The sequence below is a fragment of the Pseudomonas reidholzensis genome (assembly GCF_900536025.1).
In the GTDB taxonomy this organism is placed as follows: domain Bacteria; phylum Pseudomonadota; class Gammaproteobacteria; order Pseudomonadales; family Pseudomonadaceae; genus Aquipseudomonas; species Aquipseudomonas reidholzensis.
The window spans coordinates 1-54919 of sequence record NZ_UNOZ01000004.1; the positions used below are offsets into that span (position 1 = coordinate 1).

Sequence of the window (54919 nt, forward strand, 5' to 3'; positions counted from 1 at the left end):
GGCTGAAGCCGGTCCCAAGGGTATGGCTGTTCGCCATTTAAAGTGGTACGCGAGCTGGGTTTAGAACGTCGTGAGACAGTTCGGTCCCTATCTGCCGTGGACGTTTGAGATTTGAGAGGGGCTGCTCCTAGTACGAGAGGACCGGAGTGGACGAACCTCTGGTGTTCCGGTTGTCACGCCAGTGGCATTGCCGGGTAGCTATGTTCGGAAGAGATAACCGCTGAAAGCATCTAAGCGGGAAACTTGCCTCAAGATGAGATCTCACTGGGATCTAGAATCCCCTGAAGGGCCGTCGAAGACTACGACGTTGATAGGTTGGGTGTGTAAGCGCTGTGAGGCGTTGAGCTAACCAATACTAATTGCCCGTGAGGCTTGACCATATAACACCCAAGCAATTTGAGCATCAGTGCCAAATTGTGGTGGTGAAGACGAAGCAGCCGAAAGTTCGTAACATCACAAATATCGCATATCCGAATTCGCTGGAATGTCCAACAGGACGTTCTGGTAACAGAATTTCTTGACGACAATAGAGCATTGGAACCACCTGATCCCATCCCGAACTCAGTAGTGAAACGATGCATCGCCGATGGTAGTGTGGGGTCTCCCCATGTGAGAGTAGGTCATCGTCAAGATTCATTTCGCAAAACCCCTATCTGCGCAAGCAGGTAGGGGTTTTGTCTTTGTCTGCTCGAAATGTTCCGGCTGCTGGGCACTTTCATGACCCCGCACGGCTCCTAGAGAAATGGGCGCGCGCCAACGGCACACATCAGGTCTGCATGTCGTCTCCCACAATTCGAGCCAGAACACTAGAATAGAGCCCACGCTTCCATTCAGATCCCCTTATGCCCAACCCTGTCGATCCTGAAGTGCTGGCCCAACTGCCCCTGGATGAACTCGTCGCCTGCCACGAGTGCGACCTGCTGCTGCGCAAACCGCCGCTTCAGCACGATGAGAAGGCCCTCTGCCCACGGTGTGGCTACGAGCTGTACGCCCACCGCCACAACGTGGTCAACCGCAGCCTGGCACTGGTGCTGACCGCCTTGCTGCTGTACATCCCGGCCAACTTCCTGCCGATCATGCAGCTGCACCTGCTCGGCCAGACCTCTGACGACACGGTCTGGAGCGGCGTGCTGGGCCTGTACAACTCACAGATGCACCTGATCGCCGTGGTGGTGTTCCTGTGCAGCATGGCCATCCCGCTGCTCAAGCTGCTGTGCCAGTTGCTGGTGTTGCTGAGCATTCGCCTGAACATCGGTCGCAGCTACGGCCTGCTCTGTTACCGCATATACCACCACTTGCGCGAATGGGGCATGCTCGAGGTGTATTTCATGGGCGTGCTGGTGGCCATCGTCAAACTGGTCGACCTCGCGCAATTGACCGTCGGCCTCGGCCTGTTCTGCTTTATCAGCCTGCTGCTGGTCCAGGTCTGGCTGGAGGTGGTGATGTCACCCCACCAGATCTGGGTCGCGTTGTCGGGGGAGGATGTGCATGCGGGCGATTGATGCCGGCATCCTGGTGTGCAATGAATGCCACGAGCTCAACCGCCAGGAGCCAGAGACCACCTCGCAGACCTGCACGCGCTGTGGCGCGATCGTGCATGGGCGCAGGCCCAACAGCATTGCGCGCACCTGGGCGCTGCTGATCACCTCGCTGATCCTGTACATCCCGGCAAACGTCTTGCCGATCATGACGGTGAGCACGCTAGGGCAGGGTAGCCCCGACACGATCATGTCCGGGGTCATCACCCTGATGCAGCACGGTATGTTGCCCATCGCCGCGGTGGTGTTCATTGCCAGTATCCTGGTGCCGACCTTCAAGCTGGTCGGCATCGGCCTGCTGCTGTACTCGGTACAGCGCCATCAGCCGCTGTCGGCGCGTCAGCGCATCTGGATGTACCGCTTCATCGAATTCATCGGCCGCTGGTCGATGCTGGACATCTTTGTCATCGCCATCCTGGTGGCGGTGGTGAATTTCGGCCGCATCGCCAGTGTCGAAGCCAACCTGGGGGCCATCGCCTTCGCCTGCGTGGTGATCCTGACGATGCTCGCTGCTTTAACCTTTGATCCCCGACTGATCTGGGATAACACGGAGTCGGACGACGACCATGAGTGATGTGCCTACGGCAAAAACCCGCCCAGCTTCCAATTGGTCGGCCATCTGGATCCTGCCCCTGATCGCCCTGGTCATCGGTGGCTGGCTCGGGTGGCAGGCCTACCGGGATGCCGGGGTGGAAATCCAGGTTCGTTTCAAGACCGGCGAAGGGATTGTCGCCAACAAGACCGAAGTCATCTACAAGGGCATGCCGGTCGGCAAGGTCACCAGCCTGGTGCTGGATGACCAGGGCAGCAATACCGGTGTCATCGCCACGATCGAGATGAACAAGGCGGCGGACACGCACCTGACTACCGGCACCCGCTTCTGGCTGGTCAAGCCCAGCGTGACCCTCGCCGGGATCTCCGGGCTGGAGACCCTGGTGTCGGGTAACTACATCGCGGTAGACCCCGGCAAGGGCGAGCCGAGCAAGCGCTTCAAGGCCCTGGCGGCCGCGCCGCCGTTGTCCGACAGTGAGCCTGGCCTGCACCTGACCCTCAAGGCGGACCGTCTGGGCTCGCTCAACCGTGACAGCCCGGTGTTCTACAAGCAGATCCAGGTCGGCCGGGTGAAGAGCTACAAGCTCTCCGAGGACCAGGACACGGTCGAGGTGAAGATCTTCATCCAGCCCGCTTACGCCACCCTGGTGCGCAAACATACGCGGTTCTGGAACGCCAGCGGCATCAGCATCGATGCCGACCTGTCCGGGGTCAAGGTGCGCAGCGAGTCGCTGAGCAGCATCGTCGCCGGCGGCATCGCCTTCGCGACCCCCGAGCACCGCAAGGACAGCCCGCCGACTGACCCGAGCCTGCCGTTCCGTCTCTATGAGGACTTCGATGCGGCCCAGGCGGGGATTCGTATCAAGGTCAAGCTGAGCGACTTCGAGGGCCTCCAGGCGGGGCGTACCCCGGTCCTCTATAAAGGCATCCAGATCGGCTCGCTCAAGGCACTCAAGATCGAAGACGACCTGGCCAGTGCCATGGCTGAAGTCACCCTCGACCCGCTGGCTGAAGACTACCTGGTCGACGGCACCCAGTTCTGGGTGGTCAAACCGTCTATTTCGCTGGCGGGCATCACCGGCCTGGAAGCCTTGGTCAAGGGTAACTACATTGCCATTCGCCCCGGCGAGAAGGGCGCCAGGCCCCAGCGTGAGTTCGAGGCGCGGGCCAAGGCGCCGCCGCTCGACCTCAAGGCGCCGGGCCTGCACATGGTGCTGTTCGCCGACACCCTAGGCTCGCTGGAGGTCGGCAGCCCGGTGATGTATCGCCAGGTCAAGGTCGGTAGCGTACAGAGCTACCAGTTTGCCCGTAACAGCAAGCGCATCCTGATCGGCGTGCACATCGAGAAGGAGTACGCCAACCTGGTCAACGGCTCGACGCGGTTCTGGAATGCCAGCGGCATCACCCTGACCGGTGGCCTGTCGGGGATCAAGGTCAAGAGTGAGTCGCTGCAGACGCTGATGGCGGGCGGTATCGCCTTCGACACGCCACGGCCGGACGTGCCGCTCAAGCGGCATATTCCGCGCTTCCGTCTGCACGAGAGTGAAGAGGCGGTCAATCGCGCCGGTACCTTGATCACCATCCGCGTCGACCGCGCCGACGGCCTCAAGCCGGGCACGCCGATTCGTTTCCGCGGCCTGGATGTGGGCAGCGTCGAAAGCACCGACCTGACCGATGACCTGTCGGCCGTGTTGCTGCGCGCGCGCATCACCGAAGCCGCCGAGCGCATTACCCGCGTGGGTACGCAGTTCTGGGTGGTCAAGCCGGCGTTGGGCCTGGTGCGTACCGAGAACCTCGACACGCTGATCGGTGGCCAGTACCTGGAAGTGCAGCCCGCCTTGAAGAACAAGGGGCCGCAGCGCGATTTCATTGCACTGGCCGACGCGCCGGAGGTGGTGGGTCAGGAGATCGGCCTGCCGCTGACGCTGAGTGCGCCGCGGCGTGGTTCGATCAAGCCAGGTGTGCCGGTGACCTACCGTGAAGTGGCGGTGGGCAAGGTGACCGGCTTCGAGCTGGGGCAGAGCGCGGACCGGGTGCTGATCCACATCCTTATCGAGCCGCGCTATGCAGGGCTGGTGCGCGGTGGCAGCCGGTTCTGGAACAGCAGCGGGTTTGGCTTCGACTGGGGGCTGTTCAAGGGCGCCACGGTGCGTACCGAGTCGCTGGAGACCTTGATCGATGGCGGTATTGCCTTTGCCACACCGGACGGTGAGCAGATGGGTAACCCGGCACGGCCGCAGCAGACCTTTGCCTTGTTCGACAAGCCTGAAGACTTGTGGCTGCAGTGGGCGCCGAAGATTCCGCTAGGTAAGTAACTCGGCGGTGGCTTCTTCGCGGGTAAACCCGCTCCCACAGGGTCGGTGGAGACCCTGTGGGAGCGGGTTTACCCGCGAAGAGGGCGACACGGTGTAACGGTCAAATCACAGGCAATAAAAAACCGACCCTAGGGTCGGTTTTTATTCAAGCGCGTCGCTTAGGCAGCAGCGGCTTCTTTCAACGCCTTGATGTGGCCATTCAGACGGCCTTTGTGGCGAGCAGCCTTGTTCTTGTGGATGATACCTTTGTCGGCCATACGGTCGATTACAGGCACAGCCAGGGTGTAGGCGGCTTGCGCTTTTTCGGCGTCTTTTGCGTCAATGGCTTTAACTACATTCTTGATGTAGGTACGGACCATGGAACGCAGGCTGGCGTTGTGGCTGCGACGCTTCTCAGCCTGTTTTGCGCGTTTCTTGGCGGAAGGTGAGTTGGCCACCGTCGAGCTCCTTGAAAGACTTTAGGAAAAATAGCTAACAAAATAGGCCGCGAATCATGCCGATGCAGACGACGGATGTCAAGGCCACCTGCAGGGTTCCGCCGAGTGGTGGTCCGCGAGAGGGAAATATTCCTTTCTGCGCCGCGACCTGTAAACTCGGGAATTTTGGCTCCCCTGCGAAGGCGCGGGAGTATCGCACATCTGGACGCTATTGGTAGCGTCCTCCGTCTCCGGCGTGAAAATTTTTCGATGAATCTGCTCAAATCCCTCGCTGCAGTCAGCTCCATCACCATGGTTTCGCGGGTGCTGGGCTTCATCCGCGACACCATCCTGGCGCGCGTGTTCGGTGCGGGGGTCGCCACCGACGCCTTCTTCATTGCCTTCAAGCTGCCAAACCTTTTGCGCCGGATCTTTGCCGAAGGGGCGTTCTCCCAGGCGTTCGTGCCGATCCTGGCCGAGTACAAGACCCAGCAGGGCGAGGAAGCCACCCGCACCTTTATTGCCTACGTCAGTGGCCTGCTGACCCTGGTCCTGGCGCTAGTCACCGCGCTCGGCATCCTGGCCGCGCCCTGGGTGGTCTGGGTGACGGCGCCGGGTTTCGCCGACAACGCCGAAAAATACGCCCTCACCACTGACCTGCTGCGGGTGACCTTCCCCTATATATTGCTGATCTCGCTGTCATCCTTGGCCGGGGCGATCCTCAATACCTGGAACCGCTTCTCGGTGCCGGCGTTCACGCCGACCCTGCTCAACGTGGCGATGATCATCTTCGCCCTGCTGCTGACGCCGTACTTCGACCCACCTATCATGGCCCTGGCCTGGGGTGTGCTCGCCGGTGGCCTGGCGCAGCTGCTGTACCAACTGCCGGCCTTGAAGAAGATCGGCATGCTCGTGCTGCCGCGCCTCAACCTGCGCGATGCCGGCGTGTGGCGGGTGCTCAAGCAGATGCTGCCGGCGATCCTCGGCGTGTCGGTGAGCCAGATCTCGCTGATCATCAACACCATCTTCGCCTCGTTTCTGGTGGCCGGCTCGGTGTCGTGGATGTACTACGCCGACCGCCTGATGGAGCTGCCTTCCGGTGTGCTCGGGGTGGCCCTGGGCACGATTTTGCTGCCGACCCTGGCCAAGACCTACGCCAACCGCGACCGCCACGAGTATTCGCGTATCCTCGACTGGGGCCTGCGCCTGTGCTTCCTGCTGGTGCTGCCCTGCACCCTGGCCCTGGCGATCCTTGCCGAGCCGCTGACCGTGGCGCTGTTCCAGTACGGCAAGTTCACCGCGTTCGACGCCGCCATGACCCAGCGTGCGCTGATCGCCTATTCGGTCGGCCTGCTGGCGATCATCCTGGTCAAGGTGCTGGCCCCCGGCTTCTATGCGCAGCAGAATATTCGTACGCCGGTGAAAATCGCCATTTTCACCCTGATTTCGACCCAGTTGCTCAACCTGGTCCTGGTCGGCCCGCTGGCCCACGCCGGCCTGGCCCTGGCGATCAGTATCGGCGCCTGCCTGAATGCCGGCCTGCTGTACTGGCGCCTGCGCAGCCTCGACCTGTTCCAGCCCCAACCGGGCTGGATGATGTTCCTGCTCAAGCTGGTGCTGGCGGTGAGCCTGATGTCGGCGGTACTGCTGGCCGGCATGCACTACATGCCCGCCTGGGAGCAGGGCGGCATGCTCGAGCGCTTCCTGCGTCTGGGGGCGCTGATCGTGGCCGGTGTGGTGACCTATTTCGGTTGCCTGTACCTGTGCGGTTTCCGCCCTCGGCACTTTGCCCGCAACGCCCTGCACTGAGGCGATGACCGGCCAGGCGTCGGTTTTTCACATTCCATGCCGCCCCATGGCGCTGCTGCCTGTCACCAGCGCCCGGGTGTGGTTATAATCGACCACTTTATGAGCAAGAAGCGCGTTATGCAGCTGGTTCGAGGTCTTCACAACCTGCGCCCCGAGCATCGGGGCTGTGTCGCCACCATTGGCAACTTCGACGGGGTTCACCGCGGCCACCAGGCAATCCTGGCGCGCCTGCGCGAGCGCGGCCAGGCCTTGGGCCTGCCGACCTGCGTGGTGATCTTCGAGCCGCAGCCGCGCGAGTACTTCGCGCCGGAGACTGCCCCGGCTCGCCTGGCGCGGCTGCGCGACAAGGTCGAGTTGCTGGCCGCCGAAGGCATCGACCAGGTCCTGTGCCTGGCGTTCAACCAACGCCTGAGCCGGCTCAGCGCCGACGCCTTCGTCAAGGCGATCCTGGTCGACGGCCTGGGCGTGCGCCACCTGGAGGTCGGTGACGACTTCCGCTTCGGTTGCGACCGCGCGGGCGACTTCGACTTCCTGGTCGAGGCCGGCAAGCAGTACGGCTTCAGTCTCGAGGCCGCCAACACGGTGGTTCAGGACGGCCTGCGGGTGAGCAGCACCAAGGTCCGCACGGCCCTGGCCAATGCCGACTTCGCCCTCGCCGCGCACTTGCTCGGTCGCCCCTACACCATTACCGGTCGCGTGCTGCATGGCCAGAAGCTGGCCCGCCAGCTCGGCACACCGACCGCCAACATCCAGCTCAAGCGCCGCCGCATACCGCTCTCGGGGGTCTACCTGACCAGCGCCGAGATCGACGGCAAGGTCTGGCCGGGTGTTGCCAATATCGGGGTACGTCCCACCGTCGCCGGTGACGGACGTCCTCACCTGGAGATTCATCTTCTTGATTTTGCCGGCGACCTGTATGGCCGGCGTCTGACGGTGGAGTTCCACCAAAAGCTGCGCGAAGAGCAGCGATTCGCCTCCCTGGAGGCGCTGAAGTCGGCGATCGACGCGGACATCGCCGCCGCACGTGCCCACTGGCACGCTCAACCGCTAACGAAGAGCCTGAAATGACCGACTACAAAGCCACGCTAAACCTTCCGGACACCGCCTTCCCGATGAAGGCCGGCCTGCCCCAGCGCGAACCGCAGATCCTGCAGCGCTGGGACAGCATTGGCCTGTACCGCAAGCTACGCGAGATTGGCAAGGACCGTCCGAAGTTCGTCCTGCACGACGGCCCGCCCTATGCCAACGGCAAGATCCACATCGGTCACGCTCTGAACAAGATTCTCAAGGACATGATTGTCCGCTCCAAGACCCTGTCCGGTTTCGACGCACCGTACGTCCCGGGTTGGGACTGCCATGGCCTGCCGATCGAGCACAAGGTCGAGGTCACCCATGGCAAGCACCTGAGCCCCGACCAGACCCGCGAGCTGTGCCGCGCCTACGCCGCCGAGCAGATCGAAGGGCAGAAGTCCGAGTTCATCCGCCTGGGCGTGCTGGGTGACTGGGACAACCCGTACAAGACCATGGACTTCGCCAACGAAGCGGGCGAGATCCGCGCGCTGGCTGAAATCGTCAAGCAAGGCTTCGTGTTCAAGGGCCTCAAGCCAGTGAACTGGTGCTTCGACTGCGGTTCGGCCTTGGCTGAAGCCGAAGTCGAATACGCCGACAAGAAGTCGCAGACCATCGACGTCGCCTTCCCGATCGCCGACGCCGACAAGCTGGCCGCCGCCTTTGGCCTGGCCAGCCTGGCCAAGCCGGCCGCCATCGTCATCTGGACCACCACCCCGTGGACCATCCCGGCCAACCAGGCGCTGAACGTCCACCCGGACTTCACCTACGCCCTGGTCGATACCGGCGAGCGCCTGCTGGTGCTGGCCGAAGAGCTGGTCGAGGCCTGCCTCAAGCGCTGGAACCTGGAAGGCTCGGTGCTGGCCACCGCGCAAGGTTCGGCGCTGGAACTGATCAACTTCCGTCACCCGTTCTACGAGCGCCTGTCGCCGGTCTACCTCGCCGAATACGTCGAGCTCGGCGCCGGTACCGGTGTAGTCCACTCGGCGCCTGCCTACGGCGAGGACGACTTCGTCACCTGCAAGCGCTATGGCATGGTCAACGACGACATCCTCACCCCGGTGCAGAGCAACGGCGTGTACGTGCCGTCGCTGGAGCTGTTCGGTGGCCAGTTCATCTGGAAGGCCAACCCGGCGATCGTCGACAAGCTGCAGGAAATCGGCGCGCTGCTGCACACCGAGACCATCAGCCACAGCTACATGCACTGCTGGCGCCACAAGAGCCCGCTGATCTATCGCGCCACCGCGCAATGGTTCGTCGGCATGGACCGTCAGCCGAACACCGGCGACACCCTGCGCGAGCGTGCCCTCAAGGCCATCGAAGAAACCAAGTTCGTGCCGGCCTGGGGCCAGGCGCGCCTGCACTCGATGATCGCCAACCGCCCGGACTGGTGCATCTCGCGTCAGCGTAACTGGGGCGTGCCGATCCCGTTCTTCCTCGACAAGCAGAGCGGCGAGCTGCACCCGCGCACCGTCGAGCTGATGGAAGAAGTCGCCAAGCGCGTCGAGCAAGAAGGTATCGAGGCGTGGTTCAAGCTGGACGCCGCCGAACTGCTCGGTGACGAAGCCGGCCAGTACGACAAGATCACCGACACCCTCGACGTCTGGTTCGACTCCGGTACTACCCACTGGCACGTCCTGCGTGGCTCGCACGACATCGGCCATGCCACCGGCCCGCGCGCCGACCTCTACCTGGAAGGCTCCGACCAGCACCGTGGCTGGTTCCACTCGTCGCTGCTGACCGGCTGCGCGATCGACAACCACGCGCCGTACCGCGAGCTGCTGACCCACGGCTTCACCGTGGACGAGAACGGCCGCAAGATGTCCAAGTCGCTGGGCAACACCATCGAGCCGCAGAAGGTCAACGACACCCTGGGTGCCGACATCATGCGCCTGTGGGTTTCGGCCACTGACTACTCCGGCGAAATGGCCGTTTCCGACCAGATCCTCCAGCGCAGCGCCGACGCCTACCGGCGGATCCGCAACACCGCGCGCTTCCTGGTCTCGAACCTGTCCGGCTTCGACCCGGCACGTGACCTGCTGCCGGCCGAAGACATGCTCGCGCTGGACCGCTGGGCCGTCGACCGTGCCCTGCTGCTGCAGCGTGAACTGGAAGAGCACTACAGCGAATACCGCTTCTGGAACGTCTACTCGAAGATCCACAACTTCTGCGTGCAGGAGCTGGGTGGCTTCTACCTCGACATCATCAAGGACCGCCAGTACACCACCGGCACCAACAGTGTCGCCCGCCGTTCGTGCCAGACCGCGCTGTACCACATCAGCGAAGCGCTGGTGCGCTGGATCGCGCCGATCCTGGCGTTCACCGCCGACGAGCTGTGGCAGTACCTGCCGGGCGAGCGTAACGAGTCGGTGATGCTCAACACCTGGTACGAAGGCCTGACCGAGCTGCCAGAAGGCTTCGAGCTGGACCGCGCCTACTGGGACCGCGTCATGGCGGTCAAGGTCGCCGTCAACAAGGAACTGGAGAACCAGCGTACGGCCAAGGCCATCGGTGGCAACCTGCAGGCCGAAGTCACGCTGTTCGCCGAAGACGGCCTGAGCGCCGACCTGGCCAAGCTGGGCGACGAACTGCGCTTCGTGCTGATCACCTCCGCCACCCAGGTGGTGCCGTTCGTGCAGGCCCCGGCCGATGCCGTGGCCACCGAAGTCGAAGGCCTCAAGCTCAAGGTGGTCAAGTCCGGTCACGCCAAGTGCGGCCGTTGCTGGCACTTCCGTGCCGACGTCGGCAGCAACCCGGAGCACCCGGAAATCTGCGCCCGCTGCGTCGACAACCTGAGCGGCTCCGGTGAGGTGCGCCACTATGCCTAACCCTGTTGCGGGGCGCTTCGGGCGCCTTGCCTGGCTCTGGCTGAGCCTGGTGGTGCTGGTCGTCGACCAGGCCACCAAGGTCTACTTCGAGGGCGCCCTGAGCCTGTACCAGCAGATCGTGGTCATCCCCGACTACTTCAGCTGGACCCTGGCCTACAACACCGGCGCGGCGTTCAGCTTCCTCGCCGACAGCTCCGGCTGGCAGCGCTGGCTGTTCGCCCTGATCGCCCTGGTGGTCAGCGCGGTGCTGGTCGTCTGGCTCAAGCGCCTGGGGCGCAACGAGACCTGGCTGGCCGTCGCCCTGGCCTTGGTGCTGGGCGGCGCACTGGGTAACCTGTACGACCGTATCGTGCTGGGGCACGTGGTCGACTTCATCCTGGTGCACTGGCAGAACCGTTGGTATTTCCCGGCCTTCAACGTGGCCGACAGCGCCATCACCGTGGGTGCGGTGATGCTGGCGCTGGATATGTTCAAGAGCAAGAAGTCCGAGGAGCCTGTCCATGACTGATACCCGCATTGGCCAGAACAGCGAAGTCACCCTGCATTTTGCGCTGCACCTGGAAAACGGCGATACCGTCGACAGCACGTTCGACAAGGCGCCGGCTGTGTTCAAGGTCGGCGACGGCAACCTGCTGCCGGGCTTCGAGGCCGCGTTGTTCGGCTTCAAGGCCGGTGACAAGCGCACCGTCAGCGTCGCCCCGGAAAACGCCTTCGGCCAGCCCAACCCGCAGAACGTGCAGGTGATGCCGCGTTCGCAGTTCACCGACATGGAACTCTCCGAGGGCCTGCTGGTGATCTTCAACGATGCCGCCAACGCCGAGCTGCCGGGGGTGGTCAAGGCCTTCGACGACGACCAGGTGACCATTGACTTCAACCACCCACTGGCGGGCAAGACCCTCAGCTTCGAGGTCGAGATCCTCGAGGTGAAGGCCCTGTAAGCCTGGAGCCGAGCATGCAAATCAAACTCGCCAACCCTCGCGGCTTCTGCGCGGGGGTCGACCGGGCGATCGAGATCGTCAACCGTGCGCTGGAAGTCTTCGGCCCGCCGATCTACGTGCGTCACGAAGTGGTGCACAACAAGTTCGTCGTCGAAGACCTGCGCAACCGCGGGGCGATCTTCGTCGAAGAGCTCGACCAGGTGCCGGACGACGTCATCGTCATCTTCAGCGCCCATGGCGTTTCCCAGGCCGTGCGCCAGGAAGCGGCCGGGCGCGGCCTGAAGGTGTTCGACGCCACCTGCCCACTGGTCACCAAGGTGCATATCGAAGTGGCCAAGTACAGCCGCGACGGCCGTGAATGCATCCTCATCGGCCATGCCGGGCACCCGGAAGTCGAAGGCACCATGGGCCAGTACGACGCCAGCAACGGCGGCGCGATCTACCTGGTCGAAGACGAGCAAGACGTCGCCGACATGGTCGTGCGTGACCCCGATCACCTGGCCTTCGTGACCCAGACCACGCTGTCGATGGACGACACCAGTCGGGTCATCGATGCGCTGCGTGCGCGCTTCCCGAACATCGGTGGGCCGCGCAAGGACGACATCTGCTACGCCACCCAGAACCGCCAGGACGCGGTCAAGCAACTGGCTGACGAGTGCGACGTGGTGTTGGTAGTGGGCAGCCCGAACAGCTCCAACTCCAACCGCCTGCGCGAGCTGGCCGAGCGCATGGGCACCCCGGCGTACCTGATCGACGGTGCCGAAGACCTGCAGCAAAGCTGGTTCGATGGCATCGGCCGGATCGGCATCACCGCGGGGGCTTCGGCGCCCGAGGTGCTGGTGCGTGGCGTGATCGACCAGCTCAAGGCCTGGGGCGCCACGGGCGCCGAAGAGCTCGATGGGCGCGAGGAGAACGTCACCTTCTCCATGCCCAAAGAGCTGCGCGTGCGTTCGCTGATCTAGCCTTCAGCGGCCTGGGCACAGTGGCTTTGCGGCCATGCTGGTGCTCAGGCGCACCCGCCCGCTGGGTGCCAGGATCACCTGGCGCCGCTGCGCACCGGCGCTGTGCGCACAGATTTCAATCGTCCCTCCGCGCCAGACCGTGGCGCTGCGCATCGTCACCCCCTGCACGCTGAACCTCACCCCCTCGGGTAGATTACCGACGATCTGCACGCCACCGCCCAGGCGTTGTTCGCGCAGCAGTCGGCCGTCGCTCGCCTGCAGCGTTTGCCAGCCCAACCCCCAGTCCTGATCGATCGGCTGCACCCGCACCGCTTGCTGTTGCAGCAGGGCGTGGCTGCGCGCCGCGCGCAGGGTGTGCAGCAGGTCCCTGGCGACGGCCGCCCGCTGCAGGTCCTGGCTGAGCGCCGCGTAGGACGGCATCCCCAGCTGTGCCAGAAGCCCGACCATGGCCAGTGCACACATCATTTGTATCAGTGTTACGCCCTGTTGCCGCACCGTGCATTCCTCCGTGAACGTGCTTCGCTGTAGCGTCGAGTACCCCGGGCAAGCGGTCCAGTCGGCGGAGTTACCGACAGCGCGCGGGACGTTTCCCAAGAGGACGCACGGATGCGAACGAAGGCGCGGGGCATGACCTTGCTGGAGGTGATACTGGGCCTCGCGGTGCTGGCGCTCGGCGTGCTCGCCGCCGCGGTGTTGCAGGTACGCGCGTTGCAGGCGACCGACAGCGCCCGCCGCGACAGTCAGGCCACGCACCTGGCCCAGGGCCTGCTGGAGCGGGCAAGGGCGGCTGGAGGGTTGCAATCAGGCGAGCTGCTGCAATGGCAACGGCAGGTCCGTGAGGTGCTGGGTGACCAGGCGCAGGGGAGGGTGAGCCGCGCCGGCGCACGGCTGGTGGTGCAGATCGATTGGCCAGACGCCCGTGCCCCGGCGCCTCCCGGCATCCGATTGCAGGGCCGCCCGTGAGCGCGCGCCAGCCGGGCTTCAGTCTGCTGGAGGGGCTGCTGGCCCTGGCCGTGGGCCTGATGCTGCTAGCGGCGGCCAGCCAGGTGTTCGTCTCCGCCGTGCAGGCCTGGCGCCTGCAGGGCGTGGTGGCGCAATTGCAGGAGGATGCGCGCCTGGCCCTGCAACGCATGGCCCAGGATATCCGCATGGCTGGCATGTTCGGTTGCCTGCGCCTGGACGACGACAGCTTCGAGGATCCGGCGGCGGCCAGTGCGTTCGCCACGCCGCTGCTGATTACCCAGGGCGGCCAGCGCCTGAGCCTGATCGTCGGGCAACTGCCGGGCAGCGGCAGCCGGCCCGAGTGGACGGTGTTGACCGACTGCCGCAGCTGGGTGCAGGTCAAGGCCGGGGTCCAGCCGGGCGATCAACAGACCCTGGCCCTGCCGGTCAGCCGGGTCACCTACACATTGAGGGCCGCGCGGCTGCAGCGCGAGGCCAGGGGCACCCCGCAGCCGCTGATCGACAACGTCCTCAGCCTGCACGCAACGCGGGTGCCGATGGCGGCGGGGGAGCGGGTCGATGTGCGGCTGGTGCTGTTCGACCGGCACCACGCGATCGAGCAACACCATGCGATCAGCGTCGCACTGCGCAACAGGCTGCCGGCGCCATGAAGCCTCAGCGCGGCATGGTCCTGCTGATCGCCCTCGTGCTGAGCCTGCTGCTCGGGTTGCTTGCCGCATCGGCCTTGACCGAGGCCCTGCTGCAGACCCGCATGGCCAGCCTGTTGCTGGCCAATGCCCAGGCGCTGGAGCAGGCCGAAGCGACCCTGCACGCCGGCGCGGCGCAGCTGGCGCTGGCGCCACCCGTCGCGTGCCAGCACTGCCTGCCCCCGGACGACCCGCACGCGCTCGGCGGCCAGCAAGGCGCCTGGCAGGCCACGGCGGACGGCTGGTTCCTGCTGCAGAACCTGGGCGCGAGCAGCCAGGCTGCCCACGTGCCCGAGGGCACCCCGGTCACCCTCTACCGAGTCACCGCCGTCAGCCAGCAAGTGCGAGCACGGCACGTCCTGGAGGCGGTCTATGCCGTGCAACCCCATCAGCCGCCGCAGAGGATCCTCTGGCGGCAGCGCGTGCAGGAGCCCTGACATGCAGCAAGGCCTGAGCCTGATCGAGTTGTTGCTTGTCGTGGCCGTGACCGGCATGCTGGCAGCCATTGCCTACCCCAGTTACAGCGACCAGCTTCGGCGTGCCGCGCGCAGCGAGGTGGCCGGCCTGCTGCAGGATGCCGCCCTGCGTCTGGAGCGCCAGCATGCGCGCACCGGGCAGTATGCCGACAGCGACCTTGCGCCCGTGCCCTTGCCTGCCGGCAGCCGCTATTACAGCCTGCAGGCGCAGCGCGACATCGACAGCTTCCGGTTGCTCGCCAGGCGTTTGCCACGGGGCTTCATGGCAGACGACCGCTGCGGCGACTTCGCGCTCGACCAGGCCGGCGTGCGCGCTAATCCCGGCAGCCAGGGCGACACGCAGCGCTGCTGGGGCGGTTGACGGGGGTTATCTCGGTTTTTTCAGGTGTTGGATCGACAGATGAGCAAGCAAGTAGTGATTGTCGGCGGTGGGGTGATCGGCCTGCTGACTGCGTTCAACCTGGCGGCAAAGGTCGACCGGGTGGTGCTGTGCGACCAGGGTGAGGTCGGCCGTGAATCGTCCTGGGCCGGCGGCGGGATCGTCTCGCCGCTCTATCCTTGGCGTTACAGCGCCGCAGTGACCGCCTTGGCGCACTGGTCGCAGGATTTTTATCCACAGCTCGGCGAGCGCCTGTTCGCCAGCACCGGCGTCGACCCTGAAGTGCACACCACCGGCCTGTACTGGCTGGACCTCGACGACGAGGCCGAAGCGCTGGCCTGGGCCGCCCGTGAGCAACGCCCGCTCAGCGCTGTGGATATCTCTGCGGCCTATGACGCCGTGCCGGTACTCGGCGCCGGGTTCAAGCGGGCGATCTTCATGGCCGGGGTGGCCAACGTGCGCAACCCGCGCCTGGTGAAGTCGCTGAAGGCGGCGCTGCTGGCGCTGCCCAACGTGACCCTGCGCGAGCATTGCCAGATCAGCGGGTTCCGCCAGCAAGGCGGGCGGATCACCGGCGTGCACACGGCCGACGGCGTGCTGGAGGCGGACGACGTGGTGCTCAGCGCGGGCGCCTGGAGCGGTGACCTGTTGCGCACGCTGGGGCTGGAATTGCCGGTCGAGCCGGTGAAAGGGCAGATGATCCTGTTCAAGTGCGCCGAAGACTTCCTGCCGAGCATGGTCCTGGCGAAAGGGCGCTATGCGATCCCGCGGCGCGATGGTCATATCTTGATCGGCAGCACCCTGGAACATGCGGGCTATGACAAGACGCCGACCGAGGATGCCCTGGCGAGCCTGAAGGCGTCGGCGGTAGAGTTGTTGCCGGGGCTGGCAGATGCAACGCCGGTGGCGCATTGGGCCGGGTTGCGGCCGGGGTCGCCGGAAGGCATTCCGTACATTGGGCCGGTGCCGGGGCATGATGGGCTGTGGCTGAACTGCGGGCACTACCGCAATGGGCTGGTGCTGGCGCCGGCTTCGTGCCAGCTGTTTAGCGACCTGCTGACCGGCGCCGAGCCGATCATCGACCCTGCGCCCTATGCCCCGGCCGGGCGTCTGGGCTGAAACCCAGGTGAATTCTTCGCGGGTAAACCCGCTCCCACAGGGTGGACTGCGGCGGCCCCTGTGGGAGCGGGTTTACCCGCGAAGAGGGCAGCGCTAGCAGCACAAGCATCAGCCTGGGCCTCAGGCTACGTTCGGGGCCTGCAAATGCCGGCTCGGGTAATGCTGCTCATACACCTTGCACACCCGCAGCACCTGCTCATCGGCAAACCGCCCGGCGACCACCTGCAGCCCCACCGGCAAGCCTTCCCGGGTAAACCCGCACGGCACCGAAGCGGCCGGCTGCTGGGTCAGGTTGAACGGGTAGCTGAACGGCGTCCATTCCATCCACTGCGCCATCCCCGACCCCGGCGGCACGTTGTGCCCGGCGGCGAACGCGGCGATCGGCATCATCGGCGACACCAGCACGTCATAGCGCTGATGGAAGGCGTTCATCCGCGCCACCAGTTCAGCCCGCGCCTCCAGCGCCTCGGTATAACGGCTGAGGCTGATATCTGCGCCTTGCTCGGCAATCCAGCGCAACCCAGGATCGAGCAGCTCACGCTGTGCGTCCGACAGCTGGCCGGCCAGCCGCGCCGCGCCAGCGAACCACAAGGTATTGAAGGTCTCCAGCGGATCGGCAAAGCCTGGGTCGACTTCCTCCACCTGCGCCCCCAGCCGGGCCAGGCGTTGCACCGCCTGGGCGGTCAGGGCCTGGATCTGCGGGTCGACCTGCACATAGCCGAAGTCGGCGCTGTAGGCGATGCGCAGCCCGCTCAGGTCTTGCTCCGCCGGCAGCCAGGGCCGCTGGCGCGGTGCGCCGGCCAGGCCGTCACGCGGGTCCGGCCGGGCCACGCAATCGAGCATCAGCACCGCGTCGTCGACCGTGCGTGTCATCGGCCCCAAGTGCGACAGCAGGGTCATGGCGCTGGCCGGCCACTGCGGCACATGGCCAAATGTCGGTTTGATGCCAAAGGTACCGGTGAACGCGCAGGGGATGCGGATCGAGCCGCCGGCATCGCTGCCTTGGTGCAGCACACCGAGGTTGAGCGCTGCCGCCGCTGCCGCGCCGCCCGATGAGCCGCCTGCGGTCAGGCGCGTGTCCCACGGGTTGCGGGTGATGCCATAGAGCGGGTTGTCGGTCACGCCTTTCCAGCCGAACTCGGGGGTCGTGGTCTTGCCCACCAGCACTGCACCGGCCTCGCGCATGAACCCACTGAACGGCGCGTCCACGTCCCACGGGCCTGCGGCCGACGTGGTCAGCGAGCCCTTGCGGGTGGGCATGCCGCGGGTCAGGGTCAGGTCCTTGATCGACGCCGGCACACCGTCCAGCCTGCCGCACGGCTGGCCATGCTGCCAGCGCTGTTCGCTGGCGCGGGCCGCCGCCCGGGCGCCCTCGCCGTCGACATGGCAGTAAGCGTTGACGGCCGGGTTGTGGCGGTCGATGCGCGCCAGCACGTCGTCGATCACCTCAACCGGAGACAGCTGGCGCTGGCGGTACAGTTCGAGCAGTTCGACAGCGGTGAATTCACCGATCGCAGTCTTGCCAGTCATCTCATTGGGCTCCCTGGTTGGCGGCCTGGAACATCGCCCGCAGCAGCACGTCGCAGCCGTCGGCGAGGTCTTGCGGCGCGGCGTTCTCGATTTCGTTGTGGCTGATGCCGCCCTCGCATGGCACGAAGATCATCCCCGCAGGCCCCAGCTCGGCGACGAAGATCGCATCGTGGCCGGCGCCGCTGACGATGTCCATGTGGCTCAGGCCCAGGTCGCGCGCGCCCTGGCGCACCGCGTCGACGCAGGCGTCGGCGAAGTACAGCGGGGGGAAGTCGGCAGTCGGCGTCAGCTGGAAGCTCAGGCCGTGCTTGGCGGTGCTGGTTTCGATGACCTCGCGGACTTCGGCGACCATCGCGTCGAGGTGCGCGGGATCAAGGTGGCGCAGGTCGATGGTCATCTGCACCTGGCCAGGGATGACGTTGCGCGAACCGGGGTGCACGCTCAGGCAACCGACCGTGCCGCAGGCGTGCGGCTGGTGCGCATGGGCGATGCGGTTGACCGCAGCGACCACCTCGGCAGCGCCGACCAGGGCGTCCTTGCGCAGGCGCATCGGGGTTGGCCCGGCGTGGGCTTCGACGCCGGTCAGCACCAGGTCGAACCACTTCTGCCCCAGGCACCCCTGGACCACGCCGATGGTGGTGCGCAGGTCTTCCAGTACCGGCCCCTGCTCGATATGCGCCTCGAAGTACGCCCCGACCGGATGCCCGGTCGGCACGCGCGGGCCGGCATAACCGATGCGCTCGAGCTCGGCCCCCACCGACAGGCCCTGGTCGTCGCGCTTGTCGAGGGTCTCCTGCAGGCCGAACTTACCGGCGAACACCCCCGAACCCATCATGCACGGCGGGAAGCGCGAACCTTCCTCGTTGGTCCACACCACCACTTCCAAGGGCGCTTCGGTACTCAGGCCCAGGTCGTTGAGCGTGCGGATCACCTCCAGCCCGGCCATCACCCCGTAACAACCGTCGAACTTGCCGCCAGTGGGCTGGGTGTCGATATGGCTGCCGGTCATCACCGGCGGCAGCGCCGGATTGCGCCCGGGGCGGCGGGCGAAGATATTGCCGATGGCGTCAACGCTGACTGTGCAACCGGCCTCGGTGCACCACTGCACGAACAGGTCGCGGGCCTGGCGGTCGAGGTCGGTCAGGGCCAGCCGGCACACGCCGCCCTTGGCCGTGGCGCCGAGGCGGGCGAGGTCCATCAGCGATTGCCAGAGGCGTTCGCGGCTGACCCGCGCGTCTTGGCCGAGCAGGTGCTGCGAGGGATCGATACGGGTGTTCATGGTCGTTCTCCTTCAGGCGCTCAGGGCCAGGTAGCGGTTCTTGATGCTCGGGTCGGCGCGAAACTGTTCGGCGCTGCCCTGGTAGGCCACCCGGCCTTGTTCGAGCACGTAGTGACGGTCGGCCAGCGCGTCGCAGACCTTGAGGTTCTGCTCCACCAGCAGGATCGACAGGCCTTCGTCCTTGATCCGCCGGAGGATTTTCACCAGCTCATCGACGATCACCGGTGCCAGCCCTTCGGTGGGCTCGTCGAGAATCAGCAGTTTCGGACCATTGAGCAGGGCACGGGCGATGGCCAGCATCTGCTGCTCGCCGCCCGACAGCGCGAAGCCGTTGTTGCGGCGACGCTCCTTGAGCCGCGGAAACATGCTGTAGACGTCCTCCAGCTGCCAGCGGCTGTGCTTGCGTGCGGCGATCTTGAGGTTTTCTTCGACGTCGAGCTGGCGAAAGATGCCGCGATGCTCGGGCACCAGGGCGATACCCTGGCGGGCAATATCGAAGATCTCGCGGCCGACCAGTGCCTGGCCGTTGAAGTGGATCTGCCCTTGGCGCGGGCGGACGATGCCCAGGATGCTGCGCAGGGTGGTGGTCTTGCCGGCGCCGTTGCGCCCGAGCAGCGTCACCAGTTCACCGGCCTCGACCTTCAGCGAGACGCCTTCGAGCACGTGGCTCTTGTCGTAGTAGGAGTGGATCGAATCGACGGTCAGCATCAGGCGGCCTCTCCAAGGTAGGCGGTGCGCACGCGCTCATCGTTGCGCACCTGGTCCGGGGTGCCCTCGACCAGGATCTGGCCGTGGCTCATGACAGTGATGCGCTGGCTGATCGACATGACGATGCTCATGTTGTGTTCGATCAACAGCACGGTGTGGTCGCGGCCCAGGTCGCTGATCAGCTCGGTCATCAGCGGAATATCATCAATGCCCATGCCCGAGGTGGGCTCGTCGAGCATCAGCAAGGTCGGTTTGGCGCAGATCGACATGCCGACTTCCAGCACCCGCTGCTGGCCGTGCGACAGCTCGCCGGCCAGGGTCTCGGCGCGGCCATTGAGCTTGAGCCGCTCCAGCACCCGGTCGGCGGTGTCCCAGTGGCTGCGCTTGTGCTCGACGCTGCGCCAGAAGTTCAGGGCACCGAGGCCGTCGCGGCCTTGCGCGGCCAGGCGCAGGTTTTCGCGCACGCTGAGATTCTGGAACAGGCTGGTGAGCTGGAACGAGCGCGCCATGCCCAGCGCGACTCGGCCGTGGGACGGTTTGCGCAGGATGTCCTGGCCATTGAAGAGGATCTTGCCGGCGGTGGCCTGGCGCTCGCCGGTCAGGCAGTGGAACAGGCTGGTCTTGCCGGCGCCGTTGGGGCCGATGACGGTGTGGATGGTGCCGGCGCGGACCTTGAGGTCGACCCCGTCGACCGCGTGGAACGGGCCGTAGGCGAGTTCGAGGTTGCGTGTTTCCAGGAGGTAGTCGCTCATTCCAGGGTCTCCTTGGTCTTGCCATCGACGGAGCGCGAGGGCTTCAGGCGCTTCACCAGGTCGGCCAGGCCGCCCCACAGGCCACCGCGCATGAACACCACCACCAGGATCAGGATCACCCCCAGCAGCATCAGCCAGCGCGGCCACAGTTCCGACAGCACATCGCCGAGCACGACGATGGCGCCGGCACCGAGCAGCGAGCCGAACAGCGAGCCAGTGCCGCCGACAATGGTCATGATCAGGATGTTCTCGCTCATCATCAGGTCGATGTTGGACAGCGGCGCGAAGTGCAGCAGCATCGCGTAGAGCGCCCCGGCGATGCCGGTGATGGCGCCCGAGAGCATGAACACGAGGATCTTGAAGTGGCGGATGTCATAGCCGATGGCGGCGGCGCGGGTCTCGTTCTCGCGGATCGCCAGCAGGGTGCTGCCGAACGGCGAGCGGATCACCCGCAAGGCCCCGGCGAAGATCAGCAGGAACACCACAGCGACGAACACATAGAAGTGCCTGGGGTCGGCGAGGTCGACCAGCACGTGGCCGGCGATCTCGATGTTTGGCCGCGGTACGTCGAGCAGGCCGTTGTCGCCACCGGTCCAGCCACTCAGGGTGTACGCCAGGAAGTACGCCATCTGGCTGAAGGCCAGGGTCAGCATGACGAAGTAGATGCCCTTGCGGCGGATCGCCAGGGCGCCGACCAGCAACGCCAGCAACGCGCCGAACAGCGCCGCGCCAAGCAGCGCACCGAGCATGCCCCAGTGCAGGTGGATCATCAGCAGCGCCGCGCCGTAGGCCCCGGCGCCAAAGAAGATGCCTTGGCCGAACGACAGCAGCCCGGTGTAGCCCAGCAGCAGGTTACAGGCCAGCGCGGCGAGGCCGAAGATAAGGATCTCGGTGGCCAGGGTGGCCGACGGCAGGATCAGCGGCAGGCCGATCAGGCTGACGATCAGCAGGAGCAGCAGGGCCGGGCCATGCCCCTTGGCCACGGCCAATGGATTTTTCTCAGTCATGTTCATGCTCTCCCGAACAGGCCGTAGGGACGTACCAGGATCACCGCCGCCATCGCGCCGTAGATCATCAGGCTGGCGCCTTGTGGCCAGAGGCTGGTCATCATGCTTTGCACCACACCCACCAGCAGGCCGCCGACCAGCGCGCCGCCGAACGAGCCCATGCCACCGATCACCACCACCACGAAGGCGATGCCGAGGATCTCCGGGCCGACGAACGGCTGGGCGCCGCGCAAGGGCGCGAACAGCACCCCGGCGACCCCGGCCAGGCCGACGCCAAGGGCGAAGGTGAGGGAAAACAGGCGGAAGATATTGGTGCCCAGCAGCGACACGGTTTCGGTGCTCTCACTGCCGGCGCGGACCAGCGCACCGAAGCGCGTGCGCTCCAGCAGCAGCCACAGGCCGAGGCCGATCAAGGCGGCAAAGCCGATCAGGAACAGTCGGTAGTACGGGTAGATGAAGTCGCCGACGATCAGCACCCCGCGCAGCTCCGGCGGCACCGCGATGTGCTTGCCGACCGGGCCCCAGATCAGCACCGAGGCTTCCTGGATGATCAGCGCGATGCCCAGGGTGACGAGGATCTGGAAGGTGTGCGGCAGGTGGTAGATGCGTTTGATCAGCACCCGCTCGACCGCCCAGGCCAGCGCCGCCACGGCCAGGGGCGCAATCAGCAGGGCCAGCCAGAAGTTGCCGGTCAGCGCCACGGCCGTGTAGCACAGGTAGGCGCCGAGCACGAAGAACGCCCCGTGGGCGAAGTTGACGAAGTTGAGCAAGCCGAAAATGATCGTCAGGCCGACGGCGATCAGGAAGTAGATCATCCCCAGGCCAAGGCCGTTGAGTAGCTGGAACAGGTACAAATCGAGCATGAAGGTGCCCTCTGCAGCGCGCCGCGCGCCTGCATGTGTGTAGAAAGGGGGCTGGCGCCGTGGCTCAGGCCAGTGTGCAACCGCTGTGATCGGCCTCGACGAACGAGCGGCCGGCGCTGAGCACCTCGGCCAGGTCATCCTCGTCGCGCATCTGCGCCTGGGCCTTGCCGCGCAGCAGGTAGTAATCCTTGAGCACCTGGTGATCACCGGGGCGGATCAGCTCCTCGCCGGTCGGGCCCTGGAAGCGCATGCCCTGCAGGGCCTGGGACACGGCGGCGCCGTCGAGGCTGGCGGCCTTGACGATGGCCTCGAGCATCACCCGGGTGCCGATGTAGTCGGCGGCCAGCGGGTAATTGGGGTTGATGCCATAGGCCTTGCGGGTGGCCGCGACCAGCTCGCGGTTGAGTGGGGTGTCGACCTGGTGCCAGTACTGCGCGCCGAGGTACACGCCTTCGAGCACATCACTGCCGAGCTCCTGGAACTGGTCGAGCCCGGCCGACCACACCAGGAGGATCTTCATCCGCTCCTTGATGCCGAAGTTGACCGCCTGGCGCAGCGCGTTGGACGACTGGCTGCCAAAGTTGAGCAGCACCAGCACATCGGGCTTGGAGGCGATCGCGTTGGTCAGGTAGCCGGAGAACTCCTGCTCCTGCAACGAGTGGTAGCTGTTGCCGATGTGCTCGATGCCGTGCTCGGCGAAGACCTTGCGGGCGTTGTCGAGCAGGGCGTCGCCAAACACGTATTGCGGGGTGATGGTGTACCAGCGCTTGGCCTCGGGCAGCAGCTTGATCAGCGGCACCAGGGTTTCGCGGATGGCGCCGTAGGTCGGCACCGACCAGCGGAAGGTCGAGCTGTTGCAGTCCTTGCCGGTGATTTCGTCGGCACCGACCGGGGTCATGAACACGCCCCCGGCCTTGTGGATCTCCTTGGACACCGCCAGCGCCGAGGACGACAGGGTGCAACCCTGGAAGAAGCGTGCGCCATCCTGGCCGATGGCTTCCTGAACCTTGCGTACCGCCTTGCCAGCATTGCCCTCGGTGTCGATGACCTTGTACTTCAGTGGCCGGCCGAGCAGTTGCGGGTGCTCGGCGATGGCCAGGCGCGACCCCATGTCGGCGTACTTGCCATAACTGGCAAAGGGCCCGGACATGGACTTGAGCCCATAGAACGTCAGCGGTTCATCGGCGAATGCCCGGTGCGCTCCGAGGGGGAGGCTGCCGAGGGCACCCAGGGCAAGGCCTGCTTTGAGCAGGGTACGTCTTTGCATGAGTAACTCCTTGGTTGTGGTTATTAGGCAGGAGTGGCAATGACAAAGCGGGTACGGCCGGGCCTGTGTGCAGGCCTCTGTCCAGGCACATCAAGGGTGGTGGGGGAACTCCAGGAGGAAGTTGCGGGCGACTTCGCCTTCCAGCGCGGTCATGTGGTGCTCGGCGTCGCACATGTGCTCGTGCATCAGGCGGCGTACGGCGGGTTCGTCGCTGGCGCGCAGGGCCAGCAACAGTTGCTTGTGGTAGTCGATGTTGGCGGCGGCGAACGCCTGGCGCTTGGGCAGGTAGGCTTTTTTCAGCACCACCAGGTCGCGCAGCAGGTCGTTGAGAAACACCGCCATGAAGCTCAGCAGCGGGTTGCGGCAGCGGCGGGCGAGCAGGGTATGGAACTCGATCTCGGCCAGGCGCTGCTCGCGCTGGCCTTCTTCGCTGTCTTCCGGGGTGCTGCAGAAATCGATGTTGGCTTGCAGCGCGCTGTAGTCGTCGTCGCTGAGCAGGCCCATCACCGACACCGCCAGCTCGACCTCGATGACCTTGCGCAGCTGGTACACCTGCTCGCCGTCCAGGTGCTGGAAGTGCAGGTAGTTGCGCAGGGCGCGGCTGGCCGGTTCGGTGCCGACTTCATTGAGGTATGCGCCGCCGGCAGGGCCGGTGCGGGTGCTGACCAGGCCCTCGACCTCGAGCGCCTTGAGCGCTTCGCGGGCGGTGCCCTTGGAGCATTCGAAGTGCTCCATCAGCTCGCGCTCGGTGGGCAGGCGGTCACCCGGGTGCAGCGCCTCGGTAACGATCGAGCGCTTGACCGACTCGACGATCATGTCGGAGAGCTTTTGCCGTTTGCGCTTGGGTTTGAGCATGAGGGCTATTTTTCATATTTATGCGGATAAATAGGATTTAGCGAATTTTGCTCGGGCGGGTCAATGGTGGCGGCGGGGGAGGGGTCGTAAATGAAGCAGAAGGGTCGGGCAGGGATATGTACGGGGAACATCTTGGGGCTGCGTCGCAGCCCCAATCACAGCCTCGGGCAATCAACGCTGATCGCCAGGCCCTTGCTCCAGGTGCGCGGGGCTGCAGTACCACTCGCCGCCACGGTGCAAGGCGCGGTCGTTGGGCAGGTGCACGCCGCAGTGGGCGCAGCGGACCATCTTCAGCGGGTCGTCGAGCCGCTGCTCAGGGCGTGATTGCTGGCTGAGCTTGAACTTGCGCCACAGCCAGAACGCGGCGGCGATCAGGGCGATCCAGAAAAGTAGGCGAACCATGGTGTCCAGCTTGTCGAGAAATAGAGCTGACAGTCTAGGGCGCGGGCATGAAAAAAGGGAGGCCTAGGCCTCCCTTTCTCATGCAGCGCGCGGGATCAGTCGAACAGACCAAAGGTCGCGTAGCTGAACCACGAACGGCTCTGCTCGGCTTCTTTCGGGCCTGCCGGCAGGACCGGGTCACCGTTTTCGTCTTTTGGCAGCAGGTCGACCGGCATTTCGTCGCGGGCATCCTTGAACTGGCGCACCACGTCCTGGTTGGCGCGGGTCTCGCCCGGCGGCAACGGGGTTTCGGTTTCGATCAGGCCCAGGGTCGCCTTGGACAGCCACGAACGGCCTTCGGCATCGTCCTGCTTGGGCTCGAAGCTGCCGTCGACCAGGCTCGGGTGGTTCGGGTAGTTGAGCTTGAGGGTTTCCAGGCTGGTGGCGGCCAGCTCGTCCAGGTGCATGTGCTGGTAAGCCTCGACCATGACGGCCAGGCCGTCGCCGACGGACGGCGTTTCCTGGAAGTTCTCGACCACGTAGCGGCCACGGTTGGCGGCGGCCACGTAAGCCTGGCGGCTCAGGTAGTAGTCGGCAACGTGGATCTCGTAGGCGGCCAGCAGGTTGCGCAGGTAGATCATGCGCTGCTTGGCGTCTGGCGCGTAGCGGCTGTTGGGGAAGCGGCTGGTGAGCTGGGCGAACTCGTTGTACGAGTCGCGGGCGGCACCCGGGTCACGCTTGGTCATGTCCAGCGGCAGGAAGCGCGCCAGCAGGCCGCGGTCCTGGTCGAACGAGGTCAGGCCTTTCAGGTAATAGGCGTAGTCGACGTTCGGGTGCTGCGGGTGCAGGCGGATAAAGCGCTCGGCAGAGGACTTGGCGGCCTCTGGCTCGGAGTTCTTGTAGTTGGCGTAAATCAGCTCGAGCTGGGCCTGGTCGGCGTAACGGCCGAACGGGTAGCGCGACTCCAAGGCCTTGAGCTTGCCCACGGCGCTGGTGTAGCTGTGGTTGTCCAGATCGGCCTGCGCCTGCTGGTACAACTCGGCTTCACTGAGGTTTTCGTCAATCACTTCCTTGTTCGAGGAACAGGCAGCGGTGAGCCCGAGGATGGCGATCAGCAGCAGGTGTTTCACTTGCATGGCGGCTTGCGTCCTTTGACGGCCGCTGTCTTGGGCGGTGCCGTCCTGTTATGATGAGCGCCCCCGGCATACCCCGGGGCAAAAGAAGCCGTATTTAACCACAAGCGCGCAGTTGAAACCAAAGGCTGTGCGCCCGCCGAATCGAGCATGTCCGAGATCATTCAACTTAGCGCAGAGGTACCGTCCGAATTGGGCGGTCAACGCCTCGACCAGGTCGCCGCCCAACTGTTCGACGAGTACTCGCGTTCGCGCCTGTCCTCCTGGATCAAAGACGGCCGCTTGACGGTAGATGGCCAGGTCGTGCGTCCGCGCGACACCGTCCATGGTGGCTCCATTCTCGCCCTCGAGGCAGAGCAGGAGGCCCAGGGCGAGTGGATCGCCCAGGACATCGCACTGGACATCGTCTATGAAGACGAGCACATCCTGGTGATCAACAAGCCGACCGGCCTGGTGGTCCACCCGGCTGCGGGTCACGCCGATGGCACCCTGCTCAATGCCTTGCTGCATCACGTGCCGGATATCGTCAACGTGCCGCGTGCGGGTATTGTCCACCGCCTCGACAAAGACACCACCGGCCTGATGGTGGTGGCCAAGACCCTGCAGGCGCAGACCAAGCTGGTCGAGCAGATGCAGAGCCGCCTGGTCAGCCGCATCTATGAGTGCATCGTGATCGGCGTGGTGACCGCGGGGGGCAAGATCGACGCCCCGATCGGCCGCCACGGTGGCCAGCGTCAGCGCATGGCAGTGACTGAAGGCGGCAAGTCCGCGGTCAGCCACTACCGCGTGCTGGAGCGGTTCCGTTCGCACACCCATGTGCGGGTCAAGCTGGAAACCGGCCGTACCCACCAGATCCGTGTGCACATGGCTCACGTGGGCTTCCCGCTGGTCGGTGACCCGACCTACGGCGGTCGCTTCCGGATTCCGCCAGCCGCCAGCGCGACCATGGTCGATGCCCTCAAGACCTTCCCGCGGCAAGCCCTGCATGCGCGCTTCCTGGCCTTGAAGCACCCGATCACCGGTGCGGTGATGAAGTGGGAATCGCCCCTGCCGGATGACTTCGTCTGGTTGCTGTCGCTGCTCAAGCAGGACCGCGGCAGCTTTATCGGATGAACGGTCTGACGCAGCTGCTGCGCCCCGACTGGCCGGCCCCGGCCTCGGTGCGCGCCTGCGTCACTACCCGCGAGGGTGGGGTCAGCCTGCCGCCGTATGAGCAGTTCAACCTGGGTGACCATGTGGGCGATGACCCAGCGGCGGTTGCCGAGAACCGGCGGCGCTTGAGTGATCGGTTCTCTATTCGTCCGGCCTGGCTCACGCAAGTGCACGGCCTGGTCGTGGCGGACGCTGACCCGGCCGTGGTCGCCGAGGCCGATGCCAGCTGGACCGACCAGCCGGGTATCGCCTGCACGGTGATGACCGCCGACTGCCTGCCTGCACTGTTCTGTGACCGCGCCGGTACCCGCGTAGCGGCAGCCCATGCCGGCTGGCGCGGGTTGGCCGGTGGCGTGCTCGAAGCGACCCTGGACCGGCTGGCGCTGCCGGCTGACGAGGTGCTCGTCTGGCTGGGCCCGGCGATCGGGCCGCAAGCGTTCGAGGTCGGCCTGGAAGTGCGCGATGCGTTTACCGCCGTACACCCCGAGGCCGCTGGCGCCTTTGTGCCCGGTGGGCGCCCTGACAAGCTGCTGGCCGACATTTATGCGCTGGCGCGTATTCGCCTGGCAGCGCGTGGGGTCACTGCTGTTTATGGCGGTGGCCTGTGCACGGTCAGCGACCCACGCTTCTTCTCCTATCGCCGCACCCCGCAGGGTGGGCGCTTCGCCTCGCTGGTCTGGCTCGAGCCGCGCTGATCCACTTGGGGCCGCTTTGCGGCCCATCGCCGGCAAGCCAGCTCCTACAGGTACCGCGGCGATGTTCAGAACGACGCGGTCCTTGTAGGAGCTGGCTTGCCGGCGATGGGCGGCGCAGCAGCCCCAACGGCCAAACGGTCATCTCAGGCATTTGCATTACTGACCTCGGTCAACCCCGCTACGCTTGAATCTCTCACAATCAGCCCAATCTATTGGTTATCTCTGGCAGGTTTCTTCATCAGGTGTGTCCATCGCTCCGGCCTGCCCCTATTAGGAAGGTATCCCCATGCGAATAGACCGATTAACCAGCAAGCTGCAATTGGCGTTATCCGACTCTCAATCCCTGGCCGTTGGCATGGATCATCCTGCCATCGAGCCGCAGCACCTGTTGCAGGCGCTGATCGACCAGCAAGGCGGCTCGATCAAGCCGCTGCTGATGCAGGTCGGCTTCGACATCAACAGCCTGCGCACGGCGCTGAGCAAAGAGCTCGACCAGCTGCCGAAGATCCAGAACCCCACCGGCGACGTCAACATGTCGCAGGACCTGGCGCGCCTGCTCAACCAGGCCGATCGCCTGGCCCAGCAGAAGGGCGACCAGTTCATCTCCAGTGAACTGGTGCTGCTCGCCGCCATGGACGAGAACAGCAAGGTCGGCAAGCTGCTGCTCGGTCAGGGCATCAGCAAGAAGGCCCTGGAAAACGCCATTACCCACCTGCGCGGCGGCGCGGCGGTCAATGACGCCAACGCCGAAGAGTCGCGCCAGGCCCTGGACAAGTACACCGTCGACCTCACCAAGCGCGCCGAAGACGGCAAGCTCGACCCGGTGATCGGCCGTGACGACGAAATCCGCCGCACCATCCAGGTGCTGCAGCGCCGGACCAAGAACAACCCGGTGCTGATCGGCGAGCCTGGCGTGGGCAAGACCGCCATCGCCGAAGGCCTGGCCCAGCGCATCATCAATGGCGAAGTGCCTGACGGCCTCAAGGGCAAGCGCCTGCTCGCCCTCGACATGGGGGCGCTGATCGCCGGTGCCAAGTACCGCGGCGAGTTCGAAGAGCGCCTCAAAGGCCTGCTCAACGAGCTGTCCAAGCAGGAAGGCCAGATCATCCTGTTCATCGACGAGCTGCACACCATGGTCGGCGCCGGCAAAGGCGAGGGCGCCATGGACGCCGGCAACATGCTCAAGCCGGCCCTGGCCCGTGGCGAACTGCACTGTGTCGGCGCCACCACGCTCAACGAGTACCGCCAGTACATAGAGAAGGACGCGGCGCTCGAGCGACGCTTCCAGAAGGTGCTGGTCGAAGAGCCGAGCGAGGAAGACACCATCGCCATCCTGCGCGGCCTCAAAGAGCGCTACGAGGTGCACCACAAGGTGGCCATCACCGACGGCGCGATCATTGCTGCGGCCAAGCTCAGCCACCGCTACATCACCGATCGGCAGTTGCCCGACAAGGCCATCGACCTGATCGACGAAGCGGCCAGCCGCATCCGCATGGAGATCGACTCCAAGCCGGAAGTGCTCGACCGCCTCGACCGGCGCCTGATCCAGCTCAAGGTGGAGTCCCAGGCACTGAAGAAAGAAGAAGACGAGGCGGCCAAGAAGCGTCTCGAGAAGCTCACCGAAGAAATCGAGCGCCTCGAACGTGAATACTCCGACCTCGAAGAGATCTGGCAGTCCGAGAAAGCCGAAGTGCAGGGCTCGGCGCAGATCCAGCAAAAGATCGAGCAAGCCCGCCAGGAGCTCGAGGCTGCCCGGCGCAAAGGCGACCTCAGCCGCATGGCCGAGCTGCAGTACGGGGTGATCCCGGACCTGGAGCGCAGCCTGCAGATGGTCGACCAGCACGGCAAGACCGAGAACCAGCTGCTGCGCAACAAGGTCACCGAGGAAGAAATTGCCGAAGTGGTCTCCAAGTGGACCGGCATCCCGGTGTCCAAGATGCTCGAAGGCGAGCGTGAGAAGCTGCTGCAGATGGAGCACTTGCTGCACCAGCGGGTGATCGGCCAGAGCGAAGCGGTCACGGCCGTGGCCAACGCGGTACGTCGCTCGCGTGCGGGCTTGTCCGACCCCAACCGGCCCAGCGGCTCGTTCCTGTTCCTTGGCCCGACCGGCGTCGGCAAGACCGAACTGTGCAAGGCCCTGGCGGAGTTTTTGTTCGACACCGAAGAGGCCATGGTGCGCATCGACATGTCCGAGTTCATGGAGAAACACTCCGTGGCTCGCCTGATCGGCGCCCCACCAGGCTACGTCGGCTACGAGGAGGGCGGTTACCTGACCGAGGCGGTGCGTCGCAAGCCGTACGCGGTGGTGCTGCTGGACGAGGTGGAGAAGGCCCACCCGGATGTCTTCAACGTGCTCCTGCAAGTGCTTGAAGACGGCCGCCTGACCGACAGCCACGGGCGTACCGTGGACTTCCGCAACACGGTCATCGTGATGACCTCCAACCTGGGCTCGGCGCAGATCCAGGAGCTGGTCGGTGATCGCGAGGCACAGCGTGCGGCGGTGATGGACGCGGTGGGTAGCCACTTCCGTCCGGAGTTCATCAACCGCATCGACGAAGTGGTGGTGTTCGAGCCGCTGGGCCGCGAGCAGATCGCCGGTATCACCGAGATCCAGCTTGGCCGCCTGCGCAGCCGCCTGATCGAGCGCGAGCTGAGCCTGAGCTTGAGCCCGGAAGCGATCGACAAGCTGATCGCGGTCGGTTACGACCCGGTGTATGGCGCACGGCCCTTGAAGCGGGCGATCCAGCGCTGGATCGAAAACCCGTTGGCGCAGTTGATCCTGGCGGGCGAATTCTTGCCAGGGTCGGCGATCACCGCCAAGGTCGAGGGCGAAGAAATCGTCTTTGCCTGATAAATAAAATTAAGCCCCGCGCATGCGGGGCTTTTTTTTTGCGCGCTGTTCTAATTTTTTTGGGCGGGTTTTTGGTTTTCTCGCAGTGTTTTTTGATTTTCAGGCGGCGTTTTTTGATTTTTTTGCGCTTGGCGAAGGCTTTTTTACGAGGCGAACTCGCTGCCACGCATCACTTTTTCTGCCAAAGCGGGCTGCGTGGGCGCGGGCTTGCCCCGCGACAGCGACCTTCAACCCCCCGCAAAACCCCGGAAATAGGGCCTTCCAGCTAACCTCATGAAAATTTTGAAATTTATGCTTGCATCTAGAATCGAGTGCTCCTAATATACGCCCCGCTGTCAGCCACTAAGCAGATCGCCAGCGGTAACGACGATCTGAAAACAGTTTGCAAATCAGTAACTTGAAAGCAAATTAGGGGTTGACAAGCAAAACGAAGGATGTAGAATAGCCGGCCTCAGAGACAACAACGCAGCGATGCGGTAAGTCAAAGGGACCGAAGCTTAAACAGCCTTCGGGATCGGAAGATCGAAGTTTTAGTTCCGCGATAGCTCAGTCGGTAGAGCAAATGACTGTTAATCATTGGGTCCCTGGTTCGAGTCCAGGTCGCGGAGCCAATTTCGGGGTGTAGCGCAGTCCGGTAGCGCGCCTGCTTTGGGAGCAGGATGTCAGGAGTTCGAATCCCCTCACCCCGACCATTTTCCGGGTCGTTAGCTCAGTTGGTAGAGCAGTTGGCTTTTAACCAATTGGTCGTAGGTTCGAATCCTACACGACCCACCATGTAAAGAGGGCATCTCGACTGAGATGCCCTTTTTCTTTTGTCTCGATTTTATCCCGCCTACCTTGCTAGCCTTCGGAGATGTCTGAAGGGAGCTTTGTCATGTCTTTGAAAACCAGCGTCTTCATCGCCACCAGCCTGGATGGCTTCATTGCCCGCGAAGACGGCAGCCTTGACTGGCTGATGGGCGCCACCAGTTCCACTGACGATCATGGCTATGCGGCGTTCATGGCCAGCGTCGATACGTTGGTGATGGGGCGTGGCACGTTCGACAAGGTGCTGACGTTTGGTGAGTGGCCTTATCCACAGAAGCGCGTGGTGGTGCTCAGCGGCTCGCTGACGGCGTTACCGGCGGGGCTGGGGGAGGGCGTCGAGCTGCATGCGGGGCCGATATCAGCGTTGCTCGAGCATCTGGCGGCGACGGGCGCAAAAAGCCTGTACCTGGATGGCGGCAAGTTGATTCAGGGGTTCTTGCGTGAGGGCAGGGTGGATGAGTTGACCATCACCCATATTCCGGTGCTGCTGGGGGGCGGGATTCCGCTGTTTGGCGAGCTGGCGCGGGATGTGCTGTTGCAGCACCTGCGTACGACGACGTTCGAGAGTGGCTTTGTGCAGAGCAGCTATCGCGTGGTCAGGTAGATCCTGGGGCTGCTGCGCAGCCCTTCGCGGGCAAGCCCGCTCCTACAGGGTGGTCGCTGGCCTTGAGCCTTGCGCTGGACCTGTAGGAGCGGGCTTGCCCGCGAAGGGGCGCATAGCGCCCCCAGCAATCTTCAGCCGATCAGTGCAACTTCAGACGCGGCTCGGTCCCGCGCCCAATCCGGCTACCCAACATCAGCATCAGGGTCCGGAACAGCCCATACAGCGCCATCTGGTGCATCCGGTACAGCGACACATAAAACATCCGCGCCAGCCACCCTTCGAGCATCACGCTACCGGTCAGGTTACCCATCAGGTTACCCACCGCCGAGAACCGCGACAGCGACACCAGCGAGCCGTAATCCTTATACGCGTAAGTCGGCAACTCCTTGTTGTCCAACCGCGCCTGGAAGCTCTTCACCAGCATCGAAGCCTGCTGGTGCGCCGCCTGCGCACGCGGTGGCACATTGCGGTCGCTGCCCGGCTGCGGGCACGCCGCACAGTCACCAAAGGCGAAGATATCGTCGTCCAGCGTCGTCTGCAGGGTAGGCCGCACGACCAACTGGTTGATCCGGTTGGTCTCCAGCCCATCGATGTCCTTGAGGAAGGCCGGCGCACGAATCCCCGCCGCCCACACCTTGAGGCTGGCCTGGATGACATCGCCACCGGCCGTCTTCAAGCCGTCTTCAGTCACTTCACTGACCGAGGCATTGGTCATCACGGTGATGCCGAGCTTTTCCAGGGTCTTGTGCACCGGCACGCTGATCCGCTCAGGCAGCGCCGGCAGCACGCGCGGGCCGGCCTCGATGATCGTGATGTGCATGTCCTGCGGCTGGATCTTGTCCAGGCCATAGGCCGCCAGCTCATGCGCCGCGTGGTGCAGCTCGGCCGCCAGTTCGACGCCGGTCGCGCCGGCCCCGACGATGGCCACGCTGATCTTCTCGCTCGCCACGTCGCCGGCGTGCGCACGCAGGTAGTGGTTGAGCAGTTGCTGGTGGAAGCGCTCGGCCTGCTTGCGGGTATCCAGGAACAGGCAGTGCTGCGCCGCGCCCAGGGTGCCGAAGTCGTTGGTGTTGCTGCCCACCGCGATCACCAGGCTGTCATAGCCCAGGGTGCGCGCAGGCAGCAGCTCGCGGCCGTCTTCGTCGAGGGTCGCCGCCAGCTGGATCTGCTTGCTCTCACGGTCCAGGCCACTCATGCGGCCGAGCTGGAAGTTGAAGTGGTTCCACTTGGCCTGGGCCACATAGTTGAGCTCGTCTTCCGACGAGTTCAACGAGCCGGCGGCCACTTCGTGCAGCAGCGGCTTCCAGATGTGCGTCAGGTTGGCGTCGACCAGGGTGATCTCGGCCTTTTTCCGTTTGCCCAGGCTTTTACCCAGGCGGGTCGCCAGTTCCAGGCCGCCGGCGCCGCCGCCGACAATCACGATGCGATGTGTCATGGAGAACTCTCATAAGGTTAAACGAATGCTTGCCCCTGAGGGGCGGCGCCGAAGCAGGGCGGAGGGCGAGCGCAAGGCAGCTCATAGCACCAGTCCACTCAGCAAACGGCTCAACAGGCCCAGACCGATGGTCACGGCCACCACCACACCGAGGAGCAGCAAGGGCCGGAACGGCTTGCGCTCAACTTGGTGCTGAGGGGCTTTGAGATACTCATCGACGCGACGCTGATCTTCTGGATTCAGGCGGCTGGTCATGGTGGGCCTCGTCAGGTAGACGCTTGTGACTGCGCAAAGGCTACAGGGTTCGCGCAGGGTCTCGATAACGAATGATAATGCTTTCTATCTCTGCCGCCGAGTGTACGCCATTGCAAAGACTCTCGGCACTGGCTCAAAGACTGATCCCCACATCGAAGACGATGCTGCGCCCCAGGTTACCGCGTAGAAAATCCGGCGCGTCGGGGTGGGCGAACAACACCCGGGCAAAGGTCGGCCCCACCAGCGACAGCGAGCGCCAGCCCTGGCGCAGGTATTCGGTGGGCGGCGGAAAGTGGCTGTTGAGGTCGAGCACTTCGCGCTTGAGGCTGGCGAAGGCAATGATGTCCAGCTCGTTCAGCTCCAGGCCGCGCTCACGGTAGTTGTGGGCCTTCTTGCGCAGGGTCGGCGCCAGGCGCACCAGCAGCTCCTGGGCGCTGATCCGCCGCGGCCGCGCCTCGCGGCGCACCAGCTGGCTGAGGGAAAAGGCACTGCGCCGGCGCTGCAGCTCTTCGCGCCACTCATCGTTGAGGCGGCGGCCTTCATCGAGCACGAAAAACACCTCGAACGCCGCATCGCGAAACAGCACGTCGGGCGGCTCTTGCCCGGCGGGGGTAAAGTCTTCGTTGCGGTAGGGAATGTTCAGCCCTTGCAGCAGGCGTTGGCAGACCCAACGCTCACGCTCCCATTTGCGGGCATTGGACAGGAACGCGTTGGCTTGTTCGGCCTGGATGGTAAGCAGGCGCAGGTAGTCGGAGTCATCCATGGAGACAAGCTTAGCCGCTAATCTGTGACGGTAAGGTGTTGTTTGCCGGTGGGAATCGGGACGTGGATGAGAAACCGTCTGCTACGGGAGAGAGGTCCAGGTGATCAGTGCACATGTGCTGTCCGACACCAGCCTGATGCTCGGTTGGTTAGGCTTGATACCGGTATTGATCTGGGCTGCGGTGCACACCCGCTGGGTCGAGCTGTTTACCGATCGGCGTCGCCAGCACCTGCTGTTCGGCACCGTGTTCGCGCTGTTTGCCCTGTGGCTGGTGCGGCGCGACTTCGACACCGGCGTGTCCTACCACTTCATCGGCATGACGGCCGTGACCTTGCTGCTGGATTGGCCGCTGGCAGTGCTCGGTGGCTTCATCGCCCAGATCGGCTTGTTGCTGCTGGGGCGTCAGGACCTCGCGGCGCTCGGGGTCAACGGCTTGCTGTTCATTGGCCTGCCGGTACTGGTGACCGAGGTGTGCGCGATCCTGGTCGAGCGCGGGCAGCCGCGAAACCTGTTCGTGTACATCTTCTGTTCAGGATTTTTTGCCGCGGCGTTGTCAGCGTTGCTGTGCCTGACGGCGGCGTTGAGCCTGTTGTGGCTGGACGGTCGGTTTGCCATGCCGGAGTGGCTGACCGACTTTGTCGGCTACCTATGGCTGATCATCTTCCCCGAGGCGTTCATCAACGGCATGGTGGTCAGCGCGTTGGTGGTGTTCTGCCCCGAGTGGCTCGAAACCTTCAACCGCACGCGCTACCTGCAAGCCCCCTGGAAAGATGACCCCTAACGCCAGCATGCGACACCGCTGTAGGAGCTGGCTTGCCTGCGATGGGCTGCAAAGCAGCCCCAAAATAGCATTGCCCCTAAAGATCCAGAATCAATGCCTAGGCTCAAGATCCCCAGAATAAAGCTCATCCTCCGACTCAGGCGCCCCCGCAATCTTATGCTCCTCAGCCGCCCAGGCCCCCAGATCGATCAACTTGCACCGATCCGAGCAAAACGGCCGATTCGGACTCTTCTCAGTCCATTCCACAGGTGCGCCACAGGTCGGGCAGTCAACGGACAACGGCTGGCTCATGGCTGGCCTCCTCGTAAAGTCAGGTAATAGTGGTGCAGGCGGTCAATCTGCTCATGCAACCACGTCAGGTCGCGATCATTGACCACCACATCGTCGGCATGGCGCAAACGCTCTTCCCGCGGCAACTGCGCCGCCAGAATCGCCTGCACCTGCTCAGGGCTGGTGTTGTCCCGCAGCAACGTGCGCTGTACCTGCAACGCTTGCGGAGCATCGATCACCAGCACCCGCTGGGTCTTCTTGTGTTGCCCCGACTCGATCAGCAACGGCGAGACATACACCGCATAGGGCGACTCCGCCTTGGCCAGATAACTAAAGATCTCCTGCCCAATCAGCGGGTGCAGCAGCTGTTCAACCCAACGCCGCTGAGCCGGGTCGGCAAAGATCAACTGCCGCAGCGCCGCGCGATCCAGCTGGCCATCCTCAAGCAGCACCCCAGCGCCAAAGCGCTCGACGAGGCTGGCCAACGCCGGACGCCCCGGCTCGACCACCCAGCGCGCCGCCTGATCAGCATCGACCAGGTGCACGCCGAGTTCGACAAAACGCTCGGCCGCCGCGCTCTTGCCGCTGCCGATGCCGCCCGTCAGGCCCAGTATCCAGGGAGTAAATGCCGCAGTGGTCATCAGAATCCAAGCAGTTGCAGGTAGGAGGCGTACATTTCATCACCCCAGAGCACAGCAATCCACCCCGCAATCGCCAGATACGGACCAAATGGCATGGCCGTGCCCATCGAAGCCTTGCGCAGGCGCAGCAAACACAGGCCAATCACCGCCCCAACCACCGATGACAGCAGCAAGGTCAACGGCAATACCTGCCAGCCACCCCACGCACCGATCAACGCCAGCAGCTTGAAGTCGCCATAGCCCATGCCCTCCTTGCCGGTGACCAGCTTGAACACCCAGTACACCGTCCACAGGCTCAGGTAGCCGATCACCGCACCCCACAGCGCCTCGTTCAACGGCACGTACACGCCGAACGCATTGACCATCAGGCCGACCCACACCATCGGCAGCACCAGCACATCCGGCAACAACTGATGCTCGCTGTCGATCAGGCTCAAGGCCAGCAGGCACCAGGTCAGCAGCAGCGCACACAGCGCCTGCACCCCCGGCCCGAAGTGCCACGCCACCACCAGTGAAAGCCCCGCACAGGCCAGCTCGACCAGTGGATAACGCGGGCTGATCGCCGCCTTGCACGCCGAGCAACGCCCGCGCAGCCATACATAGCTCAGCAGCGGAATATTCTCCCACGCCCGAATGCCGTGGCCGCAGTGCGGGCAGTGCGAGGCCGGCAGCGACAGGTCGAAGCGCGCATGCTCGGCAACCGGCAGCTCGAGCACCTCTTGCGCCTCCCGCTGCCATTGGCGCTCGAGCATGATCGGCAGGCGGTGCACCAGCACATTGAGAAAGCTGCCGACCAGCAGCCCCAGCAGTGTGGCCAGGGCCAGGAAGTACGCCGGCTGCGCGGCTAAAAAAGTCCAGACATTCATGTTCAGATCAAGCTACCCAACTGGAAGATTGGCAGGTACATGGCGATCACCAGGCCACCCACCAGGATGCCGAGGATCAGCACGATGGCCGGCTCGAGCAGGCTGGTCAACTGGTCCAGCGCCTGGCTGACCTGTTCTTCGTAATGCGTGGCCGCTTTCGCCAGCATCTGATCGAGCGTGCCACTCGACTCACCGATCGCCGTGAGCTGCACCAGCAACGGCGGAAACAACGGATCGCGCGCCATCCCCTGATGCAAACCCTGCCCATTGGCCATGCCCTGGCGCAGTTGCACGATGGCCTGCTCATGCACACAGCCGCCACTCACCGACGCCACCGTGCCCAGCGCATCGAGCAGCGGCACCCCCGCGCTGTACGCCGTCCCCAGGCTGCGCGCAAACCGCGCCAATGCCGCATGCGACAGCAACCGCCCCAGCACCGGCAAGCGCAGCACCTGCCGAGATATCCACAGGCGCGCGGGCGCATGCCGCTGGTAAAGCTGGCGCACCCCTACTGTGGATAACATCATCAACATAAAAAGCCCCGGCGCATACCGCCCCAGCCCTGTGGATAAATCCAGCACCCATTGCGTGAACGCCGGCAGCGCCGTATCGAAGCTGGCGAACAGCCCCTGAAAGCGCGGCACCACCTCCAGCAGCAACAGCGCCGACACCCCCAACCCCGTCAGCAACAGCAGCAGCGGATAGACCATCGCCTTGCGCACCCGCCGCTGCAGCGCCTGACGCTGCTCGAGCACGTCCGCCAGCTGTTCCAGCTGCGCATCCAGCGTGCCCGACTGTTCACCCACCCGCACCAGGTTGCAGTACAGCCGATCGAACCACCCCGGCTGGCGCTGCAGCGCATCCGCCAGCCCCATGCCCGCCGCCACATCCTGTTGCAATCGCGTCAGCAACCGCCCCAGGCTCTCATCGCCGCCACTGCGCCCCATCACCTCGAACGCCTGCAGTAGCGGCACCCCGGCCTTCAGCAAGGTCGCCAGTTGCCGACTGAACCCCGCCGGGTCGGCCTTCTCGCGTCGCCTGGGCAACTGCCACGGCAGCCCACCCACCGGCCGCAAGCGGGCAATGTGGATACCTTGGCGCAGCAGCCCCGCGCGCACCAACGCCGGGCTGCGCCCCTCGCAGCGGCCGCTGATGCGGCTGCCGCTGGCGTCGGTGCCTTGCCAGGCATACAGGCGGGTAGTGGAGGTCATGAGTAGCTCCTTGCAGTGGCGGAGACAAGCTTGGAAACAGCTTGCCGTGCCCATCCGAGGGCGGGTGGCTCTGATGGTCACTAGAGTAGTTCAGCGAACATGACGTCCAGCCGGCCAGGGGTGACAAAAGGTGTCTGTTGAGGCCTACTGCGCGCCTGCCGGCCGGGCCACCGAGAGTGGGTCCCGTGCTGCACCGTATCAACAAGGAAAAGCGTTCATGAAAGGGCAAAAAGGCATCACCCTGATCGAATTGATGATCGTCGTCGCGATCATAGGCATCCTGGCGACCATCGCCGTGCCGATGTACACCGACCACCAGTCACGCACCAAGGCCGCCGCAGCGTTGCTGGAGATTTCAGCGCTGAAGACACCGATGGATTTGCGCTTGAATGAAGGGAAGGATGTGGCTGACGTGACGGCGCTCGGTGGCCAGGCCGCTACGGCGCACTGCGCGATCACCGCGAGCGGCACTGCGGCGACTGGCGCTGCGAGTATCGTCTGCACCCTGGTTGCGGCTCCGGCCAATGTGGTGGGCAAGACCCTGACGCTGACCCGCTCGCCCACGGGCTGGGCCTGCGCCACGACGGTCGAAGAGGATCTGGCGCCGAGCGGCTGCAAATCCGCGGCGTTGTAGCCCTCTGCACTCCCGCCACTACAGGCTAAGCGCAAATCTCCAAAGCAACGCGCCTCCTGTAGGAGCGGGCTTGCCCGCGAAGGGCTGCAAAGCAGCCCCAAGCCTCAACACAATCCCCGAGCAAGGCACTGAAACCGACCCACACTTGCCCCTCCACCAATCCCCGCGAACTCGATACGAAACAGGCGTTTGCGTAACCGCCACGGCAATGGTACGTTGCGCAACACGCCGGTGTAGCTCAGTCGGTAGAGCAGCGCACTCGTAACGCGAAGGTCGCAGGTTCGATTCCTGTCTCCGGCACCATCAAAGCGTTTCCAGAAGTCCCATGACCCTCTAGAAACGCCCCGCAAAGCCCGCCTATCGCGGGCTTTGTTGCATCTGAAGTCCGCGCTTTGCCTCGGCGCCCCGGCCTCAACAACCGGGTTTGAGGCAACAGGACGCGGATGTCACGTGTCTTCGTCGAAGAAAAGGAGTTCACCATGTCCAAATCACACCACTGGAATGACTGGTCCGACGGACTGACGCTAGTCCTCCAGGTCATCGTCTATGTTCCTCTGCTGTACATCATCCTGATGCCGTGGCTTTGCCTTGCCCTCGTCAAGTTTGGGAAAGTCCCCTTCCTCCCGGGTTTTTTCCAAGCGATGGCTTCGACAGGCTGGTTGGTTGCCTCTGGGCTTGCGGTGCTGGCGGTGCTGTTTGTCGTGATTCGTGGCTTTCTCCGCTGAAAAGCGCGATGGCGTAGCTCAGCGCTACGACTGTGATCAGATCGGCATAGAAGCCATTTTCGAGCCCTGTGCAGATCTGGCCAGCTTAAGGCGCCCCGTCGTACACCCACTTCTGCGACGTCCGCATTCGACTTATGCCGCCCTCACTTTCCACTTAAGGTTGCCCGTCTTTGGTTGGGCGCGGTGACCTCGCCGTCAGCACACACAAAATCGGCTATCCAGCGGTAACAGGACCATGGCAGCGCTTCGAGGAGATCAGCACGTGAAACTGCCAAGCCCGAGCAAGGTATTGGATACGCAGCGCAGCGGGGTTCGCCTTTCGGTGCCGCAGGGCCAGGACCGCGAGCTGGTTAAGCAGATCGTCGAAGCGCGGGATACCTTACCCTGCTGGTTTATTCTCTCTTAAAACTTTATGTTGTGAGCAGCCTCTAGTACGCCTCACGCGACCATCCCCTTCTTCGTCTCAAGTCAGCCGATGAGTCGTCTCGTGTTCAGTGTCGTAGCCTCTACTTGTTGATGATGCCAAGGAATGACCTCATGCAAGCCGCTCCCCCGATGCAACTTGAACCGATGGAATTGGAACATTGCACGTTGGATCAAATCGTTGACGTGCTTTGCGAGGGTCGACCAATCAATCTCCCTGACGGCGCTGGCGCGTTCGTGTTGGATAATGAAGATGCTCGGGCGGTGTTGGGCTTTTACGCGAGTCGGAAAGAGCTTTGGGTGCAAGCCAAGCAAGTGGTTGGGGCAGAGGCACAGCAGTTGCTGGAAGCAATCGCTAACCCGAAGGCGCACGTCGCAACCGGTCGGTCCTTAACCTCGGGCACCGTTCGTCCTCATTGGCGCATTCAAGAACTGCGCGCTCATCGTTTTGCTGGACTACACCGCCACTGCGGTGCAGGTGGTCAAGCGCCTGAGGTATTCACGCTTCACCTTGATCGTGATGTCACCTGCATTTGGGGGTTCAACGGAGCGGGAAAATCCGCTCTCCAGAGCGCAATGATGTGGTGCCTGACCGGAAAAGCTCACCGTTCCCAACATATGCCATCCCTTGTCCACAATCCAATCTCTGTGGAAGTCATCTCAAGCGGCAGTGACGACGAGAAAAACTTTACTCTTCCAGCAATCGTTCCTTTACCTTCAGCGGAGGATCTTTCGCTGCTAGCTGACCGCCCGGCCTGTGATACATGGGTGGAACTCGACCTCAAAGACCAAGATGGAAATGTCGCGACGGTGAGACGAGAGCTTAAGCGAAATGATCGAGGGGCGGTCTCGGAGGTTTCCAGTGGGCTGGAGGCTCTAGCTTTGCCGCAGTGGGCAATTGAAGCCGGAACGCTTATGCCTGCCATCGCTGCAAACATGCGTTTCGACGACAAGACAAGCTTTGCAGAAGCCATCGCTCAGCTTACAGGGTTGAGGCCGCTGCAGGATCTGGGGCTGCGATTACCGCGCATGGTCCGCCGTCTCGAGAAAGACGAAACCGACTCTGCTACAGATGCGAAAGACGGTGCTCGCATTCAATTTCTGAACGGGAAGAAGTCCTTTCTCGAAGCTTGGCGAGCTGAAAGCGAAACGCTTGGGCCAGAACCAGAATTGCTGACTCCCGATAAGGCAACGGCTGAACAGAATTGCAGAAAGGCTATCGCAGCTGTTCGGGCTAGGTTGATTCAACTTCAAGCTACGGGTTTGGTGGATATTGAAACGATCCTTGGAAGCTCCGCTTCCGCAGAGACGCCAGAGCGTAGTCAGGGGTTGCTCAATCAACTTGCGTCTGCACGTGAGCACCTGAGTTCTGCCGCTCTGGCCGGATTACCCTCCCTCCGTGTCCTACAGCAGATAAAGGAGATCAACGATGCGGACAAGGAGTGGCTTGTCGCCAAGCTAAATGAATTGGCGCAGCGAGCTGAGGCCCATGTACAGCGGCAGCAGAACAAGCAGCAAGCCGCGCGTCAGCAGCTCTACACCATGGTTGCGCAGTGGCATCAAAGACAAAACCCCCACCAACCGATCATGGATTGCCCCGTTTGCGGAACGGATTTGGCTGAGGTGCCAGCTGACGCTTTGTTAGATAGCGACATTGCCGCTGCTCTGCAGATAGGACTTGGAGCACACAGTGACGCCACAAAATCTCTGGCTGAATGGCAGCAAGCTGCTGCGAGTGAGCTACGTGAGTCTCTCCCGGAGAGTTTGAAATTTTTTATTGATTACAAAAACCGGAGTAGCATTCTTGATCTTTGCAAATCTGCGTATGTAATTGAAGCTCTTAAAGATAATTGTTTCGCAACCGATCTACGTCCCCTTCAATCGTGTGCACATAAGCTATGGGATGCGCTGTAGCGAAGCTCCCGCTTTCAAAACTCGACCTGCCGGACCAAATCACGTTGCCGAAGGATCTCGCTGGCGGGGTACTCGCTAGCCGATTCGAAAATTTGCAGCACGCCTTGACTTTGAGCGCTCAACGCAAGGCTGTAGACGGTCTGATGCAGCCACTACTGGCGAGCTATCTAGGGAATTGGTCATTTTCACGAGGTGAAAAAATCGATGAGGTGATCGTTTTGGGCATGCTGCCGATACGGCATCAAGTGCTTGTACTCATCCAAGCGATCAACGCCGCAGAACCTCTTATTGGCCTGACACGTCAGATTGACGTGATCGAAGCGGCTCGTAACCATTGGGTAGCCGCGAGTCATAGACTGAGGCTTATCAAGCGCGCAGCAATAGCCGTTCAAATGCTCACCCGACTCCCGGAGTTGGTCGAACACCAGGTTCAAGGCCTCATTCACACGCTAGAGGCACGGACGACCGATTGGCTTAATCTGATATATCGTCCTCACTACAATGGTGGGCCTCGGTACGTTGGTCTCGACCCTTCCCGCGCCCAAGGGATAGGACTGTATGCGGGCCTCGGTATCGTGCGCGTTCAGGCCCATCAAATCATGAACTCTTCACACTTGAGAGCCTGTGTATGGGCGTTCGTCTTTAGCCTTTGGGAGCGTATCCGTGCGCGGACGGGAGCATTGGAGATCCTCCAGCTGGACGATCCTCAAACTTTTTTTGATCCAATAAACACTGAAAATGTCGCGGCTGCTGTTCCAGTATTAGTGGCCGCGGGGATGGCCATCCTCATCACCTCGAACGACAATCGGTTCATCGCAGCTGTTAAGGACAAACTTCCAAGAAGCTCTTCTGCGCATCCATCATGGACAATGCTTCAGATCAGCCCTCTGTCTTCGTCCAGATCAACGGTTGCGCTGACACCGACGCTCGATGAAGTCAGAGAGAGGCACCATGAATGGGCCGATTCCCCCAATGATGTTGTCATGAGTCAGCAATTTGTGGAGCGAGTTCGGCTACACATCGAGAATCGACTTTGGGACCTGCTCGCAGCTGATCCGATGTTAATCTACAAACCAACCCTTGCAGATCTAATTGGTCACATCGCGTGCGCGCGCAACGCTGGCGAGCCGCCGTTTCACGAACCTCCTTTTGAAAAGCTCTTGAACTGCAGTCACTTGAAGTCGGGGACCCATTTCTACACGGCAATCAACCAAGCACACCATGACCTCCGGAAGATCACACCTTACGATGCCGGAGTGGTCGAAGAAGGATTCTTGGAAGTGGACCGAATGATCCGCAGTTGCGCCGCAGCATACGCACGGTTCATGGGGAGACTAACTCGTGACGATGAAGACATGTTCTTCGCGGAAGCCCCACCGGCACCAGCCGCGCTGGATAATACTCATCACCAATATCATATCCACGGTGACTTCAGTGCGCAGACGCAGAACCACGTAGCTTCATCGAGAGCACTTACAGCTAGTCTCTCCCTACAGAGTCTGGGCGATATTGCCCTTTACGCAATACAAAGCGACTCCCTGGGGGCGTTCGCCCGTAAAGGGCAAGTAGTGATTGTTTCCCTTGACCGCGCAGCCAAGTGTGGCGAGCCGGTCGTAGCACTGTACAACGACAAGATATTTGCTCGCCGATATCATTCGGACAAATCGGATGTCAGCAAGCTAACACTTGCGTGTGAGCAATCTGTGAGCGAGAGAGTCGCACCGGCGTTGGTGCTGCGCCGAAATAAAGTCCGTCTCATGCCAATCGTTGGAGTCCTCTACGATTCGGTAGCAGCGGTCGGTAGAGATGAGGCCCAAGCTCTTAGTAACAGCGCAATCTTGGGAACGCCGCTCGCTGCCGCCAGGGTCGTCGATCATAGTGGCTACCCACTTATACGTCACCACGACTGGGTACTACTGGAACACCACAATTTTGTCAATTCTAAAGATTTGCAACTCTTACAGGGCGAGCTTGTAGCTTTTGTTGCCAGTAAAGACGGCCATAAGGATGCATATCTGAAGCGGGTCGGCATGTCAATCAGTGGGGAATTGCGAATTTTCGAAAGCGCAGGGACTTTCGGCGATGCGGTGGCGGTGTGTTGTGGGCCTGAGCAATCCCCGGGGTTCTCGCACTTGATCAATGTGTGGCGTGTTCGCGGAGTACTTCGAGGCCTCACTGATCCGATCCATTGAATGGATGATTGAGCCGACGGCTTGCAGCACTGCCTACAGTCATGATTGTAGGCACTGACGCGGCGTGACCAATTTTCGGCCTAGAGCCGTCGTCGATCGCGATCCCCTGGGGATAATGTTAGAGGCAGAACCCTTTACCGTTCAGAAAAATAACCATCAATTCAATGTCTTTTGTGTTGAAACGATGTAATCGTCCGGCCAAGTCACCTTCCGTACTCCAGTTTTGAGGGCGATGGTGTCCGCGTATTTTTAAGCGGCCGCGATCACCCTTATCGCCAGGATTTCCATGCGCCAACGAAGCTCTTATCCGAAGCTTTTCAAAGCCCAGGTCGTTCAGGAATGCCTGCGACTTGGCGCAACTGTGTCTAGTGTCTCCATCAGCCACGGCATCAATGCCAACGTCATCCGTAAATGGATGCCGCTCTATCGAGACCCGCCGGGGGCAGCTTCACTCCCGGCATAAAGCCGCACCTAAACGGCCAGCCGAAGCGTCAGTGCCTCCCAACTGCGCCACAGGTGGGACCCCGGCAATCCCCGAAACGTGCGCCATTGCCGCCGCAGTTTCCAGGCACGGTGATTCGTCACGAACCAGAAAACACCCAGTGCGTCTGTGGCTGCCAACTTTAAAGCATGGGCTAAGACGTTAGCGAGAAGCTGGATTACACGCCGGGCGTGTTTACCGTCGAGCAACAAGTACGCGGCAAGTGGGCCTGCCGTCAGTGCGAAACACTGATCCAGGCGCCGGTGCCGGCGCAAGTTATCGACAAAGGTATCCCGACCGCAGGCTTGCTGGCACACGTCATGGTGGCCAAGTTTGCCGATCACTTGCCGTTGTACCGGCAGGAGAAAATCTTCGGCCGCGCCGGGCTGGTAATTGCTCGTTCGACCTTGGCCCAGTGGGTCGGAAAAGCCGGCGTGCGGCTCCAGCCGCTAGTCGACGCACTGCGTGAAGCAGTGCTGAGCCACGGCGTGATTCACGCCGATGAACCACCGCTGCAAATGCTTGCGCCGGGCGAGAAGAAACCCACCGGGCCTACGTCTATGCCTACAGCGCTACGCCGTTTTCGGCGCTCAAAGTAGTGGTGCATGACTTCAGCCGAAGCCGTGCTGGCGAAAATGCACGCAACTTCCTGGGTGATTGGAGCGGCGAGCTGGTCTGCGACGTACAACGCCGGTTTTGAGCAAGGCATCACTGAAATCGGCTGTATGCCTCGCGCCCGTCGCAAGTTTTTCAATCTGCACGTGGCGAACAAAACCCAACTGGCCGAACAAGCGCTGCACTCGATCAGCGGCTTGTTCGAGGTCAAACGCCAAGCGCGGGACATGAGTGATGAGGATCGCTGGCGAAGACGTCAGGTATGGCGGTACTGATCATCAAAACACTTTATGACTGGATGTTGGCCCAGCGCGACCTGGTACCCAACGGATCAGCCACAGCTAAAGTCCTCAATTACAACCTGAAACGCTGGTAACGCTGACGCGCTGCCTGGACGATGGGGCTGTGCCCATCGACAACAACCAGGTTGAGAACCAGATACGGCCATGGGCACTCGGACGCTCGAACTAATTGTTTGCCGGGTCGCTTCGCAGTGGCAAACGGGCGGCTGCAATCATGAGCCTTATCCAATCGGCGCGCATGAAGGGGCATGATCCGTATGCCTATCTCAAAGGTGTGCTGACGCGGCTGCCGACGCAGCTGGCCAGTGAGATCGGGCAATTGCTGTCGCATCAGTGGGTGCCGGCCTGACTTACCAAGGTGAGTTCGCCGGACGCTTACAGCTCGTAGCCGCGGGGGCTCGGATCTTGGCCGCGAATCTTCACTGAGGCGGCGCAGGCATGGTGTTATCGGGGTTGTCGATTCCTGGCTTCGGCCCATCGCCTAGGGAGCTTCAGCGAGACGATGTACAAGGCCACGCTAAAGGCATCACGCCGAAGCGTAACCCTGAAACAGCCCGCATATGCGGGCTGTTTGCTAAGGCTTGAGATGGACGAAGTCAAAGATCACGGTCCGGGTCTGACTCGCCATCATCTTCGATGCTATTCGCCATGGCCGGCTTGGTTGTATCGCGGCTTGGAGATATTAAAGTTCCAGGCTCACCTGTATAAGGATTTATATTTCCTAACGTGCTCCAGTTGTTCCCAAGATTTCCATCTGGGGCTGATCGATAATGAGCTTGTACATGGGTGCCATCGCTGCGCGTATATGCGCCAACGTAAACATCCTTCGCACAAACTGTTTCCGCACAAAACCCTAATGTTAGCGAGACCAATCCAGCTACAGATATGTATTTTTCAAACACAAAGCTTTCTCCTGACGTCTAAGCATATTGCCGAAGCCCCACGCTGCAGGGCCTTGGGTGTACCTGGTGCGTTGTCCTTCAATAGCCCTGCAATTCGTAAACCCCGCCAGCCCGTACCAAAAGCTCGGTAATATGGGCATCGGTTGCTTGCTCATCAGGGTCGATTCTCCATTGGCCGAAACCGTCGTGTACAACCCAAGTGTCCCCAATCACCCAAGTGATCGCCCACTTACCGTGGGGGTCGCAAACCTGCTTTGCAGCCTCAACCAGCAGGGGAAGTAGCACGTCTTCATCATCCTGCCCGGGATTTTCCTCGTTACAGGTAACGGCTGGTCAGCCCTGGTCCCCGACACCCATCTCAGTCAGCCGACGAGCACGGCGCTTCTGTGCATCATCGCGATAGCATTGCACTGCCGGCGCAGTAACCAGCTGAGCGTCGTAGAGCGCATCGATGTAACCAGTTGCATACGCCGTAGCAAAGCGCACTTCCATCGGATGTTCGGCGATGTCAATCAAGTCCAGTGCGTGGACAATTTTGATGTCTGGGGTGGCGGTGGCCATTTCGTCATTCCTTCGATGGGGTGGACGCCGATGCAGAGTCCTCTACTGCCGCAGCCCAGCATGGGCTGGGCTTGGGCGTACCTGGGCGTTTTGCCGACTGATCCGCTCAGTTCATCTGAGCCCGCTTATGAGTGGCTACAGCGTCAAGGAGCATCCCAACGTCGATGCCCTGATGCGGGGTCAAAACAAGCCCGTGTATCAGCCCTCTCAGGAGTCCCCCTGCCTCTGCCATTACCAGCTCCAGATGACGGCCGTCACTCACTGAGTCGATTACCTCAAGCATCGTAACCAGGATCGGCAAATCGACTGGGTTGAGATTCAATGATTCCAGTTTGCGCTTGGCAGCCTCGCAGTCCAGTGGAAGTGTTGCGATTTTGCTCATCATAAAAATTCCTTATTTAGTGAACGCGAAATGCGTCTTCCCTTACTGACTTGGCCTCGGTTTGCCGGGGCTTGGGGTGCAACTGAGCGGTTCCCTTAACTGGCGCCGAGGGTTTCGGCGCGCACGCCGGCCATGGAGCCAATCAGCAGGTTGAATGCCCCGCGCTCCTCGGGGCTGATCAGCGTCGGGTGCAGCGCCTCTACGCGGGCATACAAGGACGCCTGCTGCGCCTGCCCAGCCGCTAGGTCGGTGACCTGGCCCAGCGCCGCAATGGCCTGATGCACGGCGATCAGATCGGCCAGGCGGGAATGCTCGAAGCTGTTAGGCGAAGTCGGGTCGTTGCTCATTGGGCGAGGTTCCTTCAATTATGAGGGGGGTGGGCTTAGTTCGTTACGGTCCTGCCCCTACGTCCTCGGCCCCGGTTCACTGCCGGGGCTTGGGTGCAGCTGAGCGTTTTCCTTCAACAAAGTAGGCCCTCACGGGCCCACCTAGATTTACTCTTTGATTAGGGCGCCCCAGTTAATGTCGTCGCGCTCTTCAACCACGATGTTAATGCCACAGTAAAGTTTTGCGCCGACGCGGGTGTAGCTAAAGAGGCGTGTCTTCACCACGCCTTTCACGCTAACGTGCCCTTCCATCGCCGGGACGTATACGACGTCCCCGACATTGGGTATGAGAGCGAATCCCGACTCGCTGTCAAATTCCACACCGACGACATCGCCATCGTCGGAAGGTCGCTGGTGGCTCTTGTGCAGTTGCTGATAGTCGATGCTGTACTTCATTTATGACTCCTTGAATTGCCGTCAATGAACGCACGTACATGGTGCGAATGACCTTCTGTGTTACTCCATTGTGCAACTCCATATCGTGGACGCTAAAACGGGCGTCCTCTACGGCCTCGGCCCGCACAGGGCGGCCTTGAAGGTGCATAGGGTCCATTCCAATGCAAAGATGGATCCAATAAACACTACTGATGTCGCTATGCCAGTGCAACCTCGAATGCATGTCGGATTGTCGCTTGGTCAACGGTCAGATAAGGCTTGCTGTGATCAAGACAGGAATGACCAAGAATAGTCTGCACCGTCTCAACATCTCCTGTTGCCGCCAGCACCTTGGCCGCTAGGGAGCGCCTGTCGCTGCGCGACGATCCCAGCTCGTTACCTGCCTCCCGGTAGAGCATGCTGATGGTTTGCTGCAGCGAATCACAATCCCGATACACCTCTGGTCCCCCGGCCAGTTCGCGGTACTTGAACGTCAGTTCAAAGGCATGGCCCTTGTGTGTGGTGACCAGTTTCGAACTTGGGCGTAGACCTCGGTATTCGTCACTGCCGGAAAGCCCCCTGCGGCGCCGCAAGCGGACTGTGATCCACGCGTCCAAGGCGGCAAGGCATAGCGGATGGGTGAGGTAAGCATTGCGCGGTCGGCAGCCCTTGGTGATGTCTGCGCGTAGATATACCTCGGGTTTGATGGCCCCGCTGGGATATAGCACGTCTGCTACCTCTAGCAAGGCCAGCTCGGTTACGCGAACGCCAGTCGGGTGTGTGAGCCACAAAAGCATCACGTCGCGCTCTGGTAGGCGCCAGTCACAGATGCTACGCGGATCGGGTGCTTGAATTGTCCAGGGCGAAGGGATGTTGCTCGGCGGATGGGTGCAGTCATGGGGCTCTCTGTCAGGATTGGTGACGAATCGCTAACGATCCAGAGAGAGTTGGCAGCGGGCCTCCTGAACAGCTTACAGGCCCGCGTGCCGTGGTGTTCACGGAAAATCAGAATGCTGGCAGGTCAGTTCTGGTAAACCGGATGAAAGTCTTCATCCTGGCTGGCTACCTTCTCCAGTTCTGTAGCTTGGGTCTGCGGGTAAACCTGTCGGCGCTTGTTCAGGCGGTGCATCTTCGCAGCGCTATGCACGTCATCGACGGTCACTAATTCCGGGTTGGCGGAGTTGTTCTTGCGTTCATTGGCCGTCAGTTGCACGGCTAGGGCTTCGGGGTCGACGCCACGCTCAAGTGAAGCGGCGATGCGTGCGCAGGCAATGCCGGTTCGGTCGGCTTGGTCATGGGTTAAGAACTCGTAGGCGTCTCGGCCTTGGTCGATGAATTTGGGCATGTGTCGTCCTCGCGGGGTGGCTGTGGCTTGCGTTTCGAGGATAACCGCAGAGGAATCTGCCGACCAGCAAGGGTGCTAGGTGTTCACAAGGTCAAAGGTCACGAAAAATAGAATGGTAACGACCTATTGTCAGTGCTCAGCCACAGAACCTCATTATCTGCGGTTACACCGATCCGACCGTTACACTACTAGGCACGAGCGGCCAAGCCAGCGTGTAACTATGCTTTCGGCCTTTAAAATCAATAGATTAGTAGCTCTTGTTACACGGATTACACCTGTTACACCGCTGGATAGAGTTGGCTAGCTAGCAACCCCATGCCCCTATATGTTCAAGCCTTCAGCGGTAGAGGTAGTCCCGATCTCCCGTTTTCTGTAACCAGCCGGGGACCCTGGGAGTATGGGCTGCATACGGGGCTGGAAACCCGCAGGACTTTGTTAGCGGCCGGATTCCCAGCTTAGTGAACTAGTTAACCCGGTGGACGGGGTGAATTGTGCCGCTTCTTTAACACTACCTCCGTTCCTTACCTAATCGGTAAAAATCAGCGGCTTGCCCACGGGCGATGATTTTGGTGAATGGTTACTCGCCCGCTAACAAGATAGCGACGTCAGTGAATAAAGTTTCAATCAAGACGGTTCAGCATCGTCAGAGTTTCTGGTGATCTGGGCTAGCATCGCCTCTTCGTTTTTGTCGGCCCACTTCATATATGCACCAAACCACTTGGCTAGCTGGTCAGATTTGAGCCGTCCGTGACGTAGACCTTCTACTCCAAATGCTTCTATCGCTCTTGTTAATGCCATTTCGGCGACTTGGCCGGCATTAAATGCACCCTCGTCAAGATCCAGTGCCGCTGGAGATATAGATCCATGAACTAAACGCGATCTAAGGTCGTAAGCTGCCTTAGTTTTACTCAACCACTCTTCCCGTCTCACCTCAGGGGAAAAACATAAAGCGGCTACTCGTTGCGAAACGAGCGAGGATATATCGTCTCGTTCTTCAGTCATCAGCATTCTTTCAAGAGAGGTCACATATTTGACAATTTTAGTTGCCTGGCTAGTATCGCGCGCCGCCTCGCCAAACCACTGTGCGGCATCGATAAACCTCCTGCTGATAGGACGGTCGCAGTCCGGATCAGTCGTGACCTCAAGAGCTACGTCAAATATGTTTTTCCAATAAAGCGTACGTGGCGTTGACAGCATTTCAGACCAGCCGTCCCGGTATATAACCTCGCCCATGTATGCGAAGGATAACGAAGGATCGAGCACGCCGTTTTTATCAATGGTTAGTTTTGCTCGGCTATCCCCTTTTACGTCAAGGCCGCCTAGTTGCATTCGGCTCGAGTTTGCGACACCCAATAAAAGATGGAGGCAGTTAAGTGTTGATGTAACAGCTTCCTCTGCAACTCTGCCCGAAGTCGGGTGGTCGCATTCTGAAATGGTTACCTCCGCCACCCAGCGAAAATTGCGGTAATACCGAATTGCTTTCACCAGCAGGTAACGTTCGTGCCTACCTTGATCCGTATCTTTCGCACATCTATTAGTGGAGCGGTTACTTAAGATTTTTCGAGTTATACTTATTCGATTGTGGAATGTAATCGGGCCTAGAGTGAATGATTCAGGTTCCTTTGAATTCATAAGGTGGCAAGGAATTAAGTGAGTGATGCTCTCTAAGAAGTTCTTGGAGGCTTTGACTGTGGAATTAAATAAGCGATCAATTTGTTTGGTGTCAATATCCCGCTTTTCTTTGAAGAATCGAAGGACAAATAATTCCGCTAGCTTCTTCCGTACGTTATCCAAAGTTATTCGCTTCGATAAACCGCCTCGTTCTGCTGCCTCCTGAGCAAAACGAGTAATTATTTTCGCGGCGGCAGCTCCGCAGATCATCTCTCCATAGCCCTTAGGATGAGGCAATGATGCCATATGGTCGATTCGCTCGATCGTTTTGAAGCTTCCGAGATTTACCAGCTCCTGGAAGCGGATGCACTCTGAAACCACAAATTTTGCATCATCAACTAGCTGCTCTTTGCTGTTACGCATTACACCTGTCGTCCATGTTGGGTAAGGGAGGATTTATCGGGGTAGGTTAATGCCCCAGCAGTCTGTCCGGTAGGGGGAGTCATTGGCAGATTTTAGGACTATGAGACGAAGGGGAGCGAGGGTGGAAATTTTTTTAGGGATACATTTAGGGATACGTATGCTTTGGTTTTATCCAGGGCGACAGCTTTTTACTGGGTTTTTGTAGGTATATTCGATTCCTGTCTCCGCACCAGACCCCTTTTTCCTGTCCCAAGGAAATGTCAGCAGAGCCCGCCTAGTGCGGGCTTTGCTGTTTCTGCGCGCTCAATGCTGAGTCGCCAAGGCTGTCCTCTCCCAGAGCCTTGAGGCTCAATGCCCCGCCGGTGTACCGACCATGTCGCTCAGCACACGGTACAGCTGCAGGGGCGATACCGGTTTGTGCAGCAGCGGTACATCAATGTCGCGTGCTTCGCGCAAGCGCTCGGGCGCCGTGTCGCCGGTGATGATAAGGGCGGGGACCTGTGCGTTGATGGCCTCGCGTACGCGTTGTACGACGAGCCCGCCGGTCTGGTGTTCACGCAGGCGGTAGTCGCTGATCAGCAGCTCTACCGGCCAGTCCGTCACCAACCGCAGCGCATCGTCGATATCTTCACCTCCCCGGCACACGCACCCCCAGCCCTCCAGTAATTGCAGCATGCCCTGACGAACACTGGCGTCATCTTCGATCACCAGTACGTGCAGGCCCCGCAAGCGCCCGGTGTGCAGGGTTGCAGGGCTGGCTGCCACGAAAGCATCGCTGCTCAAAAGGCCGGTGGCGCAAGGCACCTGTATACGAAACACGCTGCCCCGCCCGGGTCGTGACTGCAAGCCAAGTGCGTGGCCCAGTGATTGCGCCAGGCCTTGACTGATCGCCAACCCAAGGCCAAGCCCTTTCAGCCTGTCGCGTTCCGGGTTGCCCAACTGTTGGAACTCACGAAAAACGTCAGTCTGCTGCGCCGGCTCAATGCCAATGCCAGTGTCAAACACCTCGATCGATACAGACTGACCACGTTTACGGCAGGCGACCAGCAGCCCACCCTGGTGGGTATAGCGAATCGCATTGCTGATCAGGTTGCGTAAAATCAGCTCCAGCAAGCTGGGGTCTGATTCCACGGCGAGGTGTGTCTCGCGGGACCGATACACGATGTGTTTGGCATCGGCCTGGCTGCCCAATTCATTCTCCAGGGCACAGAGCAACGGCTGCAGTTGAAACACCCTGCGTTGCGGCTCAATGACGCCGGCCTCTATGCGCGAAAAATCCAGCAGGGTATTGAGCATCTGGGCCGATGCCTGGCTGGCTGCTCGGGCGCTGCTCAATACTTTGTGTTGCGCTTGCGACAGTTGACTGCGGGCCAGCACTTCAAGGAACAGTTCCTGAGCGTGAACCGGTTGGCGCAAGTCGTGGCTGGCTGCAGCCAAAAACCTGGATTTGGCCAAGTTGGCCTGTTCGGCTTCGATGAGCGCCTGTTCGGTACGGCTGGATTCAACCTGCAAACGCTTCAGCAGGTCTCGATTCTCGAAGCGTAGTCCGATCGATTCACGAGATTCGCGCTGCACCATCAGCGCCTGGCCGATCTGACCAATCACGTAAAGCGTGCAGCCCACTGCCAGCACGCTATAAGACGAGCCTTCGAGCCAGAGCTTGCTATTGATGACCCCGAGTTGCACCAACTGCATACTGGCATACAGAGGAAACACCGGGGCTAACAACGAAACGGCGTTGCCGCTGACGCCCGCCAGCGCCGCCATGGTCAGCAACTGCTCGGACAACGAGCCTTGCCCCATCACGATCCAGGTCAAGGAGCCCCAGGCGAAACCTTCGAATGCCTTGATAACGCACATCGCGCGTATCAGCCTCGGTGCATTCGTTGCGCTCACACCGCGCCGCAGCGCCAGCATGGCGTAGCTCACACAGGTCACTCGGCCCAGCGCGACCAAGCTGAACCACGTGAGCAAAGGCAGAGGGTTGTGCGCCGAATAGAGCGCCGCAAGCAGTACCAGCGCAAGCGCAATGCCCAGGTACAGCGAGTTCTTCATGTTGGTGAACACAAGACGGACTTGTTCGACGCGGATGTCCTCGTCCAGGCCGTGGGTGGTCAACCCATCGTTCAACGTACCAGGCCCAGGCGGCGGGCGACGAACGCTGCCTCCGAGCGACTGGATACGTTCAATGCCGACAACGTGGCCTGTACATGTCCGCGCACGGTGTTCTCCGACAGGTCAAGGCGGCGGCCGATCAACTTGTTCGACAGCCCCTGATGCAGCAGGTCGAGCACTTCATATTGGCGCGGCGTGAGCTTCAATGGCGCCTTTGGCAAATGTTCGTCTGGCCAAAGATCGGCAAGCGCCTCGGTAATCTGCGCCAGGAGCCGCTGTGGGGATTCGGTCTTGCAGATGAACCCCATGGCACCCAGTGTGAGGGCCTGTTCCATCAACTTTGCATCCTGCGATGCCGAGACCATCAGCACCTTCGCCTCAGGCCATCGCTGTTTGAGCAGTGCAATCCCCTCCAGGCCGCTCAAGCCCTCCAACTGCACATCGACCAGTAACAGATGCACCGCTTCACAGGGGCAGAGTAGCGCCTGCTCCATGGAAGCTGCCTCCAACAGGTGGGCGTGTCTCAAGCTCGCGGCCACCACCATGGCGATGCCAGAACGAAACAAAGCGTGATCGTCGATGAGCAGCAGGTTGATAGTCATGCTGGCGATTCAATAACAAACAGTCAGCCCTGCGCAAGCAACCGGCCTTGCCGATGCGGGATACCAGTCCAAATGGACTATGTACTGACAGTTTTTCAGCCCTTACTGTTGCTGCAGGTGATGGCCAGGTGTGTAGGAAAGGCCTGAAGCGGGTTGATGGGCCTTGCGTCGGCGATAACGCTCCGCGCGCCCGATGCCCAACGTCGTACCACGGAGGGAACATGGAAAGTACACCAGCAACCCGTTTAGAAACGGTCCCCGCGTTGGGTATCCAGGCAATTCTGGATGACTACGCGTGCATGATAAAAGCCCTGGAAGCGGGCGAGGTCAGTGGCGTACAGCCGCACCTCGATGCGATCAAGGCCAATCTTTCAGCGATGAAGGTGATCAGCAGTCTGTGCGCCGGGACTGCTTCGGCCACCCAGTCAGTCATTGTTTACATGATTACCGGGGTGGTCGGGCTGATCGAAAACGTTCAGAAGGACGTTGATCGCCTGACAGCTGACGGGGCCAGCCTGGATGCTCAGTCTGCTGCCGCCACGGAGCAGGCCCGCCGGATAGCCGCCGAACTGCGAAACGTAGAAGCGATGATTCGGGAAAACGAGGCCAAGCTCAGAGAGCAGGAAGAGGCGAAAAAGCGCAAACGTGAGTCAAGGATCCCTGGCTTGGGATTTCTCAAGAAACTGTTTTACGCCGCCCTGGAGGCCATCGAGAGCGCCATCGAGGCAATTGGCAAGGTACTGGGGGTGGTCAGGGAACAACGCGACTACCTCCAG

Annotated in this window: 55 protein-coding genes, 4 tRNA genes, 2 rRNA genes and 3 pseudogenes (1 of these 64 cut by a window edge); 34 read left to right on the forward strand and 30 right to left on the reverse strand. The window is 61.9% G+C overall.

The annotated features are described in order from the left end of the window. The 5 genes from CCOS865_RS04375 to CCOS865_RS04395 form a co-directional block, all read left to right on the forward strand. A 23S ribosomal RNA gene (locus tag CCOS865_RS04375) occupies positions 1-380 on the forward strand; the annotation flags it as partial. 136 nt (positions 381-516) lie between these two features. Further along, positions 517-632: ribosomal RNA gene (gene rrf / locus CCOS865_RS04380) — 5S ribosomal RNA — on the forward strand. A 210-nt stretch (positions 633-842) separates the two neighbouring features. Further along, positions 843-1502 (forward strand): paraquat-inducible protein A, encoded by a 660-nt coding sequence (locus tag CCOS865_RS04385; RefSeq protein ID WP_119138250.1) that lies wholly within the window; start codon positions 843-845, stop codon positions 1500-1502. After that, complete coding sequence (locus tag CCOS865_RS04390) at positions 1489-2112, forward strand: paraquat-inducible protein A (protein WP_119138252.1); 624 nt, start codon at positions 1489-1491, stop codon at positions 2110-2112. The genes CCOS865_RS04385 and CCOS865_RS04390 overlap by 14 nt, the downstream gene beginning before the upstream one ends. Continuing rightward, entirely contained in the window at positions 2105-4405 is a 2301-nt protein-coding gene (locus CCOS865_RS04395; RefSeq protein ID WP_119138254.1) for a PqiB family protein, read from the forward strand. The genes CCOS865_RS04390 and CCOS865_RS04395 overlap by 8 nt, the downstream gene beginning before the upstream one ends. Positions 4406-4563: 158 nt before the next feature. Here the strand turns inward: CCOS865_RS04395 and rpsT are convergent, their stop codons facing one another. After that, entirely contained in the window at positions 4564-4842 is a 279-nt protein-coding gene (rpsT, locus tag CCOS865_RS04400) for a 30S ribosomal protein S20 (RefSeq protein WP_010220592.1), read from the reverse strand. A 249-nt stretch (positions 4843-5091) separates the two neighbouring features. On the opposite strand from rpsT, the gene murJ reads away from it, so the two are divergent. The 6 genes from murJ (at position 5092) to ispH (ending at position 12426) form a co-directional block, all read left to right on the forward strand. Then, positions 5092-6630, forward strand: coding sequence for a murein biosynthesis integral membrane protein MurJ (murJ, locus tag CCOS865_RS04405; protein ID WP_119138256.1), 1539 nt, complete (start codon positions 5092-5094; stop codon positions 6628-6630). 117 nt (positions 6631-6747) lie between these two features. Further along, positions 6748-7698 (forward strand): bifunctional riboflavin kinase/FAD synthetase, encoded by a 951-nt coding sequence (gene ribF / locus CCOS865_RS04410; RefSeq protein ID WP_119138258.1) that lies wholly within the window; start codon positions 6748-6750, stop codon positions 7696-7698. Continuing rightward, entirely contained in the window at positions 7695-10526 is a 2832-nt protein-coding gene (gene ileS / locus CCOS865_RS04415; RefSeq protein ID WP_119138260.1) for an isoleucine--tRNA ligase, read from the forward strand. Before ribF ends, ileS begins: the two co-directional genes overlap by 4 nt. After that, positions 10519-11034, forward strand: a complete 516-nt coding sequence (lspA, locus tag CCOS865_RS04420; RefSeq protein WP_119138262.1) for a signal peptidase II — start codon at positions 10519-10521, stop codon at positions 11032-11034. Before ileS ends, lspA begins: the two co-directional genes overlap by 8 nt. Then, a complete protein-coding gene (fkpB, locus tag CCOS865_RS04425; RefSeq protein ID WP_119138264.1) occupies positions 11027-11464 on the forward strand; it encodes an FKBP-type peptidyl-prolyl cis-trans isomerase in 438 nt (145 codons plus the stop codon). The genes lspA and fkpB overlap by 8 nt, the downstream gene beginning before the upstream one ends. Positions 11465-11478: 14 nt before the next feature. Further along, positions 11479-12426, forward strand: a complete 948-nt coding sequence (gene ispH / locus CCOS865_RS04430; RefSeq protein WP_119138266.1) for a 4-hydroxy-3-methylbut-2-enyl diphosphate reductase — start codon at positions 11479-11481, stop codon at positions 12424-12426. Positions 12427-12429: 3 nt separating this feature from the next. On the opposite strand, the gene CCOS865_RS04435 is transcribed toward ispH, so the two are convergent. Beyond that, entirely contained in the window at positions 12430-12888 is a 459-nt protein-coding gene (locus CCOS865_RS04435) for a GspH/FimT family pseudopilin (protein WP_415842646.1), read from the reverse strand. A gap of 144 nt (positions 12889-13032) precedes the next feature. Between CCOS865_RS04435 and CCOS865_RS04440 the strand changes: the two genes are divergently transcribed. The 5 genes from CCOS865_RS04440 to thiO are packed head-to-tail and all read left to right on the forward strand — an operon-like array spanning position 13033 to position 16049. Continuing rightward, positions 13033-13389, forward strand: a complete 357-nt coding sequence (locus CCOS865_RS04440) for a type IV pilus modification PilV family protein (RefSeq protein WP_119138270.1) — start codon at positions 13033-13035, stop codon at positions 13387-13389. Then, positions 13386-14039, forward strand: a complete 654-nt coding sequence (locus tag CCOS865_RS04445; protein ID WP_119138272.1) for a PilW family protein — start codon at positions 13386-13388, stop codon at positions 14037-14039. Before CCOS865_RS04440 ends, CCOS865_RS04445 begins: the two co-directional genes overlap by 4 nt. Continuing rightward, entirely contained in the window at positions 14036-14512 is a 477-nt protein-coding gene (locus tag CCOS865_RS04450; protein WP_119138274.1) for a hypothetical protein, read from the forward strand. Before CCOS865_RS04445 ends, CCOS865_RS04450 begins: the two co-directional genes overlap by 4 nt. 1 nt (position 14513) lies before the next feature. Continuing rightward, positions 14514-14912: a type IV pilin protein gene (locus CCOS865_RS04455; protein WP_119138276.1), complete on the forward strand. Its 399-nt coding sequence runs from the start codon at positions 14514-14516 to the stop codon at positions 14910-14912. A gap of 39 nt (positions 14913-14951) precedes the next feature. Beyond that, on the forward strand, positions 14952-16049 hold the full coding sequence (gene thiO / locus CCOS865_RS04460) for a glycine oxidase ThiO (RefSeq protein WP_119138277.1): 1098 nt from the start codon (positions 14952-14954) through the stop codon (positions 16047-16049). 120 nt (positions 16050-16169) lie between these two features. Here the strand turns inward: thiO and CCOS865_RS04465 are convergent, their stop codons facing one another. The 10 genes from CCOS865_RS04465 to CCOS865_RS04510 all read right to left on the reverse strand — a co-directional run bounded on the left by CCOS865_RS04465 (position 16170) and on the right by CCOS865_RS04510 (position 25827). Continuing rightward, complete coding sequence (locus CCOS865_RS04465; RefSeq protein WP_119138279.1) at positions 16170-17579, reverse strand: amidase; 1410 nt, start codon at positions 17577-17579, stop codon at positions 16170-16172. Between the two features lies 1 nt (position 17580). After that, complete coding sequence (locus tag CCOS865_RS04470) at positions 17581-18858, reverse strand: Zn-dependent hydrolase (protein WP_119138281.1); 1278 nt, start codon at positions 18856-18858, stop codon at positions 17581-17583. Positions 18859-18870: 12 nt separating this feature from the next. Continuing rightward, positions 18871-19566: an ABC transporter ATP-binding protein gene (locus tag CCOS865_RS04475; RefSeq protein WP_119138283.1), complete on the reverse strand. Its 696-nt coding sequence runs from the start codon at positions 19564-19566 to the stop codon at positions 18871-18873. Continuing rightward, positions 19566-20318, reverse strand: coding sequence for an ABC transporter ATP-binding protein (locus CCOS865_RS04480; protein WP_119138285.1), 753 nt, complete (start codon positions 20316-20318; stop codon positions 19566-19568). The genes CCOS865_RS04475 and CCOS865_RS04480 overlap by 1 nt, the downstream gene beginning before the upstream one ends. After that, the gene (locus tag CCOS865_RS04485) at positions 20315-21325 is read right to left on the reverse strand and encodes a branched-chain amino acid ABC transporter permease (RefSeq protein WP_119138287.1); all 1011 of its coding nucleotides are present in this window, start codon (positions 21323-21325) and stop codon (positions 20315-20317) included. Before CCOS865_RS04485 ends, CCOS865_RS04480 begins: the two co-directional genes overlap by 4 nt. A gap of 2 nt (positions 21326-21327) precedes the next feature. Further along, entirely contained in the window at positions 21328-22188 is an 861-nt protein-coding gene (locus tag CCOS865_RS04490; RefSeq protein ID WP_119138289.1) for a branched-chain amino acid ABC transporter permease, read from the reverse strand. 64 nt (positions 22189-22252) lie between these two features. Continuing rightward, a complete protein-coding gene (locus CCOS865_RS04495; protein ID WP_119138291.1) occupies positions 22253-23455 on the reverse strand; it encodes an ABC transporter substrate-binding protein in 1203 nt (400 codons plus the stop codon). A gap of 90 nt (positions 23456-23545) precedes the next feature. Continuing rightward, positions 23546-24310, reverse strand: coding sequence for a FadR/GntR family transcriptional regulator (locus CCOS865_RS04500; protein ID WP_119138293.1), 765 nt, complete (start codon positions 24308-24310; stop codon positions 23546-23548). 171 nt (positions 24311-24481) lie between these two features. Further along, positions 24482-24712, reverse strand: a complete 231-nt coding sequence (locus CCOS865_RS04505; RefSeq protein ID WP_119138295.1) for a PP0621 family protein — start codon at positions 24710-24712, stop codon at positions 24482-24484. Positions 24713-24807: 95 nt separating this feature from the next. After that, on the reverse strand, positions 24808-25827 hold the full coding sequence (locus CCOS865_RS04510) for an outer membrane protein assembly factor BamD (RefSeq protein WP_119138297.1): 1020 nt from the start codon (positions 25825-25827) through the stop codon (positions 24808-24810). Positions 25828-25974: 147 nt separating this feature from the next. Here CCOS865_RS04510 and rluD point away from each other — a divergent pair, with 147 nt between their 5' ends. The 7 genes from rluD to CCOS865_RS04545 all read left to right on the forward strand — a co-directional run bounded on the left by rluD (position 25975) and on the right by CCOS865_RS04545 (position 31933). Continuing rightward, a complete protein-coding gene (gene rluD / locus CCOS865_RS04515; RefSeq protein WP_119138299.1) occupies positions 25975-26937 on the forward strand; it encodes a 23S rRNA pseudouridine(1911/1915/1917) synthase RluD in 963 nt (320 codons plus the stop codon). Next, positions 26934-27671: a peptidoglycan editing factor PgeF gene (pgeF, locus tag CCOS865_RS04520; RefSeq protein WP_119138301.1), complete on the forward strand. Its 738-nt coding sequence runs from the start codon at positions 26934-26936 to the stop codon at positions 27669-27671. The genes rluD and pgeF overlap by 4 nt, the downstream gene beginning before the upstream one ends. Positions 27672-27957: 286 nt before the next feature. Then, positions 27958-30522 carry an ATP-dependent chaperone ClpB gene (gene clpB, locus CCOS865_RS04525; protein WP_119138303.1) on the forward strand — a complete coding sequence of 855 codons (2565 nt, stop codon included), beginning with the start codon at positions 27958-27960 and terminating at the stop codon, positions 30520-30522. A gap of 535 nt (positions 30523-31057) precedes the next feature. Further along, a tRNA-Asn gene (locus CCOS865_RS04530) sits at positions 31058-31133 on the forward strand. A gap of 4 nt (positions 31134-31137) precedes the next feature. Beyond that, a tRNA-Pro gene (locus CCOS865_RS04535) sits at positions 31138-31214 on the forward strand. 6 nt (positions 31215-31220) lie between these two features. After that, positions 31221-31296 (forward strand) — tRNA-Lys (locus tag CCOS865_RS04540). Between the two features lie 100 nt (positions 31297-31396). Beyond that, complete coding sequence (locus CCOS865_RS04545; RefSeq protein ID WP_119138305.1) at positions 31397-31933, forward strand: dihydrofolate reductase family protein; 537 nt, start codon at positions 31397-31399, stop codon at positions 31931-31933. A 139-nt stretch (positions 31934-32072) separates the two neighbouring features. Here the strand turns inward: CCOS865_RS04545 and CCOS865_RS04550 are convergent, their stop codons facing one another. The 3 genes from CCOS865_RS04550 to CCOS865_RS04560 form a co-directional block, all read right to left on the reverse strand. Continuing rightward, a complete protein-coding gene (locus CCOS865_RS04550) occupies positions 32073-33368 on the reverse strand; it encodes an NAD(P)/FAD-dependent oxidoreductase (protein ID WP_119138307.1) in 1296 nt (431 codons plus the stop codon). 81 nt (positions 33369-33449) lie between these two features. Further along, positions 33450-33623 carry a DUF3094 family protein gene (locus CCOS865_RS04555; protein WP_119138309.1) on the reverse strand — a complete coding sequence of 58 codons (174 nt, stop codon included), beginning with the start codon at positions 33621-33623 and terminating at the stop codon, positions 33450-33452. A gap of 133 nt (positions 33624-33756) precedes the next feature. Continuing rightward, positions 33757-34386: a DUF1780 domain-containing protein gene (locus CCOS865_RS04560; protein ID WP_119138311.1), complete on the reverse strand. Its 630-nt coding sequence runs from the start codon at positions 34384-34386 to the stop codon at positions 33757-33759. Between the two features lie 100 nt (positions 34387-34486). On the opposite strand from CCOS865_RS04560, the gene CCOS865_RS04565 reads away from it, so the two are divergent. Beyond that, positions 34487-35167: an energy-coupling factor ABC transporter permease gene (locus CCOS865_RS04565; RefSeq protein WP_119138313.1), complete on the forward strand. Its 681-nt coding sequence runs from the start codon at positions 34487-34489 to the stop codon at positions 35165-35167. A 90-nt stretch (positions 35168-35257) separates the two neighbouring features. Here CCOS865_RS04565 and yacG read toward each other — a convergent pair whose 3' ends face one another. Genes yacG through CCOS865_RS04585 form a run of 4 tightly spaced genes read right to left on the reverse strand, consistent with a single transcriptional unit; the run spans position 35258 to position 38155 of the window. Further along, complete coding sequence (yacG, locus tag CCOS865_RS04570; protein ID WP_119138315.1) at positions 35258-35458, reverse strand: DNA gyrase inhibitor YacG; 201 nt, start codon at positions 35456-35458, stop codon at positions 35258-35260. Next, a complete protein-coding gene (gene coaE, locus CCOS865_RS04575) occupies positions 35455-36078 on the reverse strand; it encodes a dephospho-CoA kinase (protein WP_119138316.1) in 624 nt (207 codons plus the stop codon). The genes yacG and coaE overlap by 4 nt, the downstream gene beginning before the upstream one ends. Continuing rightward, positions 36078-36944: a prepilin peptidase gene (locus tag CCOS865_RS04580; RefSeq protein ID WP_119138318.1), complete on the reverse strand. Its 867-nt coding sequence runs from the start codon at positions 36942-36944 to the stop codon at positions 36078-36080. Before CCOS865_RS04580 ends, coaE begins: the two co-directional genes overlap by 1 nt. Before the next feature lie 2 nt (positions 36945-36946). Further along, entirely contained in the window at positions 36947-38155 is a 1209-nt protein-coding gene (locus CCOS865_RS04585; RefSeq protein ID WP_119138320.1) for a type II secretion system F family protein, read from the reverse strand. 217 nt (positions 38156-38372) lie between these two features. Between CCOS865_RS04585 and CCOS865_RS04590 the strand changes: the two genes are divergently transcribed. From CCOS865_RS04590 to CCOS865_RS28930, 9 genes and pseudogenes are all read left to right on the forward strand, one after another. After that, positions 38373-38789 carry a pilin gene (locus CCOS865_RS04590; RefSeq protein ID WP_119138322.1) on the forward strand — a complete coding sequence of 139 codons (417 nt, stop codon included), beginning with the start codon at positions 38373-38375 and terminating at the stop codon, positions 38787-38789. Between the two features lie 227 nt (positions 38790-39016). Continuing rightward, a tRNA-Thr gene (locus CCOS865_RS04595) sits at positions 39017-39092 on the forward strand. A gap of 176 nt (positions 39093-39268) precedes the next feature. After that, the gene (locus tag CCOS865_RS04600; protein ID WP_119138613.1) at positions 39269-39514 is read left to right on the forward strand and encodes a hypothetical protein; all 246 of its coding nucleotides are present in this window, start codon (positions 39269-39271) and stop codon (positions 39512-39514) included. 205 nt (positions 39515-39719) lie between these two features. Next, positions 39720-39881, forward strand: a pseudogene (locus tag CCOS865_RS04605) (integrase domain-containing protein); the annotation flags it as partial. Positions 39882-40051: 170 nt separating this feature from the next. Continuing rightward, positions 40052-41851, forward strand: coding sequence for an ATP-binding protein (locus tag CCOS865_RS28275; RefSeq protein WP_208644492.1), 1800 nt, complete (start codon positions 40052-40054; stop codon positions 41849-41851). A gap of 143 nt (positions 41852-41994) precedes the next feature. Continuing rightward, positions 41995-44043: a hypothetical protein gene (locus CCOS865_RS28280; RefSeq protein WP_208644493.1), complete on the forward strand. Its 2049-nt coding sequence runs from the start codon at positions 41995-41997 to the stop codon at positions 44041-44043. A 286-nt stretch (positions 44044-44329) separates the two neighbouring features. Next, positions 44330-44506 (forward strand): transposase, encoded by a 177-nt coding sequence (locus CCOS865_RS28655; RefSeq protein WP_119138324.1) that lies wholly within the window; start codon positions 44330-44332, stop codon positions 44504-44506. 209 nt (positions 44507-44715) lie between these two features. Further along, positions 44716-45414, forward strand: a pseudogene (gene tnpC / locus CCOS865_RS28925) (IS66 family transposase). Positions 45415-45440: 26 nt separating this feature from the next. Next, a pseudogene (locus CCOS865_RS28930) lies at positions 45441-45790 on the forward strand (IS66 family transposase); the annotation flags it as partial. Positions 45791-46037: 247 nt separating this feature from the next. On the opposite strand, the gene CCOS865_RS28020 reads toward CCOS865_RS28930, so the two are convergent. The 11 genes from CCOS865_RS28020 to CCOS865_RS04665 form a co-directional block, all read right to left on the reverse strand. Next, positions 46038-46343, reverse strand: a complete 306-nt coding sequence (locus CCOS865_RS28020) for a hypothetical protein (protein ID WP_147406486.1) — start codon at positions 46341-46343, stop codon at positions 46038-46040. Positions 46344-46421: 78 nt separating this feature from the next. Next, positions 46422-46628, reverse strand: a complete 207-nt coding sequence (locus CCOS865_RS04625) for a hypothetical protein (RefSeq protein WP_119138326.1) — start codon at positions 46626-46628, stop codon at positions 46422-46424. Positions 46629-46676: 48 nt separating this feature from the next. Then, positions 46677-46904, reverse strand: coding sequence for a hypothetical protein (locus CCOS865_RS04630; protein ID WP_119138328.1), 228 nt, complete (start codon positions 46902-46904; stop codon positions 46677-46679). A 106-nt stretch (positions 46905-47010) separates the two neighbouring features. Further along, positions 47011-47286, reverse strand: coding sequence for a hypothetical protein (locus CCOS865_RS04635; protein WP_147406487.1), 276 nt, complete (start codon positions 47284-47286; stop codon positions 47011-47013). A 95-nt stretch (positions 47287-47381) separates the two neighbouring features. Beyond that, positions 47382-47633: a hypothetical protein gene (locus CCOS865_RS04640; RefSeq protein ID WP_119138332.1), complete on the reverse strand. Its 252-nt coding sequence runs from the start codon at positions 47631-47633 to the stop codon at positions 47382-47384. A 147-nt stretch (positions 47634-47780) separates the two neighbouring features. After that, positions 47781-48068: a hypothetical protein gene (locus CCOS865_RS04645; protein ID WP_119138334.1), complete on the reverse strand. Its 288-nt coding sequence runs from the start codon at positions 48066-48068 to the stop codon at positions 47781-47783. Positions 48069-48265: 197 nt separating this feature from the next. Further along, complete coding sequence (locus CCOS865_RS04650) at positions 48266-48844, reverse strand: site-specific integrase (protein ID WP_119138336.1); 579 nt, start codon at positions 48842-48844, stop codon at positions 48266-48268. A gap of 224 nt (positions 48845-49068) precedes the next feature. Further along, positions 49069-49392, reverse strand: a complete 324-nt coding sequence (locus CCOS865_RS04655) for a hypothetical protein (RefSeq protein ID WP_119138338.1) — start codon at positions 49390-49392, stop codon at positions 49069-49071. 624 nt (positions 49393-50016) lie between these two features. Further along, positions 50017-51426, reverse strand: a complete 1410-nt coding sequence (locus tag CCOS865_RS28025) for a HEPN domain-containing protein (protein ID WP_147406488.1) — start codon at positions 51424-51426, stop codon at positions 50017-50019. Between the two features lie 348 nt (positions 51427-51774). Then, positions 51775-53544 (reverse strand): ATP-binding response regulator, encoded by a 1770-nt coding sequence (locus CCOS865_RS04660; protein ID WP_208644494.1) that lies wholly within the window; start codon positions 53542-53544, stop codon positions 51775-51777. A gap of 8 nt (positions 53545-53552) precedes the next feature. Beyond that, positions 53553-54143 carry a response regulator gene (locus CCOS865_RS04665; RefSeq protein WP_119138340.1) on the reverse strand — a complete coding sequence of 197 codons (591 nt, stop codon included), beginning with the start codon at positions 54141-54143 and terminating at the stop codon, positions 53553-53555. A 221-nt stretch (positions 54144-54364) separates the two neighbouring features. On the opposite strand from CCOS865_RS04665, the gene CCOS865_RS04670 reads away from it, so the two are divergent. Further along, positions 54365-54919: the 5' portion of a hypothetical protein gene (locus CCOS865_RS04670; RefSeq protein ID WP_119138342.1), read on the forward strand. 408 nt of this gene lie beyond the right edge of the window; the window shows 555 of its 963 coding nt (coding positions 1-555); the start codon lies at positions 54365-54367; the stop codon falls past the right edge of the window.

Excerpts from the sequence above, each read along its gene's own strand:
- CCOS865_RS04385 (WP_119138250.1), top strand. The coding sequence starts at position 843 with ATGCCCAACCCTGTCGATCCTGAAGTGCTGGCCCAACTGCCCCTGGAT.
- CCOS865_RS04390 (WP_119138252.1), top strand. The coding sequence starts at position 1,489 with ATGCGGGCGATTGATGCCGGCATCCTGGTGTGCAATGAATGCCACGAG.
- CCOS865_RS04395 (WP_119138254.1), top strand. The coding sequence starts at position 2,105 with ATGAGTGATGTGCCTACGGCAAAAACCCGCCCAGCTTCCAATTGGTCG.
- murJ (WP_119138256.1), top strand. The coding sequence starts at position 5,092 with ATGAATCTGCTCAAATCCCTCGCTGCAGTCAGCTCCATCACCATGGTT.
- ribF (WP_119138258.1), top strand. The coding sequence starts at position 6,748 with ATGCAGCTGGTTCGAGGTCTTCACAACCTGCGCCCCGAGCATCGGGGC.
- ileS (WP_119138260.1), top strand. The coding sequence starts at position 7,695 with ATGACCGACTACAAAGCCACGCTAAACCTTCCGGACACCGCCTTCCCG.
- lspA (WP_119138262.1), top strand. The coding sequence starts at position 10,519 with ATGCCTAACCCTGTTGCGGGGCGCTTCGGGCGCCTTGCCTGGCTCTGG.
- fkpB (WP_119138264.1), top strand. The coding sequence starts at position 11,027 with ATGACTGATACCCGCATTGGCCAGAACAGCGAAGTCACCCTGCATTTT.
- ispH (WP_119138266.1), top strand. The coding sequence starts at position 11,479 with ATGCAAATCAAACTCGCCAACCCTCGCGGCTTCTGCGCGGGGGTCGAC.
- CCOS865_RS04435 (WP_415842646.1), bottom strand. The coding sequence starts at position 12,888 with ATGTGTGCACTGGCCATGGTCGGGCTTCTGGCACAGCTGGGGATGCCG.
- CCOS865_RS04440 (WP_119138270.1), top strand. The coding sequence starts at position 13,033 with ATGCGAACGAAGGCGCGGGGCATGACCTTGCTGGAGGTGATACTGGGC.
- CCOS865_RS04450 (WP_119138274.1), top strand. The coding sequence starts at position 14,036 with ATGAAGCCTCAGCGCGGCATGGTCCTGCTGATCGCCCTCGTGCTGAGC.
- CCOS865_RS04455 (WP_119138276.1), top strand. The coding sequence starts at position 14,514 with ATGCAGCAAGGCCTGAGCCTGATCGAGTTGTTGCTTGTCGTGGCCGTG.
- thiO (WP_119138277.1), top strand. The coding sequence starts at position 14,952 with ATGAGCAAGCAAGTAGTGATTGTCGGCGGTGGGGTGATCGGCCTGCTG.
- CCOS865_RS04465 (WP_119138279.1), bottom strand. The coding sequence starts at position 17,579 with ATGACTGGCAAGACTGCGATCGGTGAATTCACCGCTGTCGAACTGCTC.
- CCOS865_RS04470 (WP_119138281.1), bottom strand. The coding sequence starts at position 18,858 with ATGAACACCCGTATCGATCCCTCGCAGCACCTGCTCGGCCAAGACGCG.
- CCOS865_RS04475 (WP_119138283.1), bottom strand. The coding sequence starts at position 19,566 with ATGCTGACCGTCGATTCGATCCACTCCTACTACGACAAGAGCCACGTG.
- CCOS865_RS04480 (WP_119138285.1), bottom strand. The coding sequence starts at position 20,318 with ATGAGCGACTACCTCCTGGAAACACGCAACCTCGAACTCGCCTACGGC.
- CCOS865_RS04485 (WP_119138287.1), bottom strand. The coding sequence starts at position 21,325 with ATGACTGAGAAAAATCCATTGGCCGTGGCCAAGGGGCATGGCCCGGCC.
- CCOS865_RS04490 (WP_119138289.1), bottom strand. The coding sequence starts at position 22,188 with ATGCTCGATTTGTACCTGTTCCAGCTACTCAACGGCCTTGGCCTGGGG.
- CCOS865_RS04495 (WP_119138291.1), bottom strand. The coding sequence starts at position 23,455 with ATGCAAAGACGTACCCTGCTCAAAGCAGGCCTTGCCCTGGGTGCCCTC.
- CCOS865_RS04500 (WP_119138293.1), bottom strand. The coding sequence starts at position 24,310 with ATGCTCAAACCCAAGCGCAAACGGCAAAAGCTCTCCGACATGATCGTC.
- CCOS865_RS04505 (WP_119138295.1), bottom strand. The coding sequence starts at position 24,712 with ATGGTTCGCCTACTTTTCTGGATCGCCCTGATCGCCGCCGCGTTCTGG.
- CCOS865_RS04510 (WP_119138297.1), bottom strand. The coding sequence starts at position 25,827 with ATGCAAGTGAAACACCTGCTGCTGATCGCCATCCTCGGGCTCACCGCT.
- rluD (WP_119138299.1), top strand. The coding sequence starts at position 25,975 with ATGTCCGAGATCATTCAACTTAGCGCAGAGGTACCGTCCGAATTGGGC.
- pgeF (WP_119138301.1), top strand. The coding sequence starts at position 26,934 with ATGAACGGTCTGACGCAGCTGCTGCGCCCCGACTGGCCGGCCCCGGCC.
- clpB (WP_119138303.1), top strand. The coding sequence starts at position 27,958 with ATGCGAATAGACCGATTAACCAGCAAGCTGCAATTGGCGTTATCCGAC.
- CCOS865_RS04545 (WP_119138305.1), top strand. The coding sequence starts at position 31,397 with ATGTCTTTGAAAACCAGCGTCTTCATCGCCACCAGCCTGGATGGCTTC.
- CCOS865_RS04550 (WP_119138307.1), bottom strand. The coding sequence starts at position 33,368 with ATGACACATCGCATCGTGATTGTCGGCGGCGGCGCCGGCGGCCTGGAA.
- CCOS865_RS04555 (WP_119138309.1), bottom strand. The coding sequence starts at position 33,623 with ATGACCAGCCGCCTGAATCCAGAAGATCAGCGTCGCGTCGATGAGTAT.
- CCOS865_RS04560 (WP_119138311.1), bottom strand. The coding sequence starts at position 34,386 with ATGGATGACTCCGACTACCTGCGCCTGCTTACCATCCAGGCCGAACAA.
- yacG (WP_119138315.1), bottom strand. The coding sequence starts at position 35,458 with ATGAGCCAGCCGTTGTCCGTTGACTGCCCGACCTGTGGCGCACCTGTG.
- coaE (WP_119138316.1), bottom strand. The coding sequence starts at position 36,078 with ATGACCACTGCGGCATTTACTCCCTGGATACTGGGCCTGACGGGCGGC.
- CCOS865_RS04580 (WP_119138318.1), bottom strand. The coding sequence starts at position 36,944 with ATGAATGTCTGGACTTTTTTAGCCGCGCAGCCGGCGTACTTCCTGGCC.
- CCOS865_RS04585 (WP_119138320.1), bottom strand. The coding sequence starts at position 38,155 with ATGACCTCCACTACCCGCCTGTATGCCTGGCAAGGCACCGACGCCAGC.
- CCOS865_RS04590 (WP_119138322.1), top strand. The coding sequence starts at position 38,373 with ATGAAAGGGCAAAAAGGCATCACCCTGATCGAATTGATGATCGTCGTC.
- CCOS865_RS04600 (WP_119138613.1), top strand. The coding sequence starts at position 39,269 with ATGTCCAAATCACACCACTGGAATGACTGGTCCGACGGACTGACGCTA.
- CCOS865_RS28275 (WP_208644492.1), top strand. The coding sequence starts at position 40,052 with ATGCAAGCCGCTCCCCCGATGCAACTTGAACCGATGGAATTGGAACAT.
- CCOS865_RS28280 (WP_208644493.1), top strand. The coding sequence starts at position 41,995 with ATGCAGCCACTACTGGCGAGCTATCTAGGGAATTGGTCATTTTCACGA.
- CCOS865_RS28655 (WP_119138324.1), top strand. The coding sequence starts at position 44,330 with ATGCGCCAACGAAGCTCTTATCCGAAGCTTTTCAAAGCCCAGGTCGTT.
- CCOS865_RS04630 (WP_119138328.1), bottom strand. The coding sequence starts at position 46,904 with ATGGCCACCGCCACCCCAGACATCAAAATTGTCCACGCACTGGACTTG.
- CCOS865_RS04635 (WP_147406487.1), bottom strand. The coding sequence starts at position 47,286 with ATGAGCAAAATCGCAACACTTCCACTGGACTGCGAGGCTGCCAAGCGC.
- CCOS865_RS04640 (WP_119138332.1), bottom strand. The coding sequence starts at position 47,633 with ATGAGCAACGACCCGACTTCGCCTAACAGCTTCGAGCATTCCCGCCTG.
- CCOS865_RS04645 (WP_119138334.1), bottom strand. The coding sequence starts at position 48,068 with ATGAAGTACAGCATCGACTATCAGCAACTGCACAAGAGCCACCAGCGA.
- CCOS865_RS04650 (WP_119138336.1), bottom strand. The coding sequence starts at position 48,844 with ATGCTTTTGTGGCTCACACACCCGACTGGCGTTCGCGTAACCGAGCTG.
- CCOS865_RS04655 (WP_119138338.1), bottom strand. The coding sequence starts at position 49,392 with ATGCCCAAATTCATCGACCAAGGCCGAGACGCCTACGAGTTCTTAACC.
- CCOS865_RS28025 (WP_147406488.1), bottom strand. The coding sequence starts at position 51,426 with ATGCGTAACAGCAAAGAGCAGCTAGTTGATGATGCAAAATTTGTGGTT.
- CCOS865_RS04665 (WP_119138340.1), bottom strand. The coding sequence starts at position 54,143 with ATGACTATCAACCTGCTGCTCATCGACGATCACGCTTTGTTTCGTTCT.